This window comes from Arthrobacter sp. PAMC25564, from assembly GCF_004798705.1.
Taxonomy (GTDB): domain Bacteria; phylum Actinomycetota; class Actinomycetes; order Actinomycetales; family Micrococcaceae; genus Arthrobacter.
In genome coordinates this window covers 3,891,510-3,949,180 of record NZ_CP039290.1, presented here as the reverse complement: position 1 = coordinate 3,949,180, position 57,671 = coordinate 3,891,510, and the positions used below count along the sequence as shown (strand labels likewise).

47 protein-coding genes (2 of these 47 cut by a window edge) are annotated in these 57,671 nt (G+C 64.6%); 29 read left to right on the top strand and 18 right to left on the bottom strand.

Translation table 11 applies throughout. The annotated features are described in order from the left end of the window. From E5206_RS18195 to E5206_RS18180, 4 genes are all read left to right on the top strand, one after another. Positions 1 to 693, top strand: partial view of a Zn-dependent alcohol dehydrogenase gene (locus E5206_RS18195; protein WP_136323715.1) — the 3' portion only. The gene continues 393 nt to the left of window position 1, outside the view; only the last 693 of its 1,086 coding nucleotides appear in the window; its start codon lies off the left edge, out of view; its stop codon occupies positions 691 to 693. Between the two features lie 136 nt (positions 694 to 829). Then, positions 830 to 2,350, top strand: coding sequence for a 4-hydroxyphenylacetate 3-hydroxylase N-terminal domain-containing protein (locus E5206_RS18190; RefSeq protein ID WP_136323714.1), 1,521 nt, complete (start codon positions 830 to 832; stop codon positions 2,348 to 2,350). Between the two features lie 10 nt (positions 2,351 to 2,360). Beyond that, positions 2,361 to 3,776, top strand: a complete 1,416-nt coding sequence (locus E5206_RS18185; protein WP_136323713.1) for an MmgE/PrpD family protein — start codon at positions 2,361 to 2,363, stop codon at positions 3,774 to 3,776. A 49-nt stretch (positions 3,777 to 3,825) separates the two neighbouring features. Beyond that, complete coding sequence (locus tag E5206_RS18180) at positions 3,826 to 4,977, top strand: flavin reductase (RefSeq protein WP_136323712.1); 1,152 nt, start codon at positions 3,826 to 3,828, stop codon at positions 4,975 to 4,977. A gap of 261 nt (positions 4,978 to 5,238) precedes the next feature. On the opposite strand, the gene E5206_RS18175 is transcribed toward E5206_RS18180, so the two are convergent. Beyond that, positions 5,239 to 5,922, bottom strand: coding sequence for a response regulator (locus E5206_RS18175; protein ID WP_136323711.1), 684 nt, complete (start codon positions 5,920 to 5,922; stop codon positions 5,239 to 5,241). After that, positions 5,919 to 7,502 (bottom strand): sensor histidine kinase, encoded by a 1,584-nt coding sequence (locus tag E5206_RS18170; RefSeq protein ID WP_205759968.1) that lies wholly within the window; start codon positions 7,500 to 7,502, stop codon positions 5,919 to 5,921. Before E5206_RS18170 ends, E5206_RS18175 begins: the two co-directional genes overlap by 4 nt. 243 nt (positions 7,503 to 7,745) lie before the next feature. On the opposite strand from E5206_RS18170, the gene E5206_RS18165 reads away from it, so the two are divergent. From E5206_RS18165 to E5206_RS18155, 3 genes are all read left to right on the top strand, one after another. Further along, positions 7,746 to 8,615 carry an ABC transporter ATP-binding protein gene (locus E5206_RS18165; protein ID WP_205759967.1) on the top strand — a complete coding sequence of 290 codons (870 nt, stop codon included), beginning with the start codon at positions 7,746 to 7,748 and terminating at the stop codon, positions 8,613 to 8,615. Beyond that, entirely contained in the window at positions 8,612 to 9,502 is an 891-nt protein-coding gene (locus E5206_RS18160; protein ID WP_205759966.1) for an ABC transporter permease, read from the top strand. Before E5206_RS18165 ends, E5206_RS18160 begins: the two co-directional genes overlap by 4 nt. Positions 9,503 to 9,574: 72 nt before the next feature. After that, positions 9,575 to 10,627: an ABC transporter substrate-binding protein gene (locus tag E5206_RS18155; protein WP_205759965.1), complete on the top strand. Its 1,053-nt coding sequence runs from the start codon at positions 9,575 to 9,577 to the stop codon at positions 10,625 to 10,627. 299 nt (positions 10,628 to 10,926) lie between these two features. Here the strand turns inward: E5206_RS18155 and E5206_RS18150 are convergent, their stop codons facing one another. The 3 genes from E5206_RS18150 to E5206_RS18140 all read right to left on the bottom strand — a co-directional run bounded on the left by E5206_RS18150 (position 10,927) and on the right by E5206_RS18140 (position 15,408). Beyond that, positions 10,927 to 12,522, bottom strand: coding sequence for an FAD-dependent monooxygenase (locus E5206_RS18150; protein ID WP_136323710.1), 1,596 nt, complete (start codon positions 12,520 to 12,522; stop codon positions 10,927 to 10,929). Beyond that, positions 12,522 to 13,385, bottom strand: a complete 864-nt coding sequence (locus E5206_RS18145) for a fumarylacetoacetate hydrolase family protein (RefSeq protein WP_136323709.1) — start codon at positions 13,383 to 13,385, stop codon at positions 12,522 to 12,524. The genes E5206_RS18150 and E5206_RS18145 overlap by 1 nt, the downstream gene beginning before the upstream one ends. 142 nt (positions 13,386 to 13,527) lie before the next feature. Next, positions 13,528 to 15,408 (bottom strand): RecQ family ATP-dependent DNA helicase, encoded by a 1,881-nt coding sequence (locus tag E5206_RS18140; RefSeq protein ID WP_136323708.1) that lies wholly within the window; start codon positions 15,406 to 15,408, stop codon positions 13,528 to 13,530. Between the two features lie 159 nt (positions 15,409 to 15,567). Between E5206_RS18140 and E5206_RS18135 the strand changes: the two genes are divergently transcribed. The 8 genes from E5206_RS18135 to E5206_RS18100 all read left to right on the top strand — a co-directional run bounded on the left by E5206_RS18135 (position 15,568) and on the right by E5206_RS18100 (position 25,673). Continuing rightward, on the top strand, positions 15,568 to 15,906 hold the full coding sequence (locus E5206_RS18135; RefSeq protein WP_136323707.1) for a cupin domain-containing protein: 339 nt from the start codon (positions 15,568 to 15,570) through the stop codon (positions 15,904 to 15,906). Between the two features lie 50 nt (positions 15,907 to 15,956). Further along, positions 15,957 to 17,237: an alpha-hydroxy acid oxidase gene (locus E5206_RS18130; protein WP_136323706.1), complete on the top strand. Its 1,281-nt coding sequence runs from the start codon at positions 15,957 to 15,959 to the stop codon at positions 17,235 to 17,237. A 71-nt stretch (positions 17,238 to 17,308) separates the two neighbouring features. Continuing rightward, entirely contained in the window at positions 17,309 to 18,211 is a 903-nt protein-coding gene (locus E5206_RS18125) for an ABC transporter substrate-binding protein (RefSeq protein ID WP_136323705.1), read from the top strand. Positions 18,212 to 18,217: 6 nt separating this feature from the next. Further along, positions 18,218 to 19,228 (top strand): amino acid ABC transporter permease, encoded by a 1,011-nt coding sequence (locus tag E5206_RS18120; protein ID WP_136323704.1) that lies wholly within the window; start codon positions 18,218 to 18,220, stop codon positions 19,226 to 19,228. Continuing rightward, the gene (locus E5206_RS18115) at positions 19,225 to 19,992 is read left to right on the top strand and encodes an amino acid ABC transporter ATP-binding protein (protein WP_136323703.1); all 768 of its coding nucleotides are present in this window, start codon (positions 19,225 to 19,227) and stop codon (positions 19,990 to 19,992) included. The genes E5206_RS18120 and E5206_RS18115 overlap by 4 nt, the downstream gene beginning before the upstream one ends. A gap of 166 nt (positions 19,993 to 20,158) precedes the next feature. Further along, a complete protein-coding gene (locus E5206_RS18110; RefSeq protein WP_205759964.1) occupies positions 20,159 to 20,674 on the top strand; it encodes a class I SAM-dependent methyltransferase in 516 nt (171 codons plus the stop codon). A gap of 76 nt (positions 20,675 to 20,750) precedes the next feature. Beyond that, entirely contained in the window at positions 20,751 to 22,109 is a 1,359-nt protein-coding gene (locus tag E5206_RS18105; RefSeq protein WP_136323701.1) for an MFS transporter, read from the top strand. A gap of 486 nt (positions 22,110 to 22,595) precedes the next feature. Further along, the gene (locus E5206_RS18100; RefSeq protein WP_168709380.1) at positions 22,596 to 25,673 is read left to right on the top strand and encodes a tetratricopeptide repeat protein; all 3,078 of its coding nucleotides are present in this window, start codon (positions 22,596 to 22,598) and stop codon (positions 25,671 to 25,673) included. 267 nt (positions 25,674 to 25,940) lie between these two features. On the opposite strand, the gene E5206_RS18095 is transcribed toward E5206_RS18100, so the two are convergent. Continuing rightward, a complete protein-coding gene (locus E5206_RS18095; RefSeq protein ID WP_136323699.1) occupies positions 25,941 to 27,026 on the bottom strand; it encodes a sigma-70 family RNA polymerase sigma factor in 1,086 nt (361 codons plus the stop codon). Between the two features lie 222 nt (positions 27,027 to 27,248). Between E5206_RS18095 and egtA the strand changes: the two genes are divergently transcribed. From egtA to E5206_RS18070, 5 genes are read left to right on the top strand one after another with little or no spacing between them, the layout of a single operon-like run. Next, a complete protein-coding gene (gene egtA / locus E5206_RS18090) occupies positions 27,249 to 28,541 on the top strand; it encodes an ergothioneine biosynthesis glutamate--cysteine ligase EgtA (protein ID WP_205759963.1) in 1,293 nt (430 codons plus the stop codon). Continuing rightward, a complete protein-coding gene (egtB, locus tag E5206_RS18085; protein WP_136323698.1) occupies positions 28,531 to 29,880 on the top strand; it encodes an ergothioneine biosynthesis protein EgtB in 1,350 nt (449 codons plus the stop codon). Before egtA ends, egtB begins: the two co-directional genes overlap by 11 nt. 2 nt (positions 29,881 to 29,882) lie before the next feature. Further along, positions 29,883 to 30,647, top strand: coding sequence for an ergothioneine biosynthesis protein EgtC (gene egtC, locus E5206_RS18080; protein ID WP_136323697.1), 765 nt, complete (start codon positions 29,883 to 29,885; stop codon positions 30,645 to 30,647). After that, positions 30,644 to 31,630: an L-histidine N(alpha)-methyltransferase gene (gene egtD, locus E5206_RS18075; RefSeq protein ID WP_136323696.1), complete on the top strand. Its 987-nt coding sequence runs from the start codon at positions 30,644 to 30,646 to the stop codon at positions 31,628 to 31,630. The genes egtC and egtD overlap by 4 nt, the downstream gene beginning before the upstream one ends. Positions 31,631 to 31,652: 22 nt before the next feature. Further along, the gene (locus tag E5206_RS18070; protein WP_136323695.1) at positions 31,653 to 32,273 is read left to right on the top strand and encodes a dihydrofolate reductase family protein; all 621 of its coding nucleotides are present in this window, start codon (positions 31,653 to 31,655) and stop codon (positions 32,271 to 32,273) included. A gap of 27 nt (positions 32,274 to 32,300) precedes the next feature. On the opposite strand, the gene E5206_RS18065 is transcribed toward E5206_RS18070, so the two are convergent. The 5 genes from E5206_RS18065 to E5206_RS18045 all read right to left on the bottom strand — a co-directional run bounded on the left by E5206_RS18065 (position 32,301) and on the right by E5206_RS18045 (position 40,975). Next, entirely contained in the window at positions 32,301 to 33,497 is a 1,197-nt protein-coding gene (locus tag E5206_RS18065) for an aminotransferase class V-fold PLP-dependent enzyme (RefSeq protein WP_136323694.1), read from the bottom strand. A gap of 48 nt (positions 33,498 to 33,545) precedes the next feature. Then, positions 33,546 to 36,695, bottom strand: coding sequence for a UvrD-helicase domain-containing protein (locus E5206_RS18060; protein ID WP_136323693.1), 3,150 nt, complete (start codon positions 36,693 to 36,695; stop codon positions 33,546 to 33,548). Then, a complete protein-coding gene (locus E5206_RS18055; protein WP_136323692.1) occupies positions 36,692 to 39,358 on the bottom strand; it encodes a PD-(D/E)XK nuclease family protein in 2,667 nt (888 codons plus the stop codon). Before E5206_RS18055 ends, E5206_RS18060 begins: the two co-directional genes overlap by 4 nt. Before the next feature lie 166 nt (positions 39,359 to 39,524). Next, positions 39,525 to 40,313 carry a DUF4386 domain-containing protein gene (locus E5206_RS18050; RefSeq protein WP_205759962.1) on the bottom strand — a complete coding sequence of 263 codons (789 nt, stop codon included), beginning with the start codon at positions 40,311 to 40,313 and terminating at the stop codon, positions 39,525 to 39,527. A 98-nt stretch (positions 40,314 to 40,411) separates the two neighbouring features. After that, a complete protein-coding gene (locus E5206_RS18045) occupies positions 40,412 to 40,975 on the bottom strand; it encodes a dihydrofolate reductase family protein (RefSeq protein WP_136323691.1) in 564 nt (187 codons plus the stop codon). Between the two features lie 286 nt (positions 40,976 to 41,261). Between E5206_RS18045 and E5206_RS18040 the strand changes: the two genes are divergently transcribed. Further along, the gene (locus E5206_RS18040; protein ID WP_136323690.1) at positions 41,262 to 41,495 is read left to right on the top strand and encodes a hypothetical protein; all 234 of its coding nucleotides are present in this window, start codon (positions 41,262 to 41,264) and stop codon (positions 41,493 to 41,495) included. Between the two features lie 102 nt (positions 41,496 to 41,597). Here the strand turns inward: E5206_RS18040 and E5206_RS18035 are convergent, their stop codons facing one another. Next, on the bottom strand, positions 41,598 to 42,788 hold the full coding sequence (locus E5206_RS18035) for a Fic family protein (protein WP_136323689.1): 1,191 nt from the start codon (positions 42,786 to 42,788) through the stop codon (positions 41,598 to 41,600). A 15-nt stretch (positions 42,789 to 42,803) separates the two neighbouring features. On the opposite strand from E5206_RS18035, the gene E5206_RS18030 reads away from it, so the two are divergent. After that, positions 42,804 to 43,154 (top strand): hypothetical protein, encoded by a 351-nt coding sequence (locus E5206_RS18030; RefSeq protein WP_136323688.1) that lies wholly within the window; start codon positions 42,804 to 42,806, stop codon positions 43,152 to 43,154. A gap of 217 nt (positions 43,155 to 43,371) precedes the next feature. Here E5206_RS18030 and E5206_RS18025 read toward each other — a convergent pair whose 3' ends face one another. Both E5206_RS18025 and E5206_RS18020 read right to left on the bottom strand, forming a co-directional pair. Then, positions 43,372 to 43,665 (bottom strand): antibiotic biosynthesis monooxygenase, encoded by a 294-nt coding sequence (locus E5206_RS18025; protein WP_136324216.1) that lies wholly within the window; start codon positions 43,663 to 43,665, stop codon positions 43,372 to 43,374. Between the two features lie 54 nt (positions 43,666 to 43,719). Then, a complete protein-coding gene (locus E5206_RS18020) occupies positions 43,720 to 44,718 on the bottom strand; it encodes a LacI family DNA-binding transcriptional regulator (protein ID WP_136324215.1) in 999 nt (332 codons plus the stop codon). Between the two features lie 165 nt (positions 44,719 to 44,883). On the opposite strand from E5206_RS18020, the gene E5206_RS18015 reads away from it, so the two are divergent. The 4 genes from E5206_RS18015 (at position 44,884) to E5206_RS18000 (ending at position 48,997) form a co-directional block, all read left to right on the top strand. Further along, positions 44,884 to 46,002 carry a substrate-binding domain-containing protein gene (locus E5206_RS18015; RefSeq protein WP_136323687.1) on the top strand — a complete coding sequence of 373 codons (1,119 nt, stop codon included), beginning with the start codon at positions 44,884 to 44,886 and terminating at the stop codon, positions 46,000 to 46,002. Positions 46,003 to 46,095: 93 nt separating this feature from the next. Beyond that, a complete protein-coding gene (locus tag E5206_RS18010; protein ID WP_136323686.1) occupies positions 46,096 to 47,142 on the top strand; it encodes an ABC transporter permease in 1,047 nt (348 codons plus the stop codon). Continuing rightward, entirely contained in the window at positions 47,139 to 47,933 is a 795-nt protein-coding gene (locus tag E5206_RS18005; RefSeq protein ID WP_136323685.1) for an ATP-binding cassette domain-containing protein, read from the top strand. The genes E5206_RS18010 and E5206_RS18005 overlap by 4 nt, the downstream gene beginning before the upstream one ends. A gap of 104 nt (positions 47,934 to 48,037) precedes the next feature. Further along, entirely contained in the window at positions 48,038 to 48,997 is a 960-nt protein-coding gene (locus E5206_RS18000) for a carbohydrate kinase (RefSeq protein WP_136323684.1), read from the top strand. 196 nt (positions 48,998 to 49,193) lie between these two features. Here E5206_RS18000 and E5206_RS17995 read toward each other — a convergent pair whose 3' ends face one another. From E5206_RS17995 to E5206_RS17980, 4 genes are all read right to left on the bottom strand, one after another. After that, complete coding sequence (locus E5206_RS17995; protein WP_168709379.1) at positions 49,194 to 49,823, bottom strand: DUF4143 domain-containing protein; 630 nt, start codon at positions 49,821 to 49,823, stop codon at positions 49,194 to 49,196. Positions 49,824 to 50,100: 277 nt separating this feature from the next. Continuing rightward, entirely contained in the window at positions 50,101 to 51,780 is a 1,680-nt protein-coding gene (locus tag E5206_RS17990; RefSeq protein WP_136323682.1) for an NERD domain-containing protein, read from the bottom strand. 51 nt (positions 51,781 to 51,831) lie between these two features. After that, a complete protein-coding gene (locus tag E5206_RS17985) occupies positions 51,832 to 53,292 on the bottom strand; it encodes an ADP-ribosylglycohydrolase family protein (RefSeq protein ID WP_136323681.1) in 1,461 nt (486 codons plus the stop codon). Beyond that, a complete protein-coding gene (locus E5206_RS17980) occupies positions 53,289 to 54,248 on the bottom strand; it encodes a DUF6569 family protein (RefSeq protein WP_136323680.1) in 960 nt (319 codons plus the stop codon). Before E5206_RS17980 ends, E5206_RS17985 begins: the two co-directional genes overlap by 4 nt. A gap of 121 nt (positions 54,249 to 54,369) precedes the next feature. Between E5206_RS17980 and E5206_RS17975 the strand changes: the two genes are divergently transcribed. The 3 genes from E5206_RS17975 to E5206_RS17965 form a co-directional block, all read left to right on the top strand. Continuing rightward, positions 54,370 to 55,020 (top strand): NUDIX domain-containing protein, encoded by a 651-nt coding sequence (locus tag E5206_RS17975; RefSeq protein ID WP_136323679.1) that lies wholly within the window; start codon positions 54,370 to 54,372, stop codon positions 55,018 to 55,020. A gap of 477 nt (positions 55,021 to 55,497) precedes the next feature. Continuing rightward, positions 55,498 to 56,265 (top strand): DUF1837 domain-containing protein, encoded by a 768-nt coding sequence (locus tag E5206_RS17970; protein WP_136323678.1) that lies wholly within the window; start codon positions 55,498 to 55,500, stop codon positions 56,263 to 56,265. A 104-nt stretch (positions 56,266 to 56,369) separates the two neighbouring features. Then, on the top strand, positions 56,370 to 57,671 hold the 5' portion of the coding sequence (locus E5206_RS17965) for a DEAD/DEAH box helicase (protein ID WP_136323677.1). Its footprint extends 717 nt past the window's final position; 1,302 of the gene's 2,019 nt are visible here — the first part of the coding sequence; its start codon is at positions 56,370 to 56,372; its stop codon lies beyond the right edge, outside the window.

The window sequence follows — 57,671 nt, the reverse complement described above, 5'->3', positions numbered from 1 at the left end:
GCGGCATTTGCCGAATACACCCTCTGCCATGCCAACACCCTGGTGCGGATCCCCAAGGAGGTGCCCTTCCCGCAGGCTGCCGTGCTCAGCTGTGCGGCCATCACGGGCGTCGGTGCCGCCCTCAATACCGCGAAGGTCCAGCCGGGCGACACGGTCGCCGTCATCGGCCTGGGCGGCATCGGCCTCAACATCCTGTCCGGCGCCCGGATCGCCGGGGCCACCACCATCATCGGCGTCGATGTGCATCCGGCCAAGCTCGACCTGGCCGCCCGCTTCGGAGCCACCCATGTGGTGGACTCCAGCAAGGAGGATGCCGTGGCCAGGGTGCGCGGGATCAGTGGGCGCGGAGTGCATCACTCCTTCGAGGCCATCGGGCTCGGGGTGACCCAGGCCCAGGCCGTCGAGATGACGCGCGTGGGCGGTGGCGCCTACTTCATCGGCATCCCCAACGGCGGCCCGCTGGAGGTCGACGTGCTGCGCTCGCTCATCGGCTCGCAGCGGCGCATCCAGGGCGTCTATATGGGCTCGAGCAACATCCGCCGGGATATTCCGATGTACGCCGAGCTCTATCTGCAGGGCCGCTTGAACCTCGATGACCTGATCGCCCAGGAAATTCCAATTGAGGGGATCAATGATGCCTACCGCTTGCAGGAGTCCGGTGCGATCGCCCGCAGCGTCATCACGTCGTTCTGACGGAAGCCCTGGGGGCAAGGCATTGCCAAGCCTCAGGTTTTTATATAAAATCATTACAAGAATACATTTTCCTCTCATAATGTTGTGGAAGTTTCCACAGGTGCCAGGACTGGTGCCAGCCAAGAAGGAGTTCACAGTGACTGCACGCACCGGAGCAGAGTACAAGCGGGGCCTCGATGACGGCCGCGAAGTCTGGCTGGGCTCGGAACGCATCTCCGTTCTCGACCACCCCGCCTTCAAGGGGTCCCTGGACGGCATGGCCGGCTACTTCGACTACCAGCACAAGTACGCGCAGGACTGCCTGACGACCGATCCGGAGACCGGTGAGGCCATGAACGTGAGCCTGTCCCTGCCGAAGAACGCCGAGGACATCGCCCGCCGCCACCGCGCCTTCGACCGGCTGGCCCGCTACTCCAACGGAATGCTTGGCCGCACCCCGGATTACGTGAACGTCGTCCTGGCCGGCCACGTCTCCCGCAGGGACATCTTTGACCGCTCCGGAACGGTCTACCACGAGCGACTGGCGGCCTACCACCGTGAAGTGATCGAGAACGACCTCGCCCTGACCCACACGATCGTGCATGCCGCGATCGACAAGAGCGTCGGCGAGCTGCAGGGCATGAACGAAGAACTCACGCTGCGCGTCATCGACCGGACCGAGGAAGGCCTGATTGTCCGCGGTGCCAAGATGCTCGCCACCCTCGGCCCGATCGCTGACGAACTCTACGTCTACCCGGCAGTGCCGATCCAGAAGGGCTTCGAGGAGTATGCGATCTCGTTCGCGATCCCGGTGGCAACCACCGGCGTCGTCGCCGTCTGCCGCGACCACTATGGCGTGGACGCGGCCGTGGAGGACAGGCCCTTCTCCTCGCGCTTTGACGAGCAGGACGCCGTCATCATCTTCGACGACGTGCTGGTTCCGTGGCACCGCGTCTTCATCGACGGCAACCTGGACGTCTACAACTCCATCAACGCCGGCACCGCCTCGGGCAACACCCAGCAGCAGACCGCCATCCGCGCCGCGGTGAAGCTCGAATTCGCGTATGACCTGTGCACCCAGATCGCCAAGGTGACCGCCACCGAGAACAAGCCCGACGTCGGCTCGATGCTCGGCGAAATCTACACCTATCTGCGCCTGGCCCGCTCCGTGATCCACTCCGCCGAGATGCGGGCCTCGGACTGGGGCGGCGGCGCTTTCTTCTGCCATGACGACATCAGCTCGCTGCGCGCGATCGTGCCGACGTGGATGATCCGGATCAACGACATCATCAAGTCCATGGGCTCGCACAACCTGCTGGCCACTCCCACGGCCGCAGCCTTCAACGACCCGCGCCTGGGCCCGCTGCTGGAGAAGTACCTGCCCGGTGCCAACGGCATCTCCGCCCAGGAGCGTGCCCGCATCATGCGGACCGCGTGGGACTTCGCCGGCTCGGCCCTGGGCAGCCGGATCGAGCTGTACGAACGCTTCTACCTCGGCAGCATCGGCCGCGCGCGTGCCCTGGACCACCGCAAGGCCCAGGCGGCGGGGGAGACCGGCGCCTACCGCGCGCTCTTCGATGAAATCGACGCCACCGGCCTGAAGTCTGTGGCGCCGGGCCACGCCGACGGGTCTTCGGCACCGGGCTTGGACAAGCTGACCGTCGGGGCCCGGGGCTAGGGGTCCTGCCATGACCGCGCAGACCACTGAGGCCACCACGGTGGAGGCCATCACCGACACCGTGAGCCGGCACATCACCGGAACCGGGTTTGAAGCATTCGACGCCGGTACCGTGGCCCGGGCCAAGATCCGCATCATCGATTCGCTGGGCAACATCGCCGCCGGGCACCGCGCCCAGGGCAATCAGGCGCTGCTGGCCCTTGCCACCCGCTGGGGAGGTGCCGCCGAATCCACGGTGCTGATCGACGGGGCCAGGGTTCCGGCCCACAATGCGGCCATGGTCAATGCGGCCATGATGCGGTCCTACGACTTCGAGGCCATCGGCGCCGAGTACGAGGACCACTCGCAGACGGCAGCGCACATCAGCGGGACCACGGTCTCCGTGGCCCTGGCGGTCGCGGAGCAGCAACGGTCCTCGGGCAAGGAGCTTCTCACCGCCCTGATCCTCGGCGACGACCTCACCTCCAGGCTCGGCGCCTCGTCCGGCTTCGACGTGTACAGCGGCCAGGACAACACCGGCACCATCAACGGCCTCGGCGGCACCGCCGTCGCCGCGAAGCTGATGGGACTGGACGCGGTCCAGCTGCGCCACGCCCTCGGGATCGTGGAGAACCAGCTGTCCGGCACCGTGGCCAACATCTACGACCAGACGCTGGCCTTCAAACTGCCGATGGCCTTCGCGGCCCGGAACGCCATCGTGTCCGCCGAAATGGCCCAGCTGGGCTTCACCGGACCGGCGGATGCCATCGGCGGAGCCCACGGATTCTTCGACATGTTCTGTGCTTCGCCGGAGCCGGAGAAAATCACCCGGCGGCTCGGCGAGGCCTTCTACGCCGACTGCGTCATCAAGCCGTGGTCCTCGTGCCGGGCCAGCCATCCGTCCCTGGACGCCTGCGTCCGGATCGCGACGGAGAACGTGCTCGATGAGGATGAGATCCAGGAGATCGTCATCCACGTCACCCCGCGCACCCTGGCAGGCTTTGTCGGCCAGCCGTTCGTGATCGGGGAATGCCCCGAGGTGTCCGGTGCCTTCAGCATCCGCTTCACCGCGGCGACTGCGCTTATGTACAAGACGGTCCGGCCCGAACACCTCACGCCCGGGCACATGCAGGACCCGCGGCTGCAGCGCCTGCTGGACAAGATCACGCTGGTCGATTCACTGGCCCCCACGGAGTACCTCACCGCCGAGGTACAGGTGAAACTGCGGAACGGATCCGTCCTGCAGACCCGCACGGATGTGCCCAAGGGCGACATCCATGCCAACCCGATGAGCGAGGCGGAGATCCTCGAGAAGTACTACGCCAACGTCGCCTTCGGCGGCCGCACGCCCCGTCGGAACGCCGAGCAAGCCGTCGGGCTTGTCCAGCGGCTTGACGAGCTGGAGAGCCTGGCACCGTTGATCAGGCTCTTCACCCCGCCCGCCTAACCACGCACCCCACCACGCAACACCAGGCAACAAATCCCAGGAGGACGAAGTGAATTCAAACCAGGTCATTCCCGCAGCGGAGGTCACCGTCGATCCCGCCGCCTTCCGCCACGTCGTCGGGCACTTCGCAAGCGGTGTCACGGTCATCACCACCGTCGTCGACGGCGAACTGTTCGGCACGACGGCGTCGGCGGTGTCCTCGCTGTCGATGGAGCCGCCGATGATGCTCGCCTGCCTCAACCGTTCCAGTTCCACCCACGATGCCGTGCAGCAGGCCGGCGTTTTCGGGATTAACATCCTGGCCGAGGAGCAGAGCGAGCTTGCCATGAAGTTCGGCCGTAAGGGAGGGGACAAGTTCGACGGCGTCGCCGTGACCTTCTCGAAGGAAGGCGTCCCGCTGCTGGACGGCGCCCTTGCCACGATCGTCTGCCGGGTTGAGGAAACACCCACCGGCGGCACCCACACCGTCTTCCTGGGCCTGGCCACCGAGGCGAGCGCCGGCAATGGCGAGCCGCTGGCCTATTTCCGCGGCACCTTCGGGCGGTTGGAACGGGTCAGGGAACTTGCGGCCTATAACGCCGTGCGCGACTGGGTGCTGCGGCGCCGGACCCCGCTGCGGCATGAGCTGGATCCGGCCGTGATCGCGGCAGAAACCAAGTCCGATCCGCAGAACGTCCACAACGCCCTGGTCAAACTGACGGCCGAATCGCTCGTGACCCGCGGTGACAAGGGGGAATTCCTGCCCACGCCCATCACCCACGAACTCATCGACAGCGTCTACGACGGCCGCGCCACGATCGAGCTCGGCGTGCTCGCGAGCCACTTCGGCAAGTTCACCGACGAGGACATCGCGGAGCTCGGCCGCTTGACCGAGGAGCTGGGGAAGCTGCGCGAAAGCGGTAAGGACGGCCTGGACGAGTTCCTGAAGCTCAACGTGAAATACCACGACCGCCTGGTGAATGTTGCCGGCTCCGCGCAGCTCACGGATGCCTTCCGGCGCCTGGGCATCGGGACCGTGTGGCGGCAGGCGCTCGGCGGGGATGAGTGGGCCCGCCAGATGGACCACAGCCACATTGCCGAGCTGACCGCTGCGCTGAGGGACCGTGACGAGGCGCGGGCCGTGAAGGCCCTGGGCCTGCACACAGCCTTCGGCAAGAAGCTGGCAAGCGACGTCATCGAACGCCACGGCGGCGAAGTCTGAGCTGGATGCTCCGAGCTGACGACAAAGCGGGCCGTACCGAAAGGTGCGGCCCGCTTTGGCTGTCCCACGCCATCGCGCCGGGAGGACATGCCCAGTCTTGGCGCCCGGGACCGGGCACAACCGGAATATGTCCACCCGCCAACTCCGGCGTGGGACAGGTCCGGATCCCAAGGCATGCCCGGTGACTCTGGGGTGGATCGGGCTAATCTTTACGGTGTTGACGGGTGGTTCCGTGGCTGTTGAAGGGTCGTGGCTACCTGGCTAGGGGGCGTTCCGACGAACCGTGTAGGAATTGAGCGGGCGTCCGGTGGTGCCGTAGGACAGTTCCAGGGTGACCAGTTCCTTGCGGTCAAGTGCGCCGAGGTAGCGGGCGGCTGTGGGGCGGCTGACGCCGAGCTGGTCTGCTATTTCGGCCGCGCCGATTGGCTTTTGCGAGGCCCGTACGGCATCGAGCACCTTCTGCATGGTCGGCTGGAGCCGGGGCTGGGGACAAGCCGCGGGTTCGACGGCGGCCCGGCGCAGGTTGAAGAGGCTGTCAACCGTGGCCTGGTCCGCGCGAGCGGAGGATTCCAGTTCGTGGCGCCAGCGGCGGTAGGCCTCGAGTTGGAGGCGCAGTTGGTCAAAGCTGAAGGGTTTGACCAGATAGTAGACAGCTCCGCTGCTCATGGCTGATCGGACGGTGTTCAGATCGCGTGCGGCAGTGATGATGATGGAGTCAATCTGGCTGCCGGCGGCCTGCAGCGAACGCAGCAGGGAGATCCCGTTCTCGTCGGGCAGATGAACGTCCAGCAGGAGGAGTTCCGGCTGCAGGCGGTCGATGGCTTCGCGTGCAGCCGCGGCGGTGTGCACCTCGCCCACGCACTCAAAACCGTTCACTTTAGCAAGCCGTGAGGCGTGGATTCCGGCCACGCGGAAGTCGTCGTCGACTACAAGTGTTCTGATCATTGAGTGTCCTCGTCGTTTGGACCGGAGGCTTGCGGGTCGGCGGGGAGCCATGCTTCAAAGTGTCCCCCGGGACCGGGAAAGACGTCCAGGGTGCCGGCCGCGCGGCCCACGATCCGGCTTACCAGGGCTAGTCCGATCCCACGTCGCATGCCGGGCCGGGCTGCTTTGGTGGAATAGCCGTCAACCAGGACCCGGTCAATACTATGGGCAGGAACTCCCGGGCCGTTGTCGCGGACCGCAACAAAGACTCCGTCCGCGTCATCGAGCTGGATCGTCACGAGCCGTGGCATGGGAGCGTTGGCAAGGGCGTCCACCGCGTTGTCCAGAAGATTGCCGACAATCGTCAGCAATGCTTGGTGGTTTACCGTGCTCTGGTCCAGCCGGGAATCCTCTGTGACCGTGATCAGTACGTCCTGCTCTGCCGCGACGGTGATCTTGGCTAGCAGCAGGGCAGCCAGCTCCGGCGGGGCAATCCGCCCGCGCAGCCCCTCTCCCAGGGACCGCGACGTGTCGGAGATCTGGGAAACGTAGTTCCTGGCCTGTGAGTGGTCCCCCATTTCCAGCAGCCCCGCCACCACGTGCAGCCGGTTCGCATATTCGTGTTCCAGGGCCCGCATGGCATCCATCAGGCCGTGGACGGAGTGAAGGTCCCGGATCAAGGCCTCTGTTTCCGTACGATCCCTCAGTGTCACAACGGAGCCTATGCTCCTGCCAGAGAGGACCACAGGCATACGGTTGACCACCAGGAGCGAATCCGCGGTCAGCACAACCTGGTCTGCGCCGGGCAACGCCCCGCTTAACAGATCCCTGAGCCGTCCTGCGGGAACCAGACCCGTCAGAGGGCGGCCCACCACGGTTCCCTCCACCTTGAGCAGCCGGCGCGCCTCCTCGTTAATGACCGTGACGAGGCCGTCATCGTCGAAACCGATGACGGCCTCACGGATTCCGTGCAGAAGGGCTTCGCGCTCCTGCAGCAGCGAGGCTATTTCCGCAGGCTCCAGATCGAACGTCACGCGCTTGATCCTGCGGGCCAGGACGAGCGAACCCAGGACGCCCAGCGCGAGGACCGCCGCCGAGAATCCGACGATCAGCCAGACCTCCTGGATCTGGTCGCCTTGTTCCGTCGTGATGAGGATCCCGACCGAGACCTGACCGATGACTGACCCATCCGCGGACCGGATCGGAACCTTCGCATTCGCGGATGTGCCGAGGCTCCCGGCATTCACCCCCAGATGCGTTTGCCCGTCCAGGACTGCCACAGGCTCCTCCAGCGGCTGTCCGATCAGGGCCGCGTTGGGGTGGGAGTAGCGGATGCCGGCACGGTCAGTGACAACGACGTAGGCCGGCTGGGCCGAATCGATGACGCCGGCGGCCAGCCGCTCGATCGTGTGTTGGGGATCCCCGGTCTCCATCGCCGCACCTATCTGCGGCATTTGGGCGACGCTGGCCGCGATACCGAGCGCCCGCAACTGGTATTGGCGGTCGAGAGACTGGTTGCTGATCATGGTGAAGAGGACGCCGCCCATGGTCACGGTGAGCACCAGGATCGACAGCATCCAGATCAGGATCTGCGCGGTCAACGTCCGTGTACGACCGGGAGAAAGCAAGCCCGTCCGGGCGCCGGGCACTCTCACCACGGCCAGCTGCCGGGAGGACCTGCCTGGGTCCTGAACAAAACGCACGAAACGTGCAGTATTGCGGCTTTGTTGAACAACTTACACAAGCGTTTCGGCACCGACCATCTCTTTCTAAGCTCGACAAAGCTTATGTGATCCACTTCACGCAAGCCAGTGAGCATCAAGGAGAGGATTCGAGTGACGACGGTGTCCGAATCACGAACGAATGGCCTGACCGCGGCAGGCGCCATATCCCCGGCAATAGAAATGACGGCGGCAACGAAGAGATTCAGGACCCCGAACGGGTCCAGCTACACCGCCCTGAACAAGCTCGATCTGCGCGTAGAGCGTGGAGAGTTCTGCGCGATCGTCGGGCCCACGGGGTGCGGCAAGTCCACCGCGTTGACATTGGCGGCAGGCATGGAAAAGCCATCCGGAGGGGCCGTGCGCGTCTTCGGGAAGGACGTCAGCGGTATCACCCCTAACGCCGGGTTCATGTTCCAAACGGATGCGATCCTGCCATGGCAGTCCGTCCTGGAAAACGTGGCCGCCGGGCCCCGGTACCGGGGCGTGGATAAGAACAAGGCCTACCGGGATGCCAGGGACTGGATCCGCAGGGTCGGGCTTGCCGGGTTCGAAAACAATTATCCGCACCAGCTCTCCGGAGGCATGCGCAAGCGTGTGGCTCTGGCCCAGAACCTCATCAACGAGCCCGAGCTGCTGCTGATGGATGAACCATTCAGCGCCCTGGACGTCCAGACCCGGGCCAAGATGAGTACCGAGCTGCTGGGTCTGTGGGAGCAAAGTAAGCCCGCCGTAGTGTTCGTCACGCACGACCTCGAGGAGGCCATCGCGCTGGCGGACAAGGTGGTCGTCATGACGGCCGGACCGGCTGCCCGGGTCAAGGCGACATTCCACATCGACCTGCCCCGGCCCCGGGTCGTGCAGGAAATCCGCTTCGACAAGAGGTTCATCGAGATCTACCAGAACATCTGGGAAGCCCTCCGCGAAGAAGTGGACATCGCCTATGCCCAGACGACCCGGAGCGTGGCTCCGGCCGGGAAGGAAGCAGAATGACCATGACCAGCCTGGACAACAACACTCTGACCGCGCCAGAACAGGAGCCCCTGTCCGCCAGGGCAGGTTCGGAGGGGCGGAGGAGATCCGCCGGCCAGCGTCGGCTCAAAGTACTCGCGGTCCAGTTCGGCATCGTCGTCGTGCTTCTGGGGAGCTGGGAGCTGCTGGTCCGCGGCGGAGTCCTCGACGCGCTGCTGTACGGGCAGCCGAGCCTCGTGGTGAACCAGCTCTATATCTGGGTCACGCAGGGGACCGACAACGGGTCGCTGGGCCAGCAGATCACGGTGACCATTGAAGAAGCCCTCATCGGCTTTTTCATCGGCACGGTCCTCGGCATCGTCTTCGGGGTCGCGATGGGGCGGATCCAGTTCCTGTCCGAGGTGATTGGTCCCTTCCTCAAAGTCATCAACGCCGTCCCGCGCATCGTGCTTGGATCCTCCTTCGTCGTCATGTTCGGCCTGGGTCTGATGTCCAAGGTCATGCTCGTCATCGTCCTCGTCTTCTTCGGCGTGTTCTTCAACGCCTTCCAAGGCACCAGGGAAGTGGACAAGAATTTCATCGCCAATGCCGAGATCCTCGGGGCCAGCAAATGGCAGGTCACCCGCCAGGTCGTCATCCCCTCAGCTTTCTCCTGGATCATCGCGAGCCTCCACGTGGCATTCGGCTTCGCACTGATCGGAGCCATCGTCGGCGAGTTCCTGGGATCACAGGAAGGACTGGGCAACCTGATCCGGCAGGCGCAGGGAAACCTCAACCAGAACGGGATCTGGGCCGCCATGCTCATCATGGCCGTTGTCGCACTCATCGCCGAGTGGCTCATCACCAAGCTGGAAAACCGCCTGCTGCGCTGGCGTCCCCCGCAGCACAACGCAGCAGCAGAAGCCTAAGCCCACCACCTTTCACCTATCGTCGCGGACCTGAAGCGTTCCGAGGCACCAACCATCTCAAAGAGGAGAACAATGTCTACGAAAAAATGGATCGCCGGAGCGGGCATGGCAGCAGCCCTGGTAGCGGCGATGACCGGCTGCGCCAACACGGCCAGCACTGCCGGACAGGCGCCGCAACAAGCCGGAGACGTCAACGGCCAGCAGGTGAAGATCATGGTGGGCGGCCTGAACAAACAAATCTACCTGCCCTTCAAGCTCGCCGACCAGCTCGGCTACTACAAGGACGCCGGACTGAACATCCAGCTCTCGGACGAGCCAGCCGGTGTGGACGCGGAGACCAACATGATCTCCGGACAGGTCGACGGCGTAGGCGGCTTCTATGACCACAACCAGGTCCTGCAAGCCAAGGGAAAGTCCACCGAGGCCGTCGTGACCATGCTCCAGGTCCCCGGCGAAGTCGAACTGTGCCGGACCGATCTCAAGGACCAGATCAAATCAGCAGCGGACTGGAAAGGACTCAACCTCGGCATTACCGACCTCGGATCCTCCACCGACTACCTGACCCAATACATCGGCCAGAAAAACGGTGTCGCACCCACCGAAACACACCGTATCGGCGTGCAGTCCGGAGGCACCCTCATCGCCGCCATGGACCACAAGAACATCGACTGCGCCATGACGACTGAGCCCACAGTCTCCCAGCTGGTCAGCACCAACAAAGCCTTCATACTCTACGATTCCAGGACCCTTGCCGGTGCGCAGCAGACCTTCGGCGGGGCCTACCCGGCGACGTCGTTGTACATGACCACCGACTACGTGGCTGCACACAAAGATGTAGTCCAGAAACTGGCCAACGTCTACGTCAAAACGCTGAAGTACATCCAGGACCATACAGCTGCCGAAATCACGGACAAGGTTCCCGCCGATTACTACGCGGGCGTCGGCAAGGACGCCTACATCAAGGCGCTGGACGCAGAAAAGGGCATCTACAGCCCGACCGGCCTCATGCCAGCCGACGGCCCGAAGATCGTCAACGACGTCCTCCAGACCAATACCGAAGTCAAGGGCAAGACCATCGATCTGGAAAAAACGTTCACGAACGAATTCGTCCAAGCCGCCAAGTAACAACACAACCGGCGCAGTCCCGTCCGGGCAAGACGGCGGTCACGTCCCTGGACGTGACCGCCGTTCGGCGTATGCTTCCGGAAGCGCAGCGTGCAACCCCTGGCCCGGTTCCGACCCGTCAACAAGCGATGGTGCTCGACATCGTCGTCGACCCCACCATGCCCCACGCATGACTTTGAACGGATGTCAGGGCAAGGCCGCCATATGAGGCCCGACGACCTAATGCAAATGCCCACCAGCGACGAAGAAGCGGGCCGCACCCAAAGGTGTGGCCCGCTTTCATTCCCTGTCGAGGCGGTTTAGCGGGTGTGCTCCGCCGTGGACGCCTGGGCCATAAGGCCGGGCACGTAGGCCGCCAGGGACCGGAGGGCTGCCGGTTCCCCGGATGGGGTCGTGGTGGCGGTGGCGACGTAGCGGTCTGGCCGGACCACGAGGCTCACGCCGGTGCCGGAGAGGGAAGTGAAGGCGCCGGTGGTGTCGGTGACCGTCACGGGAGCACCGCCGTCGTGCCCGTCGGTGGCGAGGGACTGGACCTCGAATTCAGTGCCGAAGTTCCCGCTGCTCCCGGCAGGGAAGCGCAGCAGCGCCCAGCCGGAGCCGAGCACCGTGTCCAGTGCGGCGGTATCGCCGGTGGAGAGCCGGACGCCGGGCTGCGAGAGGGAGCGGCCGATGAGGGCGGCGGCGGGCTTCGGGAGATCCGCTGCCGGGGCCACGACGCAGCCGTCGGTGAAGTGCGGCTGTTTGAGGAACTTCATGCCCGCCAGCCAGCTCTTGGCTGCCGGGACGATGCCCGAGGCCGTAATCGCGGCATCACGGATTGCCGTGAGCCTCGGGTTGACGTTCATGACGACCATGCCGATCCGGTGGGACAGGCGGACCATGTCCACGGCGTGAGGGCGGCGTTCGGCCTGGTAGGTCCCGACGAGGGCATCGGTGCCGTTGCCCTTGACGTGGGCGGCGACCTTCCAGGCGAGGTTGGCGACGTCGCGGATGCCGGCGTTCAATGCCTGGCCGGCAAACGGTGGCATCATGTGGGCGGCGTCGCCGGCGAGCAGCACATGGCCCACGCGGTAGTTCAGGGCCACGCGCTGGTGCGCGACGTAGACGGCGGCGCGGCGGATGTCTTCCGCGGCGATGGTCCGGAAAGGGGCGATCATGCGGATGATGGATTCCGGCGTGGTCACCTCTTTGGCGTTCTCGCCGGGCAGCAGCATGAACTCATACCGCCGGCGGCCCTTGACGCCGGGGACCACGACGGCGGGCCGGGTGCCGTTGCAGTGGAATTCGGAGAACTTCTCCGGTTCTTCGGGGCTGTTGATGGTGTCCACGACGATCCATTTCTGGACCTGGGTGGAGCCTTCCATCGGGATGCCCAGCTGCGAGCGGACCGGGCTCCGGCCGCCGTCGCACGCCACGATCCATTTGGAGCGGACCGTGAGCTTGCCGGCTTCGTCGATCAGGACGGTGTCTACGTGGTCCGGGCCGTCGGTGATCCGGAAGGCCTCGGCGTTGAACCGGACGTCGATCAGCGGGCGCTGCCGGGCAGCCTCGAGCAAGAGGCTCTCCATCACGGGCTGGTCGAACTGGGACTTGCCGGGGTGGCCCAGCCGCGGGCTGGCCGGGTAGACCTCTGCCAGCAGCTGTTCCTTGCGGCCGAAGTAGCGGGCGCCGGTGTCCATCAGCATCTCCGGGGCGAGCCGGTCCATGATGCCGATCTGCGCCATGACGCGCAGCGTCTCGTCGGTGACGCTGATGGCCCGGGGCTCGTCGCTGGTGCCGGGGTTGCGCTCGACGAGCATCACCCGCACACCCTGGTCCGCGAGCAGGTTGGCCGTGGCCAGGCCGATGGGGCCGGCTCCGATGACCAGGACGTCAGTGTCGATGACCTTGTCCATCAGGAGACCAGCTGGACCGTGTTGCTCAGGGTGCCGAGGCCGGTGATTTCGACTTCGACGAGGTCGCCGTCGGAGAGCAGGCCGGAGGGGACCATGAACCGGCCGACGCCGCCGGGGGTGCCGGTGACGATGACATCGCCGGGGGAGAGCCGGGTGAAGCCGGTGACGTAGGCGATCAGTTGCGGGATGGTGAAGTACAGGTCGGCCACGGAGGCCTTCTGGCGGACGTCGCCGTTGACGCGGGTTTCCAGGGTGAGCTTGTTGACGTCGCCCAGGTCCGCGGCGGGCACCAGGTAGGGGCCGAAGCCGCCGGTGCCGGGGAAGTTCTTGCCCGGGGTCCACTGCGTGGTTGCCAGCTGCCAGTCGCGGACGGAAAAGTCGTTGTAGGCGGCGTAGCCTGCGACGTGGTCGAATGCGTCCTCTTCGGTGACGTGGAAGCCTTCCTTGCCGATGACCAGGGCCATTTCGCCCTCGTAGTCGAATTCGGTGGTGGACGCGGGCATCTGGGCGGGCTGCAGGTGGCCCATCTGGGAGTCGGCGAAGCGGGTGAAGACGGTGGGGGCCTTCTGCTCTTTCTGGTGTGCCGCGTTGCCCGTTTCGTTCTGGTGGCTGCGGTAGTTCACGCCGATGCAGATGATCTTGCCCGGATCGGTGATGGCCGGAAGGAACTCGATCTCCGCTTCATCGCGGGCCGGGGCGGTGCGGAATTCCTCGCCGAGGGCGCCGAAGACGCCCTGCTCGACGGCGGCACGCAGCGTGGGGGCCAAGTGTAGTCCTGTGGGGCCCAGGTCAAAGGCGCGTTCGCCAGCTATTACGCCCCAGGTGGGGGAGCCGTCTGCGGCCAGGAAGCTTGCGTACTTCATGATGGAGTCCTTTCGCGGCGACAGCGCGCCCGTGGTGAACAGAAGTTGGGTCCCACCCGGCAGCTCGAAGTGCCGGGCGGGAAGCGTTTTCAACTGATCACAGACTATGGGAGAAGTAGTGCATTACGCAAGCAATTATACATTATTTAGGGTTTGGAACATTATTAGCGGCGGCCTGTTCACGCGAAGCTCCTGAGGGACTGGACTTGTCCCCGCAGCGCGTGAGCAGGCCATGCGCCAGGACCGCCTTCCGGGACAGCGTCCGGTAGCCCTCGCGGTCGAACAGCACGGTGATGAGGTCGCCGTCGTGCCCCATCACCAGGCCCGGTCCCCAGAGGGCATGCTCCACGCGCGAGTTCAGCGGGAACGGCCCGGCACCCGCGGCACCCGCGGCGCCAGCGCCAGCGCCAGCGCCAGCGCCAGCGTCGTGCTCCTGCACATGAGCGGTGCCGTCAATACAGTTGTCGCAATTGCCGCACGGCTCCGGCAGGTCTTCGCCGAAGTAGCCCAGCAGGAACTGCCGCCGGCAGCCCTGCGTCTCGGCGTAGCGACGGATCATCTCGATGCGGGACCTGTCCATGCGCCGCCGCGCTTCGGCGAGCTCGACGGCGCGTTCCACCACCTGCGCGAGGTCCGCCGTGGGGCTGAGCCGGACCCCCCGCTTGCCCACCGTCACGGCACCGGTTTCCTGCAGCTGGTTCAGCAGCCCGGTGAGGCGGCGGGCGGGGAAACCGGACCGTTCGGCCAGGGTCTCCGGAGCTGCCGGGGCGCCGGGGCCGACGGTGTCGCGCAGCACCGTGAGGACCGTCAACAGCGAGGCCTCGTCGGGGATGTGCGTGGCGAAGAAGCGGCGCAGGCCGAGGTCCTCCGAGCGGTAGTGCAGCACAGCGGACGCCGGCGCCCCGTCCCGCCCCGCCCGGCCGAGCTGCTGGTAGTAGCTGTCCAGGGACTCCGGGATGTCCGCGTGGAGGACAAAGCGAACGTCGGGCTTGTCGATCCCCATGCCGAAGGCGGTGGTGGCCACCACCACGTCCAACTGGCCGTCGAGGAACCGCTGGTGGACGCTCTCACGCTCGGCCGGGGTGCGCCCGGCGTGATAGGCCTCGGCGCGCAGACCGTTCCTGGCCAGCTTCGCGGCGTACTTCTCGGTGTCCTTCCGCTTGGCGGCGTACACCAGCCCGCAGCCGCCGGAGCCAGGCAGTCCGGAGCCAGGCAGCCCGGATCCGCGGAGGCCGGCGATCAGCTCGGTGGCCTGCCGGATCACGGCGCGGCGCTTCTCCTTCTCCTCATGGTGGCGGACCACCTCCAGCCGGATGTTGGGCCGGTCGAAGCCATGGACCAGGACCAGCGGGTCCCGGAGTCCGAGGCGGGCCAGGATCTCTTCGCGCACCGGGGGAGCGGCGGTGGCCGTCAGGGCGGCCGTCGTCGGGTTGCCCAGGCGCTCGCGGACCTCGCCGAGGCGCAAGTAGTCCGGGCGGAAGTCGTGCCCCCAGGCGGAGACGCAATGGGCCTCGTCCACCACGAACAAGGCGATATCCAGGGCCGCGATCCGTTCCACCGTGCTGGTCTTGGCCAACTGCTCCGGGGCGAGGAACACGAAAGTGGCCTCGCCCCGCTCCACGGACTGCCAGGCGCGCTCCTGGTCCGCGGCGCTGTGGCCAGAGTTGATAGCGACGGCGCCGCGCGGGCCGACCGCCTGCAGCAGCCCCTCGAGCTGATCCTCCTGGAGGGAAATCAGCGGGGACACGACGACGGCGGGGCATTTCAGCCGGCGGTGCAGCAGCAGCGCGGCGACCTGGTAGATGGCGGACTTCCCGTAGGCGGTCGGCATCACGGCGAGGACATCCCGGCCGGCCACGAGCGCATGCATCCCGGCGAGCTGGCCCTCACGGAGGTGCGGGAGCCCGAAGGTGACGGCGGCGAGCCGGCGGAGCTCGGCGTCGTCCGGGTCCGGGGCAGGGCCCGGACCCGCCGGTGCGCCGGGACGCGAAGCATCAGCGCTGGCGGCGATGGCCTCGGTCATGTGGCGGCTCCGTTGCGGCGGTTGTGCGGCACTCGCGGCCGTTGATGCCGGCCGTTGCTTTCAGGGTAGGCGCAGCCGGGGAAGGTGCAAAAATGCGGGGCCGGAGTTTGGGGACCAAGGACCCTCGGCAGCGGGGAAGATTCTGGGTACGGTGGCCTCATGCAGAAGATATCGATTGAGGCCCTGGCCCGGCAGCAAATCGCGGCGGCGCTGGCGGCGGCCAGCGGCCGGGCCGCGGACACGGTGTACGGCGGGCACGAGAAAGTGCTCCGCCAGACGGTCATGGCGTTCAAGGCCGGTACCCGGCTCAGTGAACACCAGAACCCCGGCGAGGCGACGGTCTTTGTGCTCCAGGGGCGCGTCCGGCTGCGATCCGGCGAGGACTCGTGGCAGGGCAAGGCCGGCGACCTCCTGATCGTTCCGGAGGGACTGCACAGCCTGGAAGCCGAAGAGGACTCGGCGATCCTGATGACGGTTGCCAAGGTCACGGCGCGGTAGGCGCGGTAGAACCATCGGGAGGCGCAACGACCCGAGACGAGAGGCTTTCAGTGAAATTCAGCGACGCCAGGCAACTCATCCAGGTGAAGCCTCCCGTGCTCTCGCGTCAACGGCGTGTGCTGGCGGGCGCGTACAACGTGGAGGAGTACCGGAAGGCGGCGCGCAGGGTTTTGCCGGCCGGCATCTTCGACTATCTGGATGGCGGGTCTGAAGATGAGGTGACCCTGCGCCGCAATCGTGCCGTGTTCGATGCCTGGGCGCTGATGCCAAGTTGGGGGCCGGTATCCGGGCCGGACACAGGCACCACCCTGCTCGGGAAGAAGAGTGCCCTGCCGCTCACGCTGACCCCCACGGGGGCCACCCGGCTGTTTCACCCCGAGGGCGAGCTGGCGGTTGCGGCTGCCGCCGAGCGGGCCGGTATCCCCTACGGGCTGGCGGCACTGAGCACCGTACCCATGGAAACCATCGCGGAGCGCCACCCATCCCTTGACCGCTGGTTCAACTTCGGGCTTACCACCGACGCCCAGGCAATGAAGGACAAACTGGCGCGTTGCCGGTCCGCCGGATTCGAAACCCTGATTGTCGGCGTCGACACGCGGGCACTTGGCTCCAGGGAGCGGGACCTCCACAACGGCTTCACCGCCCCTCCCGCGCTGACCCTGTCAACCATCGCGGACATCGCCCGGCGACCTTCGTGGTGGATCAACTTCCTGAGGTCGGACGGAATCAGTTTCCCGAACCTGGATCCGCGCAGCGCCGCGGCCACCTCCGTCGTCACACCCTCCATGTGGCAGGACATCCTGGGCCACTCGGATGCGACCAGCGGGTGGAAGGAACTCGAAGCCCTGCGCCAGGCCTGGACCGGCAAGATCGTGCTCAAGGGCTGCGTCAACCCGGCCGACGTCGTCAAGGCCTCGCGCATCGGCCTGAACGCCGTGCAGCTGAGCAACCACGGCGGACGGCAACTCGACCACATGCTGAGCCCCATGGACGTCCTGCAGGAATCGCGGCAGCGCGCGGGCGATTCGATCGAGATCTACGTGGATTCCGGCATCCGGCGCGGCAGCGACGTGTTGAAAGCGCTGGCCCTGGGCGCCGACGCCTGTTCGATCGGCCGGGCCTATCTCTACGGCTTGGTGGCGGCAGGCTCACCGGGCGTTGGCCGCATCATCAGCATCTTCGCGGATGAACTCCGGCGTACGATGACGCTAGTGGGCGTTTCCAGCATTTCCGAGTTGAAGGCTCGGGGCGGGGAAATTCTTCGGGACATTCGGCATTCCGGAGAAATCCTTGAGACAAAACGTCAGAAAACACGAATTGATGAGTTCTGACCAAGCAGACACACAGTGCCCTCCCGCAGCGTTGCGGGAGCCTAAAGAACCACTGAAGAGCTGAGGAAACCATGCGCACCCGACACCTCCTTCCCGTTCTCACCATAGCCACGGCGCTCTCCCTTTCAGGCTGCGTCAATAACAGCGAACCAGCCGCCACGGGCGGGGCTTCCGGGACCGCAGACGCCATCGACGTGAAAAAGAATGACTCCATTGCCGCGTCGCTCCCGGAGAAAATGAAGAGCGCCGGCGTGCTCAATGTCGGAATGGCAAACAACTACCCGCCCAACGAATTCAAGGACGATAACGGTGCGCCGGCAGGCTGGTCTGTGGACCTCACCAACGCCTTGGGAAAGGTGATGGGGTTGAAGGTCAACTTCGACATCGGCACCTTCGATAACATTCTTCCCGCCGTGAAAGCAGGGAAGGATGACATGGGGATGTCGTCCTTCTCCGACACGCTGGAACGCGAAAAGCAGGTGGATTTCGTCAACTACTACTCTGCCGGCATCCAGTGGGCCGCACCCAAGGGCAAGACGGTGGACCCGAGCAACGCCTGCGGGCTGAAGGTCGCCGTCCAGGCAACCACCTATGAGGACACGCACGAGGTGCCCGCAAAGTCGAAGGCCTGCACGGACGCCGGCAAACCGGCCATCACCATCTTCAAGTACGACGCGCAGGACCAGGCGACCAACGCCCTCGTGGTCGGACAGGTCGACGCCATGAGCGCCGACTCGCCCGTTACCCTTTATGCGATCTCCAAGACCAAGGACAAACTGCAGACCGCCGGCGACGCGTTTGAGGTGGCACCGTACGGGATGCCGGTGGCCAAGGGCAGCGAATTTACTCCGGTCCTGCAGAAGGCGCTCCAGGCGCTGATCGACGACGGTTCCTACAACAAGATCCTGGCCAAGTGGGGAGTCGAAGCCGGCGGCATCAAGACGGCGGCACTCAACGTGGCCGCCAATGGGTGATAGCAGATGAGCGAGCCGGAATCCGAGAGGATGATTGAGCCGGAACCTGGCCGGAAGCCGCGCGCCGGCAGCGGACCGGACGCGGATGCCGCGCCGGCGGAGGCGATCGTCGCTATCCCGCTGCGCCACCCCTGGCGGATCCTGATTGCCGTTCTCCTGGTGCTCGGGTTGGCGGTATTTCTGCTGGACGCCGCCCAGCGCTCGGAATATGGCTGGCCGGACGTGGGCAAATACATCTTCGACCGCCGGATCAGCCAGGCCGCTTGGGTGACGTTGTGGCTGACCATCTACGCGATGGTCGGCGCGATCGTCATCGGCCTGCTGCTGGCCATCATGCGCCTGTCGCCGAACCCCGTGCTGAAGAGCGTCGCCTGGCTGTACATCTGGATTTTCCGGGGGACTCCGGTCTATGTGCAGCTGGTGTTCTGGGGCATTGTGGCGCTCATCTATCCGGTGTTCACCCTGGGAATTCCGTTCACGCCGCCGTGGGTCACCGTCCCCAACGAGATCTTCACCAACCTCTTCATCACCGCCGTGATCGGCCTGGCGCTGAACGAGGCCGCCTACATGTCCGAGATCGTGCGCGCCGGCCTGCTGTCGGTGGACGAGGGCCAGGCAGAGGCCTCGACGGCCCTGGCCATGTCCTGGGGACAGACCATGCGGTACGTTGTGGTTCCGCAGGCCATGAAAATCATCATTCCGCCCACCGGCAATGAGGTGATCTCGATGCTCAAGACCACCTCACTGGTGGCCGCGATTCCGTTGAGCATTGACCTCTACGGGGTGTCCCGGGGCATTTCCGCCGTGACGTTCACGCCCGTGCCGCTGCTGATTGTCGCTTCGCTCTGGTACCTGCTCTTCACCTCCGTCCTGATGGTGGGCCAGCACTTTATCGAAAAGCGCTTCTCCCGGGGAACCGGACGGCTCAAGACGGGCAAGGAACCCGCGGCTCCGGAGCCGGCGCCGACGGCGGTGCCTGGCGCACCGCTCGGCACGGACCTTGGAGGAAAGGGATGACGGGCGTGCCGATGGTGCTTGCCGAGAAGGTTTCCAAGAACTTCGGCACCAACAAGGTCCTGCGCGGGATCAGCCTGCAGGTCAACGCCGGGGAGGTGCTCTGCATTGTGGGGCCCAGCGGTTCGGGCAAGTCGACGTTCCTGCGGTGCATTAACCACCTGGAACGGGTCGACGGCGGCCGGCTTTCGGTCGACGGACAGCTGGTCGGCTACCGACAAAAGGGCGACAAGCTCTACGAGCTCAAACTCAAGGAAGCGGCTTTTCAACGCCAGGAAATCGGGATGGTCTTCCAACGGTTCAACCTGTTTCCGCACCTGACGGCGCTGGAGAACATCACCCTTGCCCCCATGCGGGTGAAACGGCTCTCCAAGAGCAAAGCCAACGCCAGGGCCGTGGAACTCCTGGAGCGTGTGGGGCTGGGGGACAAGGGCGGCGCCTACCCGGCGCACCTTTCGGGCGGGCAGCAGCAGCGTGTGGCCATTGCCCGTGCCCTGGCCATGGATCCGAAGCTGATGCTATTCGACGAGCCGACCAGTGCCCTGGATCCCGAACTGGTGGGCGAGGTACTGGACGTCATGAAGGGACTGGCCAAGAGCGGCATGACCATGATCGTCGTGACCCACGAGATGGGGTTCGCGCGCGAGGTCGCCGACACCCTGGTCTTCATGGATGAAGGCGTGGTGGTGGAAGCCGGGCCACCCCGGCAGATCCTGGGCAATCCCCAGCACGAGAGGACGAAGGCTTTTCTTTCCAAGGTCCTCTGACGCCGACAGCAGACCGTGCGTCGTTGCGCTGTGGCCAAGAGTTGTGGCTTCGCAGCCGCGCGAGTGGAAAACTGATCCTGTGGAAAGCGTTGCCGGGAGCAAGACTTGGACGGACTACAACGCAGCCCAGGCCAAGCGTTCCGTGCGCCCGCTTTGCCTGGACGCCATGGCCTTCGCCGGACCGGGGCACGGCCGCCAGGCCATAGATCTCGGCTGCGGCGCAGGAAAAGAAACGCTGGCCCTGCTGAATGACGGGTGGCGGGTGCACGCCGTTGATTCTCTCCCCGGCACACGGGAGCGGCTACTGGCGATTCTGCCACTGGCCATGGACGGACGTCTGAGCGTCGACACAAAGCCGTTCGAGGAGATCCGAGGAATTCCGGAGGCGGACCTGATCTTTGCGAGCTATTCATTGCCGTTCATCCACCCGGACCGCTTCGGTACTTTCTGGAGGATGTTGCGCGCCTCGCTCCGGCCCTCCGGCGTCATTGCCGTGAATCTGTTCGGCGAGCGGGACTCCTGGGCGGACATTCCCGAATGGAACTTCCACACCGAGGCGGCGGCGCGGCAGCTCTTCGACGGACTCGAGATCGTGAAATTCGAGGTGTACGACGACGACGGGCAATCCTTCAGGGGCCCCAAACACTGGCACATTTTCGATGTGATTGCCCGCCGACCGTAACTGGCTGAATCACGAGGCATCCTGGCAGGGGGTCTTGGAGTTCGTGGCCCCGGCAACTGTGCGACAGACTGTTGCCGTGAGCAACTCTTCCCGAAACGGCCTTGCCGTCGCCGGCCTCAGCCTGGGCACGGCGCTGAATCCGCTGAATTCGTCGATGATCGCCGTGGCGCTGGTGGTGCTGCGCGCGGATTTCGGGCTCGACGTCGCCACAGTCACCTGGGTGATCACGGCGTTCTACCTCACCTCCGCGGCAGGCCAGCCGCTGATGGGACGGCTGGCGGACCGGTTCGGACCCAGGCGTCTCTTCCTGTCCGGCATGCTCCTCGTGGCGGTGACCTGCGCGCTGGCACCCTTCGCGCCGAACTTCGCACTGCTCTGCGTGGCACGCGTCTTTATGGCCCTCGGCACCGCGACGGCCTACCCGAGCGCCGTCGTTATGGTCGAGGCGCTGACCCGGGCCGCGAAGGTGAGGTCGACGCGTCCGCTGGGCCGTATCCAGATGGCGAACACCTCGGCGGCAGCCGTCGGTCCGGTGGTCGGCGGGCTGCTGGTGAGCCTGGTGGGGTGGCAGGCCCTGTTCCTGATCAACGTCCCGCTGTCTTTGGCGGCGATCTTCATCGTCCGGCGGTTCGCCCCGGACGACGCCGAGCGGGAACGCGGCAGTGCGCTGGAGCTGCTGCGTAGCTCGGATATCCCCGGCATCCTGGCCTTCGTCGGAGCGATGATGCTGGTCATGATGGCGCTGCTGAATGTCCTGCCGGAGCTACGCTGGTGGCTGCTCGGGGGAGGGGCGGTGCTTGCCGCGCTGTTCGTCCGGCGCGAGCTGCGGTTCAGTCCGCCGTTCCTGGACCTGAGGCTGCTCGGCCGGAACCGGCCGTTGCTGCTGGTCTATCTGGGCTTTGCCGTGTTCAACGGCGTCTACTATTTCGCGTTCTTCGGCCTGCCGCAGCTGCTGCAGGAGGCCGGGGGATACGATCCGGGCATCGTGGGGCTGCTGATGCTGCCGCTGGCCGCCATGTCCGTGGTGCTGACGCCCTTCGCGGTCCGCGCGATCGACCGTTTCGGCGTCAAGCGGGTGCTGACCACCGGCGTCGTCCTGCTGGTGGTGGCGTCGGGGATGATGTGGCTGCTGACGGCGTCGTTCGCCGTCCCCCTGGTGCTGGCGCTGACCGCCCTGATGGGGGTGCCGTATGGCGTGGTCAGCATCGCCTCAAGCCAGGGCATGTACGTTTCGACCCAGCCGCAGGAACGGGGTGTGGCGGCCGGGATCTTCCAGACCTGCCGGTACTTGGGTGCGATCACGGCCACCGTGCTCATCGGGATCTTCTACGGCACCGGGGTCAACCAGGCCAACTGGGGGCTGATGGTGTTCGTGATGCTGGGGCTGGGTGCCGTGGCGTTTGTGGTGACGCTGGGGTGGCGGGAGCGGGGCTAATTCGATGGCTGCGCGACGTGAATGAGTTCACCCACGGAAGGGTCCTAAGTCGGCGACGGTGGAATTCCTCTTGGGGGTAATCACACTTTCCGTCGTCTGACCGGCTGATCTGTCTCGCTTGCCTGATTGTGAGAGACAGCGTCGTGTTGGATATCTACCTCGTCGAACTTCACTTCGGGATTTGGGCCTGGTCCTTGCGATCGAGGACGAGATGAAGGAAGCGTATTTACTGAGCGTCTGACGGAGAAAAAACAAGACGAAGCGACCTGTACATAACACGTACCGAACCTTCCTAGAGGATTGCAGATTCGCTCCTATAGTGGCAGTGGGACAAGATTGCGTCGGAAATAGCTTTAGGAGAACGATTTGGAACGAGTTGCTGCCCCGATGATCGAGCCCGAATTCGTCGGGAGGGGCCGTCAGCATGTCGTCGATGGTTTGTTGCATGTATACGACGAGGTTAGGTCCGAACGTCAGCCTCGGTGGGTGCATCTCGAAACTCCTTTTGGTTGGGGAAAGACCCGTCTGGCCCATGAATTCTATGCTCGTCTGGCATCTGCACGACAGGAAGAGCCAGCCTATTGGCCTGAATCTATTCTGGCGACGACGGAGCGAGGCCAGGAAAAGAAGCTTGAGGTCTCGTCACGCCGTAAGCGCACTCATCCCGCCGTGACCCACACGCCGGGAAGCAGCCCCGCATGGATGTGGTGGGGCGTCACTTGCGCGGAACGGAACGGTATCGCCTCGCTGCCACTAGTAGAAGAGCTTCGGCAGTTCGAGGCGCACGCTCCTTATCTCGACATCGCATTGGGTCGGCGAAGGAATGATCTGACGTGGGGCGAAGTGGGGCACACAGTCACCGACGAGCTTGTCAATGAAGGTCTAGCCCATGCTGTAGAAGCCCTCACGAGTGCCTCCGTTCCAGGCCTTGGGTTGGTGACGTCCCTCGGTAAGCGAATCTGGGCGCTGAATGGCGACAGATTGGCGCGCCGCCACACATTGGCCGCTGATGACCTCATATTCGACTTCGAAGGTGGGGGTGCCATAGATGTGGTGGACGCCGCCTTTGCGTTAGTTGGAGGCATCGCACGGCGCGGCCTGCCGGTCGTCATCTTCGTGGAGGACGTTCACAACACAGACTCGACTTTCGCCGAGCTTCTCGGCCGTCTTATCGTCGAACCTGAGATATCGGTCATGATACTTACCAGTGCTTGGACCGGCCATTCAGCCAGCAATGAAGCACTGATGCAGGCTATGGCGAGGAAACCGGAACGCGTAGAGATGATCACTCACGAAATGGAGGAGTGGAAAGAGCCGTTTGCGCCCAGCAGCAGCCTAGAAGAACTTGAAGAAGCTGATCTAACCTCAATTCTCAGATTTTACTATCCGGGTGTCGAGAACACCACTGCCCGAGCTTTGGTCCTCCGGTATAGGAACCCGCTGGAGCTTGAACTCTTCTGTCAAATTCCGAAATTCAAGGCGCGATTCTCCAATCGCGAACTCAAGCTTTCGAAAGCCGATCTCAATAGTTTGCCAGCCACTATGAAGGAGTTGTATCGAGCAGTCTGGTTGGGTATACCTGAGAAAGTCAGGCGTGGGCTAAGTCTCGCGGCCCTCAGCATCCCTGCTGTGATCGATCCGGAGGGCGGGTTTCGCAGACGCTGGAGTCAACAGTGGCTTGATGAGATTATCTGCGAAGTTGATTTCCCGCAGCCCGATGAAGTCGAAGAAGTTGTTGATGTCACCCCGGTGGCCTCTTCGTGGGCGCGTATTGTCGCCGGAGTTCTGAGAGAGTTCCACGAACGGGACCAGATGGACGTAGCCAAAGATGATTGGGAAACTTATCTTTGGCCCGACGAGCTCAAGCAGGTCCACGAACTGCTCAAAAACAAGGCGACGGCCCACCTTCAGGACACCGAGTCCGGCGACGATGCGGAAACGATGCATGCGGCCCAGGTCTTACTCGCTCTTGATTCATTGACGCCTATCGACCCGAACACTCTGGCCGCCTCAATCCACTACGTACTAGAACACTTGGCCGACAATCACCGAGAACTCTTCTCCCGTATCAGCCTCGCTGAGTATGCCCTAAAACGGGTTGAGAAGCACAGTGATTTCGATCTTCGCATTCGATACCTCTACGGGCGTTGCCTAGTGGCCGCTGAGCAAGGGCTCAAGGCCATGGACGTCTTTGCGGAGCTGTTGACCGACTGGGAACCGACCTTAGGATCGGATCACAAATCCATTCAGGTAATCCGATGGAGTTACGCGGATTCTATGGTGAGCGTTGGAAGCGTGGCTGCTTCGATACCTGTCTATGAGGCTGTCCTCAAGGGTCAGGAAAGGGAGTTGGGGTCATCGCATCCGTACACCTTGGCAACCCGCAGTAGTCTTGCAGGCGCATTGTCGCAACTGGGTCACGTTCAGGAAGCTATTCGGAGATACGAGGAGATCCTCAAGGTGCGTACGAGCTGTCTAGGCAACGATGACCGCCGCACTTTGAAAAGTCGCAGTGATCTGGCTGCTGCCTTCTGGAAGGCAGGCCGGCTGCAGGACGCCATCGATCAATACGAACTGACGGCCGCCGACTACGAAAGGGTGCTAGGACTTAACGACCCTGACACCTGGATCGAGCGCACGAACTTGGCTGCTGCGTATTCGGAGGCCGGACGCCTGCAAGAGGCCGAGCCTATCTACGTCTCGGTGCTTACGGCGCAAAAAGAAGCGGTGGGCGAAAGCCATCCGACCACCCAGGCAACCCGGTTCAATATTGCGGGACTGCACTCCAAAGATCCGGAGCGTCTGAGCGAGAGTATCGCTGAGTATGAATCACTTCTGTCCTATCGCACGGAAATGATAGGTTCGGAGCATCCTGATACCCTCCACACTCGGCACAGTCTGGCGATGGCACTTTCTAACGCCAGTCGACTCCGTGAAGCGATCGCACTCTATCTGCAGGTTTCGGCAGAGCGGGCAAGGATACTCGGTCAAAATCACCCGGACACGCTGCATTCACTTTGTAATCTGGCGGCCGAGTATATGAAGGATGGACGCTGGCGTCCTGCTATTAGTGGCTATGAGGATGTGCTCCTTGGCCGGACAACTGCCCTTGGAGCTGACCATCCGGACACTTTGGCCTGTCAGCATGGTCTGGGCATGGCGCTCGCTGGCGGTGGACGCCTTGCTGCTGCAATCGAGACCTACGAAACTGTGCTGGAAGGCAGGACGAAAGTGCTTGGCGCAGATCACCCCGAAACACTTGACACACTGAATAATCTGGCTATCTCCTACATGAGCGCAGAACGTGTCGACGATGCTATTGCCGCCGATGAGCTTGCATTGGCGGCCATTGAAAGGACTCGGGGCGTTGACCATGCCGACGCCCTGGCACTGCGTTCTTATCTGGCCGCTGAGTATAAGACGGCTGGACGAATTGAGGAGGCGGTCAAGACCTACTCAAGGTTGTTGCAGGATCAGCATCGGCTCCTGGGGCCGGAGCATCCGGACACAAAGGACACACTGGCAAGCCTTGACATTCCGATCACACGCGACCGGAAAGAGTGACCTCTGGCGGCTGCACCGGCTCACTTCCCATTGCGATGTCGAGAAAGAACCACGGTCTTCGCTCGCAGACAACGAGGTACCCCCTCAACCAGCCTCGAGCCGCCGTCGTCCGCTGTGAACAGCAGATCCTGGTCCAGCAACGCCGTGCTCGTGGAGGCGACGATGCCGGCGAGGTCCACGCGCTAGGTTCATGGAACGCGGTTCAGACACAAGTCAATCAAAACGCTCGCATCGTCCCCTGGACGTGTCGGGTCGACAGGTCCTTGATCATGCTTTCTCTGCCGGCGCCGGATCCTCACCGAATGAGCTCTCGCGGTCAAAGTGATACTGCCGCAGGACGTTGGACCGGGACGGCTCCCTGAGCTTCTCCATGGCCTTTACCTCGATCCGGCGGATGCCTTCGCGGCTCATGCCGAGCGCTTTCGCGACGGCGTCCAAGGACTTCCCTTCACCGCCCGTTATGCCGAATCGCAGTGCAATGACCTCTGCCTCCCGTTCCTCGAGCGTGTCGAGTACGGCATGTGCCTGCGCCTTCAGCTGTTGACGGAAGAGCGAATCCGTCGCGTCGGGAGCAGAGGGATCCAACAGCCGTTCGGCCAGCGCTTCGGTTCCGCCCCTGCCATCGGGCACCTGGGAGTCCAGCGAACAGATTGGCTTGTCCAAAGTGAGCAGATATTCAACCTTCCCGACCGAATTGTCCGTCAGCTGGCAAAGATCTTCCTTGCTGCAAACGGTCCCCGTCATCGCGGCCTTCCGTTGTGCTGACCGGACTCTCTGCAGCTGTTCGACGACGTTCACCGGCAGCCGGATAAGGCGGGCCTGATCAGCCAGCGCCCGGGTGATGGCCTGCCGGATGCACAACGTGGCCAAGGTGGAGAACCTGAAACCCTTGGTGAAGTCGAACTTGCAGACCGCCCTGTGCAATCCCAGGTTCCCTTCCTGGATCAAATCCAGAAAATCGAGGCCCCGGTGGGTGTAGTGCTTGGCAATCGAGACCACCAGCCGAAGGTTGGCGTTGAGCAGCGCGTCGGCGGCACGATCACCCAGAAGGACGATGGTCCGCAGTTCCCCTATATCCCGTCCGGGCGGCGATGTTCCGTTCACCAAAAGCTGTTCTGCGAAAAGTCCTGCCTCGATCTCTTGCGCCAGTTCCACTTCCTGCTCGGCAGTGAGCAAGTCGTATCGGGCCAGCCGGCGCAGGTAGTCCGCGACGGCGTCGTCGGTGACCACGTCGCCAGCTGCCAGCAATTCCGGCCAACCGGCGTCCTCCGGCTCGAAACCTTCAGGGACCGAGGCAGCCGCCGCAGACGGGGAGGGCGGCCTGTCGATTGCCTCGTGGATCAGGTCAGCCATGTCATCCCCTGCCGGACGGTTCAAGCTTGTGAAGGCAGAATATGTGGCCGGTGTGACAATCTTCGGGCGCTTGCGCAGACCCGCGCAGTTGGCACGCGCCAGCCCCAGGCGCTTAACCCCGCCATCAGGATGGGACGGATGGTGCCGGGCCGTTGACAAGGCAGAAAGGGGGCTGTTTAGCTTGCCGTTTGAAGACAACCGCCGCGGAAGGAATGGTGTGGCGTGAGCTCTACCTGGCTGCCCGGGCGTGACATGGGCCCCCTCTCAGAGTCTGATGCCGAGGTGTATGTTGCCTCGGTGTGCTTCAAGACCGGGCCGCCGGGTGCTGCGGGGGTGGAGGTCGAGCGATTGGTCCACGACGTCTCGGACCCCCGGTTTCCGGTTCCGGTTGCACGGGTCAGCGACGCTGTGGCGGCATCGGCAGGACCGTTGCCCGGCGGGGGAGTGATCAGCTTTGAGCCCGGCGGGCAGCTGGAGGTCAGCTCAGCCTGTGCGGCGGGTCTTCCCGCCCTCATTGCGGCGACCCGCGCAGACCTGGCAGCCGTTGAGGCCCTGCTGGCGGACCGCGGCCTTTGCTTCGGCACGGTGGCCCTGGATGCCGGCCGGCCGGCCGTGCGGACTTTGGATCATCCACGGTACGCCGCGATGGAGCAACATTTTGACCGTTTCGGCCCCGCCGGCCGGACGATGATGTGCTCCACGGCGTCCCTGCAGCTTTCCCTGGATGCCGGATTCGACAATCCCGGGCCGACCGGCGCAGCGCAACGGTGGGCGCGGCTGCACAACCTCCTGCCGGTCCTCGTTGCCATGTTTGCCAATTCCCCGTTCCTTCACGGCGTCCCGAGCGGCTGGCACAGCAGCCGGCAGCGTATCTGGCTGGCCATGGACCCGACCCGGACCGCCATGGTTCCGCCTTCGGCGGACCCGCGCCTGGCCTGGGCCCGCTACGCACTCGACGCGCTGGTGCTGTGCATCCCCTCAAAGGAGGCTGGCTGGGAAGCGCCGCGCGGGCTGACGATGCGGAACTGGCTGCGCGGGGAAGGCCCGAGGCCCGCCACGCAGGATGACCTGGAATACCACCTGACAACCCTGTTCCCGCCGGTCCGGCCACGGGGGTTCCTGGAGATCAGGGTGATCGACGCACAGGCAGGCACCGATTGGGAGCCGGTCACGGCCCTGGTGACCGCGCTCATGGACGATGAACACGCAGCCGACCTCGCCGCGGAGGCCTGCGCCCCGGTTGCTTCGCTGCCTGATCCGATCAGGACCGCCGCCCGTCACGCCTTGGCGGATCCCGTGCTCGCCTCGGCGGCCCTTGGCTGCGCCGAGGCCGCCCTCCTGGCGTTGCCCCGTCTGGGCGTGGACGCCGCGACGCGCACCCGGGCGGAAGATTTCGTTGACCGCCATACGGCGCGGGGGCGGTGCCCTGCGGAGGAGCGGCTGGACCGGTGGCAAAGAACCGGGAGCTGTTTTGGTCCGTCACAGCACGAGGAGGATCGCGAAAATGCCAGGTAGCCATCCCAGAGCCGATACCGGCCCCGAAACTCTCAGGGCTTTCATCGCCGACGGGCTGGAAAGGGCCCGGAACCGGACGCACGCCCTGACTGAGTGCGACGAGGAGGAGCTGCTGAAGCAGCACTCGCCGCTGATGTCACCGCTGGTCTGGGACCTGGCGCATGTCGGCAGCCAGGAGGAAATCTGGCTGGTGCGCGACGTCGGGAAAATGGAGCCGGTGCGGTGCGACATCGACCAGATGTACGACGCGTTCCAGCATCCGCGCAGCGCCCGGCCCACGCTCCCGCTGCTTTCGCCGGAGGAGTCCCGAAAATACCTTGCCCAGGTCCGTGCCAAGGCGCTCGATATCCTGGACCGGACCCCTTTGGAAGGCTCGCCGCTGGTGGACCGGGGCTTCGCCTTCGGAATGATCATCCAGCACGAGCAGCAGCACGACGAGACGATGCTGGCCACGCACCAGCTCCGCGTCGGTGCGCCGGTCCTGCAGGCCCGGACGTTGACGGCCGATGTCCTTCCCACAGACCGGCCCGCTCTGGCGAAGGAGGTGCTGGTCCGTGCGGGGACGTTCATGATGGGGACCTCGGTGGAGCCGTGGGCATTGGACAACGAACGCCCGGCCCACGCGGTGGATCTGCCTGCCTACTGGATCGACACGGTCCCGGTGACCAACGGCGCCTACCGGTCCTTCATCGACGACGGCGGCTACCGCAACCCCCGCTGGTGGACCGCCGAGGGATGGAACCATGTCAGGGAAGCCGGGCTGGTGGCGCCCAAGTACTGGGAACGGGACGGTGACCGGTGGATCAGGACCAGGTTCGGCGTCGTTGAACCGGTGCCGGACGATGAGCCGGTGCAGCACGTGTGCTGGTTCGAAGCGGACGCGTACGCCCGCTGGGCCGGGCGACGGCTTCCGACCGAGGCAGAGTGGGAAAAGGCGGCGCGCTACGACCCCGGGTCCGGGTGCTCGCGGCGCTACCCATGGGGAGATGACGATCCCGCACCCCATCACGCGAACCTGGGCGGATCGGCCCTGCGGCCTTCTCCGGCCGGCTCCTACCCGGGCGGAGCCTCACCGCTGGGAGTGCGCCAGCTCATCGGTGATGTCTGGGAATGGGTCTCCAGCGACTTCCGCCCCTACCCCGGATTCAACGCGTTCCCGTATCAGGCATACAGCGAAGTGTTTTTCGGGTCTGACTACAAGGTGCTGCGCGGAGGCTCCTGGGCGGCGGACCCGGCCGCGTGCCGGGGGACATTCCGGAACTGGGACTACCCCATCCGGCGGCAAATCTTTGCCGGCTTCCGCACGGCGCGCGACGCCGAACCGGCCGAGGTGCGCTAGCCGTGTGCCGTCACCTCGCCTACATCGGGCCCCCGATGCCGCTGGCGGAGCTGCTGTTCGCTCCGGCGTACGGGTTGCTGACGCAGTCCTGGGCACCCAGGCGGCAGCGGAACGGGACCGTAAACGCTGACGGTTTCGGCGTCGGATGGTATGCCCCGGGGGATCCCGTACCTGCCCGGTACCGCCGCGCGATCCCGATCTGGGCGGACAGGTCCTTCGCCGACGTCGCCAGGGTTACCTCCAGCCGGGCCGTGCTCGCGGCCGTCCGGTCAGCGACATCAGGGATGACGCAGGAGGAGTCAGCTGCTGCCCCTTATGCGCACGGCTCCTGGCTCTTCAGCCACAACGGGCGCGTCGAGGGATGGCCGGATGCCTTGGAAGGCCTGGCCGCGTCACTTCCGCCCGCCCGCCTGCTGGCCCTTGAAGCCCAGGTCGACTCCGCACTGCTCTGGGCACTCGTGCTGGAACGGCTCGCCGCAGGGGCCACCCCCGGGGATGCGCTGGCGCACGTGGTCGGCACTGTCGCTGCCGTCACCGGCGGTCGGCTGAACTTCCTGCTCACCGACGGCACGGGCATCGCGGCCACGGCCGCCGGGGACACCCTTTTTTGGCGAACCGGCGCCGGGAGCGTCGTGGTGGCCAGTGAACCCTTTGACGACGGCCCCGGCTGGCAGGAGGTGCCGGACAACTCCCTTCTGACCGCCACCGCCAGCCACGTCACCATACGTCCGATTCCCGCCCACACGAAGGAACAGGTGGCCCCATGAGCCTCTCCACCGATCGCCCGGACATCATCCACCACCTGCCTCCTGACCACCTGGGACGCAGCCTGCGCGCCGATGTGCGGGCAGGGCTCAGCGCTTCGCCGAAAACGCTGCCGCCCAAGTGGTTCTACGACAAGCTGGGCAGCGAACTTTTTGAGCGCATCACCGGCCTCCCGGAGTACTACCCGACACGGGCCGAACGCGAGGTGCTGGAGCTCTACGCAGCAGAGATGGCGGCCGCAAGTCCTGCGCAGACTCTGATCGAGCTCGGGTCCGGATCGTCCCGGAAAACCCCGCTGCTGCTGAACGCGCTGAGGGCGGAGGGATCCCTTCGCCGCTACGTTGCCGTGGACGTCAGCGACAGCGCGCTGCTGGAGGCCCGGAACGAATTGGCTCCTGCTTTTCCAGGCCTTGAGCTGCAGGCCGTGGCAGCGGATTTTGAGACCCAGCTGCACCTGCTGCCGCGGGCGGGACGCCGCATGGTCGCGTTCCTGGGCGGCACCATCGGTAATTTTGAGCCGGTGGCGCGGGCCCGCTTCCTCTCCAATGTCCGTGAGCTGCTCGGCGCCGACGGTGGTTCCCTCCTTCTTGGCACGGACCTGGTGAAGTCACCGCACGTCCTTGTTCCGGCCTACGCCGACGCCGAGGGAGTCACGGCGGACTTTAACCGGAACGTGCTGCGCGTCCTCAACTCCGAGCTGGGCGCCGATTTCGACGTGATGGCTTTTGAGCACGTGGCCGTGTGGATGCCCCAGGAGGAATGGATCGAGATGCGGCTGCGCGCCAGCCGGCCCATGCTGGTACGCCTCCCGGGGGTGGACATGGACGTCCGGTTCCACGAAGGCGAGGAGCTCCGGACGGAGATTTCGGCCAAGTTCCGCCTCGAGGGCGTCGTCGAAGAAATCGAGGCGGCGGGGTTCTCCGCCATCGGGCAGTGGACCGACCGGCAGAACCGTTACGCGATGACCCTGGCCGAAGCCATCTAAGCAGGCAAGGAAGAAACACGGCATGGGACTCATCCATATCGACCTTTTCGCGACCCTCGACGGCGTCGCGCAGGCGCCCGGCGGGCCGGACGAGGACACCGACGACGGTTTCGCGTTTGGCGGCTGGCAGGCGCCTCTCATAGACGAGGTCGTCGGCGAGCAGGTCGACTCCGGGATGACGGGGATGGACGCGCTGCTTCTCGGGCGCCGGACCTACGACATCTTCGCGGCGTACTGGCCGCACGCGGACGGGGGCATTGCACGGCTGTTCAACCGCCTCCCGAAATACGTGGCCTCGCGCCATGCGCCGACCCTCGAGTGGGCCGGCTCCACACTGCTCGGCGCTGACGTCGTCGCCGCCGTGCGGGACCTGCGCGACCGGCACGAGAACATCCACGTCATCGGAAGTCTCGACTTCGTGCAGACCCTGTTCGCCGAGCGGCTCTTCGACCGGCTCACGCTCTGGGTGTATCCGATCCTCCTCGGCCGTGGAAAGAAGGTCTTCGCCGACGGGGTGGTTCCGACGAACCTCAGACTCATCGAGCCGGTCGTCGCCTCACCGAAGGGTGCGGTGCTGCAGCGCTACGCGCTCGCCGAGGGCACGCCTGGCGTCGGCGATATGTCGGCCGGCGACCAGGGCTAGGCGTGGTTCCCAATACCGGCGCTGTGTTCAGGTACCCGACGACATTCCCCAAAGGAAGCCGACCAACCGTCGGACCTCGGTCCCGGTGTTGTAGTAGTGCACCGATGCCCGCACCACCAGGTCCTCCCCCTCCCGCCCTGCGGGGATGGAGCCGCCCGGGGCGGAGGGCCGCGGTACCACCGAGACATTGATCCGGTGGTCCGCCAGCCGGGCCCTGATGTTCCGGGCGTCGTGTCCCTTCACCGAAAACGTGACGATGCCGCACCGGGTGATCCCGACGTCGTGGACCGTGACCGCGGGAACCGCCGCCACTTCGGTGCGCAACTGCTCCGCAAGTCCGGCGATGCGCTCCTGGACAGCGTCCAGGCCCAGGGCCAGGGCGTAATCGACTGCCCGGCCCAGGCCCAGCCGTCCGGCGGCACTGCCCTCCCAGCTCTCGAAGCGCCGGGCATCGTGGCGGACTTCAAGGCCCCCGGTGCCGGCCGGAACGGCGGAATGCCCGTCCAGCATGGCCGGCTCAAGCCGTTCCAGGACCGGGGCGCGGACATAGAGGAACGCGGTGCCGCGCGGTCCGCGCAGGAACTTCCGTCCGGTTCCCGCCAGCACGTCGCACCCCAATGCCTGCACGTCCAACGGCATCTGGCCCACCGACTGGCAGGCGTCGAGCACAAACATCACCCCGGCAGCGCGGCAGCGCCTGCCCACCTCCGCCGCCGGATTCACCAGGCCGTTAGACATCGGCACATGTGCCAGGGCGACCATGGCCACGTTGCCGCGGTCCAGCTCCCGCTGCAGGTGCTCCACGTCAACCTGTCCGTGGCGATCGTCGTCGAGCACCACAATCTGCAGCTCGTTACGGCGCGCAAGCTGCCGCAGCGCAATGACGTTTCCTGCGTACTCGGTGCGGCCGATCAGCAGCCGGGTCCGGGGGACGAAGGGGAAGCTGTAGACCGCCATCGCCCAGGCGCGGCTGCCGCTCTCGGCCAGGGCTATCTCGTTCGGTTCCGCCCCGATCAGCCGCGCCACCGAGGAGTACACTCCCTCCAGCCGGCCGGCAGCCTCCTCTGCCGCCTCATAGCCGCCGATCTCCTCCTCACGGCGTAAATGACCCACGACGGTGTCCACTACAGGACCAGGGGGCAACGAGCTCCCCGCATTGTTCAGATGGGTCACGTTCAGGACGCCACGGGTCTGGCTGCGCACCGCTTCGACATCAATTGGCATAAATCACATCCTGCCGCACGGCACACACGCCGTCATCGGCGGTGAAGGTCAGCTGATCCGGAAAATCTTCCCCAGCGCCGGCATGTGGATCAGCGTCTCGACGACGGGCCGGCCGGTAATGGACTGGATCGCTTCCGCATATCCCCGCAGCTGGCCGACGTACTTGTCCCTGATATGGCCGATCGGGTCCTTGCCCGGATAGGACTTGTGGTCCACCAGCACATACCCGGCCGGTGTCTCCAGCAGGAGGTCGATCCACCCTTCCATCAGCTGGTTGTCCGATTTCCGCCAGGCAACCGACTGCTCGGTGATGACCGTCGCGCCGGGGTACTGCCCGGCGAAGAAGGTGAGCATCCGCTCACCGGCTTCCACCACAACGCCCGGTTCGACGGCGGATGCCGCGCCCCAGCGGTCAAGGAGCCGCTGCGCCGCGCTGAGCCGGACTTCGGCATCCAGATCGGCCAGCGGCAGCGCGAAGTAGCCATGGATGGCCGAGCCCACGTGGTCCCAGTTGGGCGCTCCGTGCGGGATCAGCTGCGGCCCAAGGACCGCGGCCTCCGTGACGTCCGCAACGAAGCCAAAGCTTTCCAAAGAGCTGGCCGTCACGCGCGCCGGCTTGTGCGAAACCGGAGACGCCACGGCCAGGGAATCCTCGAATTCCCCGCCCGCGCCCTCGCCCCCGGAAGCGCGCTCATCCACCGGCTCATAGCTGAAGGCATCCACCGAGAGGGTGTGTTCGGCGTCGCGGCCGAGGACGGCCAGGGTGCCTTTGTTGCCGGCTCCCGCCGTCCACTCCACGATGGGCCCGGACGCGAGGGTGTTCAGCGACGCCGGGGCCGGTTTGGCGGCTGCCAGGCAGGTCACGCTGACCGAGCGGGTCAGGCCCACGTAGAGGACGCGCGCCGAGTCCGCCTGCCGTCGCGCGAGAACCCGCTGCGCCACAACTGATTCGTCTGCCACTCCGGAGAGCGGCTTGAATCCCTTGGCGCCAAACGGCCAGGGCCAGAAGCGGATCCACCGGCCGGCGAGGGGGTTCCGGACATCGATTTCCGCCACGCCCTCGACGCTCACACCCCAGGGGCTCGCAGCAACGGGGGTGTCGAGGCTCGCCAGCACCACTGCCGGCCATTCGAGCCCCTTGGCCTTGTGATAGGTCAGGACGTTGACGACGTCGTCGCCGAAGTTCTCGCTGCCGGCGCTGTCGGCGTCGGCCAGGAACTTGAGCGAGCCGCCCAGGGTGACGGGCTTGCCCAGGGCGGCACACGATTGGTAGTACCGCTCCAGCATCGAGCGCAGCGCGTCCAGATTCTTGAGCCGGGTTCCCGGGCTGCTCCACGATTTGATGAGCCGGGCAACACCGAGCCGGGAGACGACTTCCTCCATGATCTCGGTGGGGGTGCACAGCGTGGCCAGGCCGCGGAGCTCCACCAGCCCGGTGACCTGCGGGTCGCTGGCCCAGCGCCGGAGTTCCTCCTTCGGCTCCGCGGCGTCGAACAAGGCGGGCACCCAGCGGCCGAATTGGGCGTGCCCGGGGTGCAGGTGGGCCAGCTCGGCCAGGGCTACCGTGTCGTCGTCGGAGGCGACAAAGGCCATCCCGGCACGGACCAGCTGGATTTCCCGCGCGGCGAACAGCGGGGACGTGTGGGTGGTTGCCTTGAGCCCGAGCGCTGTCAGTTCAGCAGCGATAGCCTCCACGCTGGCGTTTGACCGGGCCAGGACGGCGACGTCGGACGCCTTGAAGCCACGGCGCCGGATCAGGTCAACGACGCCGGCGGCGATGGCCCGCCGCTGTGCCGGAACCGTCTTCGCTGCCAGGGTCCAGGTTTCCCGGGAACCGCCCAGGGCGTTCTTCGGATGGGAAGGATCGAGGCGGGCGTCCGGAACCGTCAGCCGTACTTCATCCTCGCTCAGCTCCGGGAACATGGCGAGGCTGATCCCGTTGGAGAGGTCAATGACTGCTTCTTTGGACCGCCAGGAATCATGGAGCTGGGTCTTGTGCTCAATCCGGGCGGCGACGGCCTTCATCAGCTCCGGGTCCGTGCCGCGGAATTCGTAGATGGCCTGCTTGGAGTCCCCGACCCAGACGACCTTGTCCACCAGTTCGGCGAACCTGGTGAAGAGCTGGAGCTGCAGCGGGCTGGTGTCCTGGAATTCGTCCACCACCATGAACTTGATCCGTCCGGCGATGGAGGCGCGGAACTCCGGGTTGTTCTCCAGCAGATCCAGGACCAGGGTTTCCTGGTCTGCGAAGTCAATCAGCCCGTACTGTCGCTTGAAGTCCGCGAAGCGGTCCAGGCACGAGGCGGCGCAGGCAAACAGCAGTTCGGTGAATTCCCTCAGCTCGGTCTGGAAGGCGGGGTTGGCCGCCAGATCGGCTTCGACCGCGGAAATGTAGTCTTCCAGCTGCCGTTTGGCGTCCGCATTCGGGACCCCGGCCGCATCGATCCAGAAGCGCCACGGGGCGTCCTCCGGGGAGGCCTGGGCCAGCACTGGCTCGAGCAGGGCGATCGAGGCGAGCAGGTTCTTGGGCGGAGTCTTGCCGGCCTCAACAAGGTCCGCTTTCAGCCCGCGGAGGCTCATCAGGCCCTCCAGGAGCTGGTGGGACCAGGAGGCGCGGTCATCGAGGGCCGCCGGGCCAAGGACCTGCTGCAGCCCCTGCCAGGACAACGAGGCGGAGCGGGCCAGGCTTGAGGGGGCGATCCTGTTGCTGCGTGCGGCATCCGTGATGTCGCGGACGATTTTGCGCCAGTCGGTGTCGCTTCCGCGGACGTCCGTTTCGCCGTCGTGCCCCAGCCGGAGGGCCAGCGGCTGGATTCTCGGCGTGAACTCCGCGAACACGTCGTCCGTGGCCAGCTGGAAGATCCGGAGCTGTTCGTCTTCGGCGATGACCTGCAGCGCGGGCGAGAGCCCGGCGTCGACGGCGTATTCCTGGAGCAGCCGGCTGCAGACGCTGTTGACGGTGCCCACCATGCTGACGGACATCTGCCGGGCGGCGTCGGGGCGTTCCTGGCCGAAGAGTTCGGCCTGGACCCGGTCGATGAGTTCCGCGGCGGCCTTCTTCGTGAAGGTGGTGGCCAGGATCTGGCTGGGTTTAGTGCCATTGTTGATTTCGCGGGCGATTTCGCCCATCAGGCTGTAAGTCTTGCCGGTGCCGGCGCTGGCCGTGATCATCGTGACGTTGCCCGGTGCGTGGTTCATGACAGATCCCCCTTGAGGCCGCAGAGTGCGGAGAAGTCGCAGAAGTTGCAGGGCGGCTTCTGGTAGAGCCTGCCGTCCGCCGTCGCCGTTTCCCGCTGCTCATCGGAGGTTCCCAGCTCCTGCCGGCCGGCGGCCAGGACGCGTCCGCCGACGACTTCGGCGATGGAGAATTCGGCGGCGCGGACGGAACGCTGCCAGGTGCTCCGGCTGGACGCGGGGCTGGCCAGAGCCGGCCCGAAGAGTGTGCTGGTGGAGGCAAACTCGCCCTGTTTGAGCAGATAGTAGGACATCGGGGCGTCCTCGGTGACGGTGGACATCGGGTCCGGCCCGTCGTCCAGGGCCCAGTGGTACAGGGCGAGCTGCATTGCGTCACCCTGGGTGATCTCCTCCCGCCGGTACTTCGAGCGGTTGGTCCACTTGAGGTCGATCACCACGGGTTCGGCCTGCTGGTCTGCGGCGAGGACATCGATGGACCCGGAGACCTGCACGTCGATCCGGGCGCCGTTGACGTTGAACGAGGCCGGCTTGTCGAAGGCATGCTCGGTGGCGCGGATGTAGACCCCTTGGGTCTGCAGGGTCTGGAACAGCTTGATGACGGAGTTCCCGATGATCGGCCGGAGGCCGGCGAGTTTACTTCCATTGCCCGGCAACAGCAGCTCCGAGGCGTAGTCCGGCACGAGTTCGTCCAGTTTGGCCTGGACTTCCTTCGGCTCCGGCACGGCCCGGTTCGCGGCGTAGAGCTCGCCGAAGAGTTCCTCGACCACCTTGTGCACCAGGGTGCCGATCATGGTGTTTCCGGTGGGGACGGATTGCGCGTCGGCCACCTTCAGCCGGCCCTTCTTCTCCAGCACCCACTTCAGCGAGCAGCCGATCAAGGTGCTGAGCTGCGAGTAGGAGAGCTTCTCGGGCATAAAGGCCGGGCGCGGGCCCAGTTCGTGGGCTGCCGGCAGAAGCCGGGCGGGGGAGGGCTGTACCGGGGTCAGCGTGGCGGTCCGGCCGGCGAGGCGCCAGACGCCGTCGTGCACCAGATCGGCGGGGGTGACGCTGAAGGCCGTGATGGCGTGTTCCACTGCCTTTTTGTTCTCCTCCAGGGTTCCCTGCAGGGGAGCCGGAAGGGTGCTGAAGGCGAGGGAGGACAGCACGGGGTGGGCCTTCGTGGGCTCCCCGCTGATCTCGGCGGCGCGCACCAGCAGCAGCCGGCGGGAGTGCCTCGCGGCGTTTACCGCGACGGAGAGTTCCAGCTCAGCAAGGGCCGCCGGATCGGGGAGTTCGACGCCGACACTCTGCAGCGCGAGGCGTTCCGCGTCGTCCCAGTGGCGGGGCCGGGCCTGGCCGTCGTCCTGGCACCCCCACCAGACGAGCGTGTCGACGTCGTCGCACAGTTCGCCCAGACTGCGCAGCGTCACCCAGGGCGCGGCCTCGCCGCCGGCCAGGGGATTGGCGCTGGCGGGAATGACGGATTCCAGGATCCGCGCGATGGTCTTGCGCGTGACCGGCTCCGGCCCGTCGATCAGGGCCGTGAATTCGTTGAGCTGGCTGAGCACGGATTCCAGTTGGGGATGCAGCTGCACGCGGCGGCTGAGCTGGGTGCGCAGCCACTGCGCGCGTTCGACGACGGCGCTGCCGCTGACCGTCCCGTCGTCCGTGAGCAGCCCGGTGCTGAGCAGCAGGTCCAGCTCTGCCGCGACACCGGGGCCAAGGTCCTCGTCGCTGCCGATGTCCTGCAGCGCGCGGAGCCATTCTTCGCCGCCGGTGCCCGGCTGGGCGGCGAGGGCGCGGAGCAGTTGCCGTGCGGCGCCGCGCCGGACGGGGCTGATGGGGAGGTTCAGGAATTCGCCCAGCAGCTGGACGTCCACGGGTCCCCAGATCACGTTGAAGAAGAGGGGGATGATCTGGTCCAGGGCGCGCCAGCGGGAGCGGCTGCTCACGCCGATCCGCGGCAGGCCGCGGAGTTGGAGTTCCTGGTCCAGCAACGCTGTGCTGGCGGAGGCGACGACGGCGGCGCGGTCCGTGCGGGGGTTTTCGGCGGACGCGAGCCAGCGGGCGGTGTGTTCGGCTGCTTCCCACTCGGTCTTGGCGACGAGGACGGTGACCTCGCCTACCGGCCCGGTCTCCGGTGCCGGCTCGGCCACGCCCACGCCGTGGCGTTCGAGGGCGCCGATGAGGCGCTGCCAGATGGCGGGGAACGAGTCGCGGGGGTGCTGGAGTTCCAGCCGGGAGACGCCGAGGGGCCAGCTGGACGTGGCCTCGCTTTCGAGCTCGTGCACGAGTTCCAGCGGATAATCGGCGAAGGCCCGGTCGAGGGGAAGCGGGCTCTGCTCGAGGGACGCGAGGGCTTTCAGCTTGGCGGTTGACCCGTCCGGCGCGATGCCGGTCCAGCCGTTGAGCACAAGCTCGTCGCGCAGCTTCAGCAGGTCCATGGCGGTAGACCAGGGGTCGACGGTGAAGGAGCCGTGGAACCAGGCTTCAGGGGTGTCCTGCTCCGCGAGTCGGGCCATGAACTGCCGGATCCGCGTCGAGTGGCGGGCATCGGGCCCGGTCAATCCCAGCCGGGTCTGGAGCAGTTGGGTCAAGCCCAAGGGCCCGAGCCGGACCGCACCGAGTGCGGAATCGCGATAGGTCCACGGAGCGCGGTCCAGAAACAGGCCAAACAAAACGTTCACATCATCCCCTGGACGTGTAGGACCGACAGTTCCTTGATCATAGGGGGGAGAGTTGGGCAATAAATGGTGTGACGCGTTGGGGTGGCGTTTGTGGCCAAGCGTTTACTTGTCAGTCCGAGTCGAGCGCCATCCATGGGTCAGTCGAGACCAGCATGGTCACGGTGGGCTAGTCGAAGTCGGTTCGGCTGGCGGGCGTTGCGACGGTGGCGAGCAGTGCGCCTGTAATGGGTGACGGCTTGAAGCCCTTGACGACTAGCCAGAGGCCAAGCGAGAACTCCCATAGCGCGATCGGGAGCGCGGCGAGCAGGGTCACGGTGGAGATTCGGTCGATGACGCCGAACATCGTGAGGATGACGGCAGCGAACTGTAGGGGAGCTCCGATGAGTCCAAGCACGGGAATGGCACGCGGCACGAGGCTCGAACGGTACAGCAAGGTCCCCAACAACACAGCATTCACGGCTGGCATGAGGCTCTGTCCGAGCAGGAACGTTCCGTTGTAGAACGCGACGAGCCCGTCGCCCACAGTTGTCAACGAGGTCGCGTTCGCTCCAGGGACTCCGGCTTGCTGCAAGGCAACGAGGGAAAGGATGCTCGCGACGCCAGCGAAGATCATGGCGGCTTCAATCGTGCGACTGGCGACAAAGCCCAGCGCCATGCCTTCGTTTTGCCGCTTGACCACCGGGAACAGCGTGACGGCGGTGCCGATTCCGGCGAGACCGACGATCACCTCGAGCAAGCCTCCCCAGAGCGCGCCAGTGTCGGCGGTGGAGCTGATGATAAAGTCCTTGCCCTTCACGGGACCGTACAGTGTGAGCGTGGGGATCGAAACAAAGGTCATCAGGTAGAAAATACCTGCCACGAGCGCGGTCTTCCTCGTTGAAGTCACCGGGATGCCTTCCATTGTTGGCGCGATGGCCGGCGAGCGATTGCCCGCCCAGTTGTTCGGCTGCGGCATTAATTGTGCCGACCTTCAACTGGGTCCCAGTGTCGTGCTCGGGTGAACACTCGTCAAGGGCACCGCCGTTTCGCGAGCATCCTGATATGAGGTACTCCTCAGCGCCTCGTCTCGTACCTGGTCAGGACCACGCCGCCGGGAAACGTCCGCGTCTCCACCAGGTTCAGGTTCACCCAGCTGTCCAGCGCGGTGAAGAACGGCGTGCCGCCGCCCACCAGGACCGGATGGGTGGCCAGCGCGTACTCGTCGATCAGCCCGGCCCGCATGGCCGCTCCGGCGAGCGTTGCGCCGCCGATGCTCATCGGGCCGCCGTCCCCGGCCTTGAGCCGGGTGATCTCGGCGATCGCGTCGCCGGTGACCAGGCGGGTGTTCCAGTCGACCTTGTCGATCGTCGAGGAGAACACCACCTTTGGCGTGTCCCGCCAGTTCCGCGCGAACTCGATCTCCGCCGGGGTGGCGTTGGGCTGCTGGTCGCCGGTGGGCCAGTAGGAGCTCATGGTCTCCCAGAGCTTGCGGCCGTACAGCGACAGGCTGCTAGCCCGCTCCTGGTCGAGCCACCACTGGAACAGTTCGTCGCTCGGCCCGCTCCAGCCGATGTCGTCGCCAGCCGCGGCGATGTAGCCGTCCAGGGTCAGGTTCATGCCGTAGATCAGTTTCCGCACGGCGCCAGCCTTCCGTCTCGTAGTGGTCGAGGGCGTCATTGAACTCTGTCCTCCCGCATATGATCGGCAGCATCCTGTCCCTCATGGAGCCACCGTAACTGCCCATGATCTGGATGCCATAGCCTTCGGTCCGCGTTTCAACTGAGCTGCCTGGTGAAGGATCGCCACCGGGACACCTCCGGGGCGTCCTTAACGGGGGAGCTGCGCCCGTTAGGCGGTGCCTCCGCCGGAGTTCGTCCCACGGCGGAATGCGTACGCACGACTTCGTCAGTGCAATACTGCGTTGATGAACATCCAAGAGTGGTGGCCTCTGGCCGATGCGGAAACTCGCGACTGGCTCATTGAGCACAACGGCGAGCCGCTGCCACCGAATGTAATCGCCGGCATCATGGCGGTTACGGGCGGCACGACGGATTCTGAGTGGTGGGCTGGCGAATCAGCAGACGGTCCCCAGCTTTCCGACGAGGCTGTGGATTGGATCGAGGCTGTCGCCAACGACGAGGAACCGACTGCCGGTTGAAATATTCTGCCGCGTCCCGCTGAGCGTTCCGTTACGGGCAGGAGCTGGACTCCAAATCGGGCAGGGATCGGTCGGCTCAGAGTGCGTCCGTTCACCGTCCGGCTATCGGCGCCGCTTCGCTCGGGCGGCGAACTCGTCAAGGACCTGAACGACGTCCTTCGCTAGCCAAATTCGGTTTCGTCGTCCGTCTGTGATTTGGGTCAGAATGTTGGCGTCAACGAGGCGGTCGATAGCGACCTGAGCGTTGACGGTCGATATGCCAAGCTGAGCTGCGGCTGCGCCAATCACGGGTTGGCGAAGGAGAACGTCCACGAGCCGGTGGGCTGCCGAGTCTCGTCTCGCGCTGATGCGCCCGCGCCATTCGACCTGCACGATCTCCAGGTCATCGACGAGGATACGGCCGTTGTGCACCGCCGCGAAGGATGCCTCGGCGATTGAACGAACAATCGGGGCGATGTCTCCGGACCGGTACGCACCCAGGGATTCAAAGTATTGGCTGGTGTTGTGGAGCAAGCCTGCGGAGACAGGAACGGCAACGTTTCGGGTGAGCTGTCCTCCGCGCAGCATCGACTGGATGAGGGCGCGACCGACCCTTCCGTTGCCATCGGGGAACGGGTGGATTGTTTCGAATTGGGCGTGAGCGATCGCGGTGTGAACGAGCACGGGAAGGTCGACGCGATTGGCGAAGGCGAAGAGATCGTCCATGAGCGCGGGGACCCGGTCCTGATGGGGAGGGACAAACTGTGCGGTGTGCGGTCCGAGGCTCCCGCCACCGATCCAGACCTGCTGGTCACGCCAATGGCCGACGATTTCGGGATTGCTTTGCTCGAGCAGTGCGCGGTGCATTTCCAGGATGGCGTGGCCGTCGATGGACTCGGACAGGGAAAGAGCTGCTTGCATGGCTCGGACGTTGCCGACGATGAGCTGCGCATTCTTCGAGGCGTGCTCACCGAGCTCCGCCAAGGCGATCTGCCGTGCGCCGCTCGTGAGGTTCTCGATTTCCGAGCTGGAGGCGCTCTCGGTGCGCAGGAGAATGGACGCGAATGGTGCCGCGATTTGACCTACTTCCGCATCGAAGCGGGCCAGCTCGCTCGCGGCCTCTTCAGTTAGCGCGTGCAGCTCGCTACCGAGCGAGATTGTCTGATCGGCGATGAATGCGGGGACCGTCGCCAAGTACGGACCCGCGGCCAGACGCTTCTGCGTTCGTGAGCCATACTCGTCCTGGACGCTGTGCCAGGGCCGTTCTTCATGGCCAAGCGACGGCCGGGGCGACTTCTCCTCAAACGTGGACATGGATCGCGTTTACCAATGTTTATTCACTTATCCATTGGTATGACTTTTCGTTATTCTGCGTTTATTCCAAACGCCGGCTCCCGGCCGGCGGCCGCTCTGGACGATTGCGCGCTCCGGCCGCGATTTCCACATTGTGACGAACGCGAACACGGATATGAGGAAGGCAGCGAAGGTCAGCGCGTGGAGGACGAGCCACAGTCCAGTCTGATGCGGAAGCAGCAGGCTCATGTCCCCTGCCGCATCCGCTCGATTGATGAAGGTGTCATCGATGGGCGTCCAGAAAACTACCGCTTCATCTACTTGTTTCGCCCTTCGTTGCGCGTGTCGCGGATAGACAACGTTGTCAGTGCGATGGACGCTAAATGATGTCCATCAGACAAGTCAACGGTTTGTTGGCGACTCAAGTATGTGAACGAACGGCCAATCTGGTGAGGCCGGTGAAGCGAATGACGGGCAACAGAAAGTTCCCCGCCAACGGACAGCTTGGAAGGGCTATTTTCGGTGCACGGTTCCGTTCGGACCCCTCGACGGGAGCCATGACGCAGCTCCCGTGAACGGGGGTTGGAGGAGATGTGGCGGCAGGCTATTCCACCGGCAGGAGCCAGGTCAGCGCCGAGGCGTCGCCTTCAATGTGGCGGGCCAGCTCCTCGTTGAACCTGGCTCCGTAATCGGCGCGGATGTGTTCCTGGAATGCGGCTTCGTCACGGTAGACCTCGAAAACAAAGTACTCCCGCGGATTTTCTTCCCGTGTATAGGGAAGGAAGAGCTCATTGCCCTGTTCCTGGCGGACGTGCCGGGTCAATTCGAGCATCATCTCCGCGACCCGGGCTTCGCTACCGGGTTTGACGGTGAACTCGGCGTAGAGGGTCTTGGTCATCATGATCCCTTTCAGGTAAAGGTGTTTGGCGGCTGTTCGGAAAGTTTCCCGGCGTCAGGTCGGAGGGCGGAGTTCCCCGGTGCCTCTTTGTATCAGCTCGGACGGGACAACATAGGTATGCGCAGGCTGTTGGTCGCCGTCAATCCTGGCCAGCAGCCGCTCTGCTGCCAGCTTCCCGATTCGCTCGGGGTGCTGGGCGATGACCGTTACGCCGGGATCCATCATGTCGGCAAGCGTGAAGTCATCGAACCCGATCAAGGCCACCTGTTTGCTTAGCCCGAGCTCTCTCAGGGCACGCATGGCGCCGAACGTGACGAGGTTCTGGCTGGAGAAGATCGCCGTCGGTGGTTCCCCCGCAGTGAAAAGTTCCAGCGTGGCCAGCCTCGCTGATTCCTCGTCGTGAAGGTTTTCACGGACGGGAACCGTCGAGGTGGGAATTCCGTACCGACCGATCTCCTCCATGAACCCCCGCCGGCGTTCCCTTGCGGTCTGGATGTCTGTGCGGTCCCCGAGATAGGCGAGTCTGGTGTGGCCGTGGCTGATCAGGTGTGCGGCCGCCTTGGCGGCGCCGGCGGCGTTATCGGTTACGACGGCATCTGCTTCCAGCCCTACCGGTTCACGGTCGATGAAGACCAGGGGCAGATCACGGGAATGCTCCGGGATTACGTACGCCTGGCTTCGGGCGATCGGTGTGAGGATGAGCCCGTCGACGCGCCGGCCAAGAAACGCTGTAACAATGGCCTGCTCCCGCCGGGGGTCGTCATCGAGACTCGCGGCAAAAACCGCTATTCCCCTGGCCCCCAGCGCATCTTCAATTGCCCGGTTGATCTCGCCGCTGAAGGGGTTGGAGACACTTGGGAGCAGGAGCCCGACGGAGAGCGTCCTTCTGCCCGCGCGGCGCAGGCTGCCGGCCGCCATGTCCAGCTGGTAGTTGAGTTGCCGGGAAGCGCTGAGCACCTTTTCCCGGGTGGCCTCCGACACGCCGGGTTCGTCATTGATCACCCGGGAGACGGTCTTAATTCCGACGCCGGCAAGGGCAGCCACGTGGCGCATCGTCGGACGACTGGCGGAAAGGGCCGGCTGGCTACGATCGGACATCGTTGTCAAGAAAATCGCTCCTTCTAAGTTGCATCTATTGACTCTCCGGTGTGATGCTGCTTACATCGTACATGACATCGTTGTCGAGGCCAGTGAGGGCCTCAAACACCAGGAGATTCAATGTTGAGTTCCACAGCGCCTCGTTCGACAACCACCCGCCTGTTCGCTGCAGGAGCAGTGCTGACCTTGGGAGCGCTCAGTCTTACTGCCTGTGGCGGCAGTTCCACCGGGACGTCTGCCAGCGGAGGCGCCACTGACGCAAAGATCGGCGTTTCGCTGATCGTAAAGACCACGTCCAACCCGTACTTCGTAGCAATGGAAGACGGCGCGAAAAAAGCAGCCGAGGGGGGCAATATTGATCTGAAGCTGGCTGCCGGCAAGTCCGACGGCGACGAAGACACCCAGATCCAGGCGATCGAGAATGCCATCTCCAAGGGCGACAAGGGCATCCTCATCACCCCGAACGGGCCCGCCGTCGTCGACGCGATCAAGAAGGCCCGCGACGCAGGCTTGTACGTGATCGCCCTGGACACCCCGCCGGACCCGGCCAGCGCAGTGGACATCACCTTCGCGACCGACAACTTCGCGGCCGGCAAACAGATCGGGCAGTGGACCGCGGCGCAGCTGGATGGCAAGAAGGCCACTATTGCCTTGGTTGATCTGTTCAGCGACAAGGTCGTTTCGGTTGACTACAACCGTGATCAGGGATTCCTGACCGGAATGGGCATCGACACCGCCGACAAAACGAAGAACGGTGACGAGGCCAAGACCGGCAAGTACACGGGCGGTAAGGGCGGGGACTACGAGATCGTCGGCAGCCAGGCCTCCCAGGGCGCCGAGGACGGCGGCCGGACCGCGATGGAAACCCTGCTGTCGAAGAACCCCAACATCAACGTCGTCTACACCATCAACGAACCGGCCGCTGCGGGCGCCTATGAGGCACTGAAGGCTGCGGGCAAAGAAAAGGGCGTGCTGGTCGTCTCCATCGACGGTGGCTGCACCGGCGTGAACAACGTCAAGTCCGGAATCATCGGCGCCACCGCCCAGCAGTACCCCGTCAAGATGGCCCAGCTTGGCGTCCAAGCCATCCACGACCTGGCCACGTCGGGCAAGAAGCCGTCGGTCTCAGCGGGCCTGGACTTCTTCAACACCGGCTCCGCACTGGTCACTGACAAGGCAGTTGCCGGGCTGGATAGCATCGACACCACGGCCGCTTCTCAGATCTGCTGGGGCAAATAACCCCTCCCTTTGCGGGGAGACGTGCCAAGGCGTCTCCCCGCAGCGCGCAGCACGACGACAGTTACAGAACATGGAAGTTCAGGAGCAATTCAAGTGACCCAGCAACAGACCGCCGGCCCGCCGAGCACCGGGCACGCTGATTTGGCCGAGGAATTCCTCGACCGCCAGACCCCTCTCAGCAGAATCCGCAACATTCTCCACCGCTACCCGGCCCTCAGCCCCGCCATTGTCCTGCTGATCGCAGTGGTGGTCTTCGGACTCCTCAATGACCGCTTCCTGCGGGTAGAGAACTTGTCCCTGATCACGCAGCAGGTAGCGGTGGTGGGCACCCTGGCCATCGCTCAGACCCTTATCATCCTGACCGCCGGCATCGACCTCTCCGTCGGCGCGGTCATGATCCTATCCTCGATGGTGATGGCCCAGCTCGCGGTCAGCAACGGTGTTCCCGGGCCGCTGGCACTCATTGCAGGTCTCGCTGTCGGTCTTGCCGCCGGCGCGCTCAACGGCTTCCTGGTCACAAGATTCCGGCTCCCACCGTTCATCGTCACCCTCGGAACGCTGAACATCTTCGTCGCCCTAACGCTGCTCTACTCAGGCGGCAGCACGGTCCGCGGATCTGCGATGCCAGGTGTCCTCACCTGGCTGGGAACCACGTTCCCGGTCGGGGCCGTCCGCATCTCCACAGGCGTCGTCATGATGCTCCTGCTCTACGCCGTTGTCGCCTTCATCCTGGGCAAGACGGCCTGGGGACGGCACGTCTACGCCGTGGGTGATGACAAGGAAGCGGCCCGTCTCGCCGGTATTCCGGTCAGCCGCGTCCTCATGAGCGTCTACCTTGCCGCAGGAGCAGTTCTTGCCGCCGGCGCTTGGATCCAGATCGGCCGCACCAACGCCGCCAGCCCAAACGCCGGTGTCGACCTGAACCTCGACTCCATCACCGCCGTCGTGATCGGCGGAACAAGCCTCTTTGGCGGCCGCGGCTCCATCTGGGGTTCACTGCTCGGAGCGCTGATCGTCGGCGTTTTCCGAAACGGCCTCTCGCTCGCCGGCCTGGACGTCCTGTATCAGACCCTCGCCGTAGGCATCCTGATCATTGTTGCTGTGTCTATCGACCAGTGGATCCGAAAGGTCAAGTCATGACCATGACAGAATCTGCAGCCTCCCATACCGCCACCCGCGAGCCCATCCTCAAGGCCAGGAACCTCGTCAAGACCTTCGGCCGAGTCGTCGGCCTCGATGGCGTCAGCCTGGACCTCTACCCGGGCGAAGTGCTGGCCGTCATCGGCGATAACGGTGCCGGCAAGTCCACACTGATCAAGTGCCTTACCGGCGCCGAAATACCGGACACAGGAGAACTCTACGTATCGGGGAAGCAGGTGCACTTCAAGCGACCGCAGGACGCCCGGGTCCACGGCATCGAAACGGTCTACCAGAACCTGGCCGTCTCCCCGGCACTCGATGTTGCCTCGAACCTATTCCTCGGCCGTGAAGAGCGACTCCCCGGCCCCTTGGGGAGCCTATTCCGGATGCTCGACACCAAAGGCATGCGCCGGAAGGCAAAGGAAGAGCTGACCCGCTTGGGCATCTCCACCCTCCAGGACGTCACAGTGCCGGTAGAAAACCTCTCCGGCGGCCAGCGCCAGGCCGTCGCCGTGGCCCGCGCCGCAGCGTTCGGTTCCAAGGTGGTAGTGCTGGATGAGCCGACGGCGGCACTCGGGGTTCGGGAATCGAACCAGGTGCTGCAGTTAGTCCGGGACCTCCGGGACCGCGGCCTGCCGGTCATCCTGATCAGCCACAACATGCCCCATGTGTTTGACGTCGCGGACCGCATCCACATCCAGCGCCTCGGCAAGTGCGCCGCCACTATCACGCCGCAATCACACACCATGACCGACGCAGTTGCGATCATGACCGGTGCAGCCACCGCCTGAACAGCTGCCGCCTGCCACTAATCAGTCCGCGGACCCGGTTTATCGGTCCGCGGACTGACGTGGCTCGGACAGGCCCCGCCATCAGCTTCCACGAAAGACAGACCATGGATTACCTCAAAACAGCCCGGCACGACGCTCACCAGATGCTCGACGTCATGGTGGTAGGCGAAGCGCTGATCGACGTGGTCACCACGTCACACGACAAAGTGGAACACCCGGGTGGCTCTCCGGCCAATGTCGCCTATGGACTCGGCCGCCTCGGCGTAGCCACCGGTCTGCTCACGGCCATCGCCCAGGACGCGCGGGGGACCTCCATCGAAAACCATCTCCGCAGCGCGGGCGTCATACTCCTGCCCGGATCAAAATCCCTCACCCGGACGGCATCGGCAACCGCAACCCTTGAACCCGACGGCTCCGCAAAGTACGACTTCGACATCACCTGGGACCTTGCCCCGACAGCCCCCGCCTACTTCCCAAAAATACTGCACACCGGATCCATCGCCACCTTCCTTAATCCCGGTGCAGGCACCGTGAAATCACTGCTCGAACAGGCGCACAGACACTGCATGATCACTTACGATCCCAACATCAGGCCGGCCCTGCTCGGCAGCCACATGGAAGCCAAAGCCACGTTCGAAGAGCTCGTACCATTAACCGACGTCGTTAAACTCAGCGACGAAGACGCCCAATGGCTTTACCCCGAAAAAAGCCTGGACGAAACTGCAGCCCACATCCTCGGTCTGGGGACCGGACTTGCCGTCATCACCAAGGGCGCAGAAGGCTCACAATTCACCACCCCCGCCGCTAACATCCGGATTCCTGCCGTGAAGTCTAAAGTGGCCGATACCATCGGCGCCGGGGACTCCTTCATGTCCGCCCTGATCCTGGGCTTTCTCACCCGAGGAACCGAAGGCTTCGCCCCAGCTGTCCTGGAGCAGCTCGGCCACACTGCAGCTGCAGCCGCGGCCATTACCGTTCAGCGCCCGGGAGCGAACCCCCCGACCCTGGAAGAACTCAACATGGCACTCGGAGCCCTCCCCGTCGCCCAATACGCGGCTTCTTGAAGCAGATCATCAAATGGCTGGTTGTCACATACGATCGATATCTTTAGTCCCTCTCACCGGGCTCACGCCCGAGATCGTCGATACCGCGCGACAAGCCCTGCTCATCGGCCATTAAGCACTGCGAAAACCAAGCCATTTACCGTTGCGATTCACACCGCAAGCCGCTGCAGCAGTTCTGGCGCCCGCAGGGCGTCCGTCAGGCAGTGAGCAACGCGAGCGGGATGACCGCTACGCCATCCTGTCGACGATAGGCGTGGGAGCCCGTGTTGATGACGACGAGGTCGACGATTTGGTCGGGGAGCGACTCCTTCAGCCAGAGCAAGTGGCGAACGTCGTGGTCGGTGATCGCGGATTTTAGCTTCGCTTCAATACCGACAGCTTCTGCGTGTCCTCGGTAGATGATGAAGTCAATCTCGTGCCGCCCATCATGGTCGCGGAAGTGGGACACCTGCGCGTCGTTCGCCTCCGCATAAGTCTGGAGGCTGAGGGCGACGAGTGCTTCGAAGAAATCGCCGCGGCGAGTTCGGTCCCCGTTGTTGGTCGCGGGTTGGGCGGCGGACATCAGTTTGACCTCGTTGAGGTTGAGCAGGCGCGCGGAGAGTGCCGGATCGGCGAGAAAGTGCTTCGGCGCGAGGGAAGCTCGTGACAGGAGCTTCTGACTGGGCGACCAGGCGTCGACTTGGTCGAGCAGGTAGAGGCTGCTGAGGACGTCACGGTAGGCGATCGACGTCTTCTTCGTCGGTCCTGTTGGTTCACCTGGGTCGAGACTGGAACCGATCTTCGCGAAGGTGGTTGCGGAGGCATTGGCCGAGGCATAACCCCGCAACCAACGCGGACGGTGGGCGTTGCCAAGTTGCGTTCCGCGATGGAGAGAGGTCGCATCCGGAATCTGATGATACGGCCGGCTCCGGAGTAGAGGTGGGTGCCAACGGGTGCGGCGCTGCCGGCCAAGATGAACCGTTCGCCGGTCGAGTCACTGTCGACGAGGCGGCGGACACGGCCCCAGACCTCGGGGACATGTTGCCATTCATTTCGACTGGTCCACCGTTTTGAGCGTTTTTTGGCGCTCAATTGGGTGGTCAAGGAGACCTCGCACCCCACCGTCAGCGATCGAAGGGCGTTGCAGGCGCCCAGGCCTCGGCCCGGGAGAGAGCTGCCTTGAGCTCCCGCCCGCCGGCCTCCTCCAACAAGGCAGAGTCGCCCACCACAACAAGCAGGCTGCGGGCCCGGGACAGGCCAACATAGAGTTGCTCCGCTGCCCGGCCCAGTTCTTTGAAGCCGTTGACGCACAGGACCACCACGGAGCGCTCCAGGCCCTTGAACCCCAGGACATGGCCGTAGAACTCGGCGTCGTTGGCGTGAAACTCTCGCCAGTAGTCCGCCGTGGCATCGCGGTCAAAGTAATCCTGATGGACGGGGTGGCGTGCCTTGGTGGTGAGCATCGCGATCTGGTTGTTCGCCCATCCTTCAGCGATCAGTGCATCGATGCAGTCTCCCGCAACCTCGAGGGCATCCTCGGTGGCGCATTGGACGCGCCGAACCGGCAGGCCGGTACTCCCGCGGGGTGTGAAATGATCGCCAGCGAAGGATTTGAACGTCTCGGCGATTTTCCTCGTGTTGCGGAGGTTGTCGTCGATGTGGATCGTAACGAGGTCTTCCAGCGGGCTCAGGCCGTCCGGTGACGGGCTGCTCCAGCGCCGGTAGACATCCTGGTGGTCGTCCAGGAAGGCGTAGATCTCGGCGTCGTCCGTGGTGCCGGCAAGCAGCGCCTCCCACCACAGCGGGGCGAAATCCTGGGCCTCATCGACAATGACGGCGTCCAGCCGTTCGTGGGGCGGCAGACCGGACGCGAGCTCCTTGAGGAGGCGCGGCATGTCTTCCTCGAAATAGGCTGATCCGGAGCCATCGGGCACCCCGAGCCGGCGGGCATATTCGTGGAATTCTCCGGTGAATACCGGCTGGGCATGGCGCCAGGGCGAAACCCGGTCCTGCAGGTACTGGCTGAGCCCCTTGTTGTAGCTGAAGAGGCCCACGCGCTTGCCCTGTTTGCAGAGGAGACGGGCTTTTTCGACGGCCAGCCACGTCTTGCCGCTGCCGGCGCCGCCGGTGAATTTGATCCGGGGGAGCGACCGGGTTGCCTGCAGCAGTACCGACTGCCTCTGGGTGAGATGGTCCTGGGCGTCTTCCAGCTCTTTGGGGTCCTGTGGCTTGTCGGCAGCGGTGTCGAGGGTCCCTGCCAGCCGGCGGACAATTCTGTCCAGGAAGGCAGGCGCCAGCGAGGAAGCACCCCCGCCTTCGCGCTCAATCGCCGTACGGATCAGATCGGCGGGGGATACGACGTCGGCCTGGTCCACGACCAGCGTCCGCGGGCAGCCCGCCATCTCCCAATCGCGGGGAACGTCCGTGTAGGGAAAGCTGACCATATAGGTGAAGCGGCTCGTGAGGGGTGTGCCGAGCTGGTTGCCGATCCAATTCTTGAAGGCATGCAGCGAGCCCTGGGACTGCGCGACCGGGCTCTGGATCCGGTGCGCTCCGGATCTGTCGGACTGGTACCACTGCCCGTTTTCGACCGAGAGCCGGCCGCCCTTCACCTCGATGGCAGCCAAGCCGACGCCGGGCCACAGGACCAGGATGTCGATCTCGTGTTCTGCCCGTCCGTCCCGCACCTGGACGGAGTGGGCAAGCACGACGTCGTCCGGGAGGCTCTTCTTCAGCGCCTCCCAAACGACTTTCTCCGCCAGCTGGGTGTCGCCGAATTCGGGTTCTTCCGGAATGCATTTCACTGCTGCCCCCTGCAATTCTGATCTGAATCAGCGGAATCAATTTCGCTTAGCCTATGGTGCGGTTTGAACATTCCTTAGCAACTCCAAGAACAATGCATTCGGGTTCGCCCCAGGCAACACCCGCCGCAGATCCGCCAGCGCCTGCAGCGGAGTAATCCCAGCCATCCGCGCCCCGTATAGGGCCGCCACGGTGGGTGTCCGGGACTCTGCCCGGACGCAGTGCAGTAGTACCGTTTTGCCCTCCGCGCGGAAGCGTTCGACGGCGGCCGCCGCGTCCTGCAGCACGAACGCCGCATCAGCATTGCCGCCGTCAAAATCAGAGTCGATGATCCAGAACGTGGCATGGTCTTCCGGCGCCACAGGTGGCGCATCCGCGGTCCCCAGCCGGCACAGCGAGACGACGGCGTCGATCTCCAGCTCGGCCACCCGCGCCAGGGACCCGACGCCGCCCAGCCAGACGCCGTCGTCGTGCGGGTGCTGGACCAGCGCGTCGGTGCGGTCCCACCTGCTGTAGTCCTGGCGCTCGCCGCGGCCCAGCTCCATGCCGAGCATCATGAGGTCGCGCGCACGCAGTCCGGGCCAGCCGTGCAGGCGCCGCCTCCATTCGAAGGGCACCGCCGTGTAGCCGTGGGCGGCACCGAGCAGCCCGCCCGCGATGGCCGCGACGGTGTCCGTGTCCCGCCCGCCGCGGACAGCCTCTTCGAGTGCAGCCCGCAGGTGCGCCGGGCCGGAGGCTGACAAGCCCGCAAAGTGGATCGCGCTCCAGGCGCCCTGGAACGCCTCGACCACCCAGCCGTTATTGCTGAAGTCCCGCGGCCGGGACCGCTCGGCAACCTCGATCCGCTCCAGCCACACGGCAGACCGCCCGGCGGACAGCAGCGGCAGGCCGGCCCGGACGTCGAGCCGCCCGGTCAGCACGGCCGCCCGGATGGCCACGCACCAGAGGCCGCAGGCTTCCTGCGCGTCGGGGTCGGCGTGGGTCAGCGCGCTGAGCACTCCCGCCTCGGCCATCAAGGAGGCCGGGTCCCGGTCCAGGTAGGCCAGCGCCAGCGGGGCCGTGCGCATTAGCGAGCCGTTGCCGGCGCTGCGGCCGGTGCGGGCGTGGAAGTCCGCGGCCGCGGTGCTGAAGTCGGCGGCGCGGACCTTGCTCCGGCCGGCAGCCGATGCCAGCCGTCGTGCCGCGGCGATGACGGCGCTGGTCTGGGCCCCGACGTCCTTGGCCTCGGCGGCCCAGGCGGTCCAGGTCCGGACGATCATGGTGAGCGCCGCGGGGGAGGAGGATCCGGAGTCGGACGCCGCCTCCAGCAAGGCCTGGGCGATCGGGATGGCCATAGAGGTGTCGTCGGTCCATTCGGCCGGTGCGAACCCGAACGGTCCGCCGCCCTTCATGGTCACTTCGGTGCCGTCCGGCATCGGCGCGCCGAACTCGTAGCCGGCTCCGAGGGCGTCGCCGGCGGCCAGGGCGACGAGGACGCCGGCTGCGCGGTCATTCTGCAAGGGGGTCAGTTTCATGCCATCTCCATCAGGGGGTGTTGGGTGTTCCAGCCGGTCAGGTGGGCCAGCTGGGGACGGCGGGTGGGGAGTTCGACGGCGATGCCGGCGGCGGACACCGTGCCGGCGGCCCTGGAGACGTTGCGGCTCCGCAGCGCGCCGTGGTTCCGGACTTCAACGGCCGCGGGACCGCCGTCGAACGTTCCGAAGTCCAGCGCCTGGATACGGGCGGCGAAGTCGCGGGCCCGCTGGCCCGGCATAGGACCGGACCCCAGCGCCTGGGGCGGGAGGAGTTCCAGGTCCAGCAGCGCGGACTCGATCAGCTGGCGGTAGTGGCGGCGGAAGAGCGTGTGGGTGCCGAAGACCTCCAGGAGCAGCGGCTGCTGGCCCAAGCCGATCACGACGCCGCGCTGGCCTTCCAAGGCGGCCGGGGCATCCGCCGCGTCGAAGCGGTTGCGGCTGCCCTTGTTGAACTGGTCCAGGTGGTCCAGCAGGGAGCTGGTCGCCGAGGCGCCGCGGGCTGCGTCGAAGCGGCTGACCCGCTCCCAGATGCGGCCCTGCCGGTTGCCCCCGCGCTCGCCGTTCAGGCCGTTGGCGAGTTCGGACCGGACGTTCAGCGGGGCGCGCCGGGCCTGCCGGCGGTGGCTGGTTTCCCCGGCTTCCCAGCGGCCGGCCTCGACGCAGAAGGTGTCGATGTCGCGGGTTTCGCCGGGGCCCAGGACGACGTCGCGGGCGCAGGTCCGGTGCTGCTGTCCGCCTTCGAGCAGCTCGCCTTCCAGCAGCAGGGCCGGGTGCGGGCCGTTGTTGGTGACGGTGAGTCGGGCGACTTGGGCGCCGCTGGCGAGCTCGGTGACGGCGACGTCGGCGTGCTTGCCGGTGCTGATGCCGAGGCTGCCGGAACCGGAGGTCCAGACGGGGAAGATGCTCAGCGGGCCGAGCCTGCTGCCGGCGCCGACGTGGAGCTGTGGAACTTTCATGATGGATCTCCGGTTGATTTAATGCACTTCTGCGCTAATTGACTCCAGTATGCACGGCTTGCATCTTTAGCGCAAGACTGCGATAAATGATCCTGTGAAGGATTCAAAGAACGGTCCAGGCATGTCCCTGCTCGACTACCCGCGTCCCTCGGTGGCGGCGGATACGGCGGTGCTGACCGTGTCGGAGGGCAGCGTGTGCGTGCTGCTGGTGAAACGGGGGGAACCGGATCAGCACGGGAAGTGGGCGCTGCCGGGCACGTTTCTGCGTGAACGCGAGACCCTGGCGGACGCGGTGCTGCGCTGCCTGCGGGAGAAAGTTGGCATCTCGGGCAGGGAGCCGCGCCAGCTGCGGGTCTTCGACGATCCGGGCCGCGACGACCGAGGCTGGGTGCTGTCCGTGGCGCACGTGGACATGGTGCCGCTGGCGGATCTGGAGCAGGCGTTGAAGTCCGACGGCGTCCGGCTGGCTTCCGTGACCGGGGAACCGGAGCTGATTGCCGGGCTGCCGTATGGGCACGCGGAGATTGTGGCGAATGCTGTCGAGTGGCTGCGGGCTGCCTACGCGGAGGAACCCGATCCGGGGGAGCTGCTGGAGGAGCCGTTCACCTTGAAGGACCTGCGGGGGCTGCACGAGGCGGTAGCCGGGCAGACGCTGATGCGCGACACATTCCGGCGCTTCATGGAGCCGAAGCTGAAGGGGACCGGGCTGATGTCCGACGGGACGCGGGGGAGGCCGTCAAGGTTGTGGGTGCGGGGGAGGGAGATGAAGTGAGCTCGTTTGTTGGCGGCGAACCACATGTCCACTCACGACCAGTAGGATGTCCACCACCTTGTCGTGTGGTCCCGCTAGCTGCGCTAACCCGGGAGGATGGTACAGCTAGCGGCCGGGAAAAAGTCGATATTGGAAGAGTCGGCGTCACATAGGGAGAATTTTAACGGGCTGGCACTGGCTTTTGGCGTCAACCGGTTCACTTTTGGTTTGCAATCAGACTTGGGTTAGTTTGTGGACCTATTCGAGGTATATTTTGCCTAAGCAGAGAGACTTGCTCGGCTGACAGCTCGCAATAGAAGCGCTGCTAGCCGGTGCACGTGGCTATTGAAATCTGGATGGGGACAGGTGCAATCTGACGGTTTACCGGCTACGGTGCTAAGTGTTGTTGCTGAAGAGGCTGATGACCTAGTGGCATTACTTGGAGTCTGTGCAGGGCACGACGACAAGAGATGGCGTTATGACGCTTTATCCCTAGACATGATCAACTGGGCCCCCGATTGGGTTCTGTCATATGAAGATCTGCAGTCCTTTGGATGGGCAAACGCCGGGGAACTCATGGCGAAAGCCATGCGACGCATCTACACCTCTGCCGAGTATGAGAACCGTGGCGAAATCGGGGAACTCCTTCTGCACATCATCCTTCGCAAGTTCAAGAACAGCGAAAAGGCGATTACCCGGATTTTTTTCAAGGATGCCGCAAACCATGCTGTCCATGGCTGGGACTGTGTGCATGTTGTTCCGAAAAAAGCAAAAGATGGCTCCTCCGAGCTCGAACTCTGGATTGGTGAATCGAAACTCTACAAAGATGCCCACGGTGCGGCGGGTGCCGTATTTTCATCACTCAAAGAGCATCTGGAGACGGACTATCTTCATGATGAGTTCGCCGCCATATCCGATAAATTGCCAGCCACATGGGAGCATACACCCACGCTCAAAGCACTCTTCGCCCGACAGACATCGCTCGACAAGGTCTTTTCGAGAGTGGTCATCCCGGTCTTCATCTCGTACAACAGCGAAACTACCGGACGACATGCGGTTTCCTCTGCTGAGTATCTGGAGGAAATTGCCGTCGAAATCCGTACAGAGTGGGAAGACTTTCGACGACGGTTTGGCAACCAGAAGTTTCCTCGGGAGGTCAGGGCACAGCTCATCCTGCTTCCCACCTCGACGAAGAGAGAACTGTTGGAATCGTTTGACGGGAGGCTGAAGTCATTCCAGGACTCAACCAAACCTTCGAGGGTCTAAAGCAGGCACTCTCAGCTCCGTCCTTCGACGGCAAAGGCTTTGAAATCCTGGCCAGCATCGCCTCCCTCAAAACACTTCACGGCACAACCACCGAGATTCAGGACTTGGTAATCCGTGCTCTCGACAGGTCCGGGGATTTCACCAACGAGATGCCCCTCCTGCTTTCCCTCGCCCGGGATCAGGGACTTTTCCCTTACATCGAAAACCTGGACACCAATTACTTGCCTCTGCCAGACCTCATTGCTTTGGAGATGCACCGGCCCGACGACATGGGTAAAGTCGTCTTCCACCGTGTGCAGGCTGAGGTCTACCGCAAACTCTTGAGCGGGGAGAATGTCCTCCTATCGGCTCCAACGAGTTTCGGGAAGACACTGGTGATGGATGCCATCATTGCCACCCGCCGGCATGACAATATCGTCATCATCGTGCCAACGCTTGCCCTCATTGATGAGATACGCCGACGCCTCAGCGTCCAGTTCCCTGACTACAAGGTGATCACCCACCCAGGGCAGTCAAATGCGTCCCGGAACCTGTTTGTTCTCACGCAGGAACGCTACCTCGCCATGGAGGAGATGCCTGATGTTGGATTCTTCTTCCTTGATGAGTTCTACAAACTTAACGAGGATTCAGAGCGTGGGGCCCTGCTCAATCAGGCTCTCTACCGGTTGATGAAGACAGATGCACAATTTTATTTCGCCGCGCCTAACATCGGGCAGCTGTCCGAACACCTTCCGACGAACCTCAGGACCTCTCTCATAATCACTGACTACGCAACTGTCGCTGCGGACACCATCAGGGTGGAGGCAACGAATGATGGCGAACGGCGGGCGCGGCTCAAAGAGATTCTGGAAGAAGTCGATGGCCCGACGCTCATCTACTGCCAGTCGCCGCCTCGAGCTGGCGAGGTTGCCCGCTGGTTGCGTGAAGATGCTCCCGAGGGCGGATACGCCGAGGGGATGCCCGATGCCGCTGCCTGGGTTGGCGAGCATTTCAGCGAGAGATGGACACTGCCAGAGTCATTGAGGCTCGGTGTGGGGATCCATCACGGAAAACTTCCAAGGTGGCTCGGCCCGCTCATGGTCAAGGGCTTTGACGAGGGAGCACTGAAGGTGCTCGTCTGCACTTCTTCACTCATCGAGGGGGTGAACACCAGGGCCAAGAACGTCATCATCTTGGACAAGAATGTTTCCACCAAGAAGTACGACTGGTTCACCTTCGCCAACATCCGTGGGCGTGGAGGCAGGATGCTCAAACACTTCGTGGGCAAAGTCTTCCTGTTCAATGAGCCGCCGCCATTCGAACTGCCTGACATCGACATGCCGGGTCTGAGTCAAAGCGCTGCCGCTTCCGAGTCATTGCTGTTGTCCATCGAGGAGGAAGACCGCACTGAGGAGACAAATGAACGG

What these genes read in the sequence shown, in the direction of transcription:
- E5206_RS18185 (WP_136323713.1), top strand. Translation starts at nt 2,361, where the DNA reads ATGACCGCGCAGACCACTGAGGCCACCACGGTGGAGGCCATCACCGAC.
- E5206_RS18175 (WP_136323711.1), bottom strand. Translation starts at nt 5,922, where the DNA reads ATGATCAGAACACTTGTAGTCGACGACGACTTCCGCGTGGCCGGAATC.
- E5206_RS18160 (WP_205759966.1), top strand. Translation starts at nt 8,612, where the DNA reads ATGACCATGACCAGCCTGGACAACAACACTCTGACCGCGCCAGAACAG.
- E5206_RS18155 (WP_205759965.1), top strand. Translation starts at nt 9,575, where the DNA reads ATGTCTACGAAAAAATGGATCGCCGGAGCGGGCATGGCAGCAGCCCTG.
- E5206_RS18150 (WP_136323710.1), bottom strand. Translation starts at nt 12,522, where the DNA reads ATGGACAAGGTCATCGACACTGACGTCCTGGTCATCGGAGCCGGCCCC.
- E5206_RS18145 (WP_136323709.1), bottom strand. Translation starts at nt 13,385, where the DNA reads ATGAAGTACGCAAGCTTCCTGGCCGCAGACGGCTCCCCCACCTGGGGC.
- E5206_RS18140 (WP_136323708.1), bottom strand. Translation starts at nt 15,408, where the DNA reads ATGACCGAGGCCATCGCCGCCAGCGCTGATGCTTCGCGTCCCGGCGCA.
- E5206_RS18135 (WP_136323707.1), top strand. Translation starts at nt 15,568, where the DNA reads ATGCAGAAGATATCGATTGAGGCCCTGGCCCGGCAGCAAATCGCGGCG.
- E5206_RS18125 (WP_136323705.1), top strand. Translation starts at nt 17,309, where the DNA reads ATGCGCACCCGACACCTCCTTCCCGTTCTCACCATAGCCACGGCGCTC.
- E5206_RS18120 (WP_136323704.1), top strand. Translation starts at nt 18,218, where the DNA reads ATGAGCGAGCCGGAATCCGAGAGGATGATTGAGCCGGAACCTGGCCGG.
- E5206_RS18115 (WP_136323703.1), top strand. Translation starts at nt 19,225, where the DNA reads ATGACGGGCGTGCCGATGGTGCTTGCCGAGAAGGTTTCCAAGAACTTC.
- E5206_RS18110 (WP_205759964.1), top strand. Translation starts at nt 20,159, where the DNA reads ATGGCCTTCGCCGGACCGGGGCACGGCCGCCAGGCCATAGATCTCGGC.
- E5206_RS18095 (WP_136323699.1), bottom strand. Translation starts at nt 27,026, where the DNA reads ATGGCTGACCTGATCCACGAGGCAATCGACAGGCCGCCCTCCCCGTCT.
- egtB (WP_136323698.1), top strand. Translation starts at nt 28,531, where the DNA reads ATGCCAGGTAGCCATCCCAGAGCCGATACCGGCCCCGAAACTCTCAGG.
- egtD (WP_136323696.1), top strand. Translation starts at nt 30,644, where the DNA reads ATGAGCCTCTCCACCGATCGCCCGGACATCATCCACCACCTGCCTCCT.
- E5206_RS18070 (WP_136323695.1), top strand. Translation starts at nt 31,653, where the DNA reads ATGGGACTCATCCATATCGACCTTTTCGCGACCCTCGACGGCGTCGCG.
- E5206_RS18065 (WP_136323694.1), bottom strand. Translation starts at nt 33,497, where the DNA reads ATGCCAATTGATGTCGAAGCGGTGCGCAGCCAGACCCGTGGCGTCCTG.
- E5206_RS18060 (WP_136323693.1), bottom strand. Translation starts at nt 36,695, where the DNA reads ATGAACCACGCACCGGGCAACGTCACGATGATCACGGCCAGCGCCGGC.
- E5206_RS18050 (WP_205759962.1), bottom strand. Translation starts at nt 40,313, where the DNA reads ATGCCGCAGCCGAACAACTGGGCGGGCAATCGCTCGCCGGCCATCGCG.
- E5206_RS18040 (WP_136323690.1), top strand. Translation starts at nt 41,262, where the DNA reads ATGAACATCCAAGAGTGGTGGCCTCTGGCCGATGCGGAAACTCGCGAC.
- E5206_RS18035 (WP_136323689.1), bottom strand. Translation starts at nt 42,788, where the DNA reads ATGTCCACGTTTGAGGAGAAGTCGCCCCGGCCGTCGCTTGGCCATGAA.
- E5206_RS18030 (WP_136323688.1), top strand. Translation starts at nt 42,804, where the DNA reads ATGTTTATTCACTTATCCATTGGTATGACTTTTCGTTATTCTGCGTTT.
- E5206_RS18025 (WP_136324216.1), bottom strand. Translation starts at nt 43,665, where the DNA reads ATGACCAAGACCCTCTACGCCGAGTTCACCGTCAAACCCGGTAGCGAA.
- E5206_RS18020 (WP_136324215.1), bottom strand. Translation starts at nt 44,718, where the DNA reads ATGCGCCACGTGGCTGCCCTTGCCGGCGTCGGAATTAAGACCGTCTCC.
- E5206_RS18015 (WP_136323687.1), top strand. Translation starts at nt 44,884, where the DNA reads ATGTTGAGTTCCACAGCGCCTCGTTCGACAACCACCCGCCTGTTCGCT.
- E5206_RS18005 (WP_136323685.1), top strand. Translation starts at nt 47,139, where the DNA reads ATGACCATGACAGAATCTGCAGCCTCCCATACCGCCACCCGCGAGCCC.
- E5206_RS18000 (WP_136323684.1), top strand. Translation starts at nt 48,038, where the DNA reads ATGGATTACCTCAAAACAGCCCGGCACGACGCTCACCAGATGCTCGAC.
- E5206_RS17985 (WP_136323681.1), bottom strand. Translation starts at nt 53,292, where the DNA reads ATGAAACTGACCCCCTTGCAGAATGACCGCGCAGCCGGCGTCCTCGTC.
- E5206_RS17980 (WP_136323680.1), bottom strand. Translation starts at nt 54,248, where the DNA reads ATGAAAGTTCCACAGCTCCACGTCGGCGCCGGCAGCAGGCTCGGCCCG.
- E5206_RS17975 (WP_136323679.1), top strand. Translation starts at nt 54,370, where the DNA reads ATGTCCCTGCTCGACTACCCGCGTCCCTCGGTGGCGGCGGATACGGCG.
- E5206_RS17970 (WP_136323678.1), top strand. Translation starts at nt 55,498, where the DNA reads ATGATCAACTGGGCCCCCGATTGGGTTCTGTCATATGAAGATCTGCAG.